The 56,322-nt window shown below is 64.1% G+C and carries 50 protein-coding genes (2 of these 50 cut by a window edge); 15 read left to right on the forward strand and 35 right to left on the reverse strand.

What is annotated here, in order from left to right; translation table 11 throughout:
- Nucleotides 1–386, reverse strand: the 5' portion of a protein-coding gene (locus K5H97_RS06010; protein ID WP_028690118.1) for a heavy metal response regulator transcription factor. Its footprint begins 289 nt before the window's first position; only the first 386 of its 675 coding nucleotides appear in the window; its start codon is at nucleotides 384–386; its stop codon lies off the left edge, out of view.
- A gap of 269 nt (nucleotides 387–655) precedes the next feature.
- Here K5H97_RS06010 and K5H97_RS06015 point away from each other — a divergent pair, with 269 nt between their 5' ends.
- On the forward strand, nucleotides 656–859 hold the full coding sequence (locus tag K5H97_RS06015) for a hypothetical protein (protein WP_028690117.1): 204 nt from the start codon (nucleotides 656–658) through the stop codon (nucleotides 857–859).
- Nucleotides 860–929: 70 nt separating this feature from the next.
- On the opposite strand, the gene cmoB is transcribed toward K5H97_RS06015, so the two are convergent.
- The 7 genes from cmoB to K5H97_RS06050 form a co-directional block, all read right to left on the reverse strand.
- Nucleotides 930–1,886: a tRNA 5-methoxyuridine(34)/uridine 5-oxyacetic acid(34) synthase CmoB gene (cmoB, locus tag K5H97_RS06020; RefSeq protein ID WP_028690116.1), complete on the reverse strand. Its 957-nt coding sequence runs from the start codon at nucleotides 1,884–1,886 to the stop codon at nucleotides 930–932.
- Nucleotides 1,883–2,626: a carboxy-S-adenosyl-L-methionine synthase CmoA gene (gene cmoA, locus K5H97_RS06025; RefSeq protein WP_028690115.1), complete on the reverse strand. Its 744-nt coding sequence runs from the start codon at nucleotides 2,624–2,626 to the stop codon at nucleotides 1,883–1,885. Before cmoA ends, cmoB begins: the two co-directional genes overlap by 4 nt.
- Before the next feature lie 90 nt (nucleotides 2,627–2,716).
- Nucleotides 2,717–3,109 (reverse strand): protease inhibitor I42 family protein, encoded by a 393-nt coding sequence (locus K5H97_RS06030; protein WP_028690114.1) that lies wholly within the window; start codon nucleotides 3,107–3,109, stop codon nucleotides 2,717–2,719.
- A 137-nt stretch (nucleotides 3,110–3,246) separates the two neighbouring features.
- On the reverse strand, nucleotides 3,247–5,667 hold the full coding sequence (gene lon / locus K5H97_RS06035; protein WP_028690113.1) for an endopeptidase La: 2,421 nt from the start codon (nucleotides 5,665–5,667) through the stop codon (nucleotides 3,247–3,249).
- 152 nt (nucleotides 5,668–5,819) lie between these two features.
- A complete protein-coding gene (locus K5H97_RS06040) occupies nucleotides 5,820–8,231 on the reverse strand; it encodes a glucose/quinate/shikimate family membrane-bound PQQ-dependent dehydrogenase (protein WP_028690112.1) in 2,412 nt (803 codons plus the stop codon).
- A 31-nt stretch (nucleotides 8,232–8,262) separates the two neighbouring features.
- Entirely contained in the window at nucleotides 8,263–9,609 is a 1,347-nt protein-coding gene (locus tag K5H97_RS06045; RefSeq protein WP_028690111.1) for a carbohydrate porin, read from the reverse strand.
- 301 nt (nucleotides 9,610–9,910) lie between these two features.
- Nucleotides 9,911–11,968 (reverse strand): TonB-dependent receptor, encoded by a 2,058-nt coding sequence (locus tag K5H97_RS06050; RefSeq protein ID WP_028690110.1) that lies wholly within the window; start codon nucleotides 11,966–11,968, stop codon nucleotides 9,911–9,913.
- A gap of 369 nt (nucleotides 11,969–12,337) precedes the next feature.
- On the opposite strand from K5H97_RS06050, the gene K5H97_RS06055 reads away from it, so the two are divergent.
- Nucleotides 12,338–12,559 carry a VF530 family protein gene (locus K5H97_RS06055; protein WP_028690109.1) on the forward strand — a complete coding sequence of 74 codons (222 nt, stop codon included), beginning with the start codon at nucleotides 12,338–12,340 and terminating at the stop codon, nucleotides 12,557–12,559.
- Nucleotides 12,559–13,185 (forward strand): Pr6Pr family membrane protein, encoded by a 627-nt coding sequence (locus K5H97_RS06060; protein ID WP_028690108.1) that lies wholly within the window; start codon nucleotides 12,559–12,561, stop codon nucleotides 13,183–13,185. Before K5H97_RS06055 ends, K5H97_RS06060 begins: the two co-directional genes overlap by 1 nt.
- Before the next feature lie 170 nt (nucleotides 13,186–13,355).
- Here the strand turns inward: K5H97_RS06060 and K5H97_RS06065 are convergent, their stop codons facing one another.
- From K5H97_RS06065 to K5H97_RS06075, 3 genes are all read right to left on the reverse strand, one after another.
- Complete coding sequence (locus K5H97_RS06065) at nucleotides 13,356–14,117, reverse strand: siderophore-interacting protein (protein ID WP_028690107.1); 762 nt, start codon at nucleotides 14,115–14,117, stop codon at nucleotides 13,356–13,358.
- Nucleotides 14,114–14,647 carry a PadR family transcriptional regulator gene (locus K5H97_RS06070; protein ID WP_028690106.1) on the reverse strand — a complete coding sequence of 178 codons (534 nt, stop codon included), beginning with the start codon at nucleotides 14,645–14,647 and terminating at the stop codon, nucleotides 14,114–14,116. Before K5H97_RS06070 ends, K5H97_RS06065 begins: the two co-directional genes overlap by 4 nt.
- A 104-nt stretch (nucleotides 14,648–14,751) precedes the next feature.
- The gene (locus K5H97_RS06075) at nucleotides 14,752–17,871 is read right to left on the reverse strand and encodes a transglycosylase domain-containing protein (protein WP_028690105.1); all 3,120 of its coding nucleotides are present in this window, start codon (nucleotides 17,869–17,871) and stop codon (nucleotides 14,752–14,754) included.
- A 424-nt stretch (nucleotides 17,872–18,295) separates the two neighbouring features.
- Here K5H97_RS06075 and K5H97_RS06080 point away from each other — a divergent pair, with 424 nt between their 5' ends.
- On the forward strand, nucleotides 18,296–19,714 hold the full coding sequence (locus tag K5H97_RS06080) for an amino acid permease (protein ID WP_028690104.1): 1,419 nt from the start codon (nucleotides 18,296–18,298) through the stop codon (nucleotides 19,712–19,714).
- Between the two features lie 61 nt (nucleotides 19,715–19,775).
- Here the strand turns inward: K5H97_RS06080 and K5H97_RS06085 are convergent, their stop codons facing one another.
- Nucleotides 19,776–21,395 (reverse strand): FMN-binding glutamate synthase family protein, encoded by a 1,620-nt coding sequence (locus tag K5H97_RS06085; protein WP_028690103.1) that lies wholly within the window; start codon nucleotides 21,393–21,395, stop codon nucleotides 19,776–19,778.
- 160 nt (nucleotides 21,396–21,555) lie between these two features.
- Between K5H97_RS06085 and K5H97_RS06090 the strand changes: the two genes are divergently transcribed.
- Nucleotides 21,556–21,813, forward strand: a complete 258-nt coding sequence (locus tag K5H97_RS06090; protein WP_028690102.1) for a type B 50S ribosomal protein L31 — start codon at nucleotides 21,556–21,558, stop codon at nucleotides 21,811–21,813.
- An 8-nt stretch (nucleotides 21,814–21,821) separates the two neighbouring features.
- Here the strand turns inward: K5H97_RS06090 and K5H97_RS06095 are convergent, their stop codons facing one another.
- A complete protein-coding gene (locus K5H97_RS06095; RefSeq protein ID WP_028690101.1) occupies nucleotides 21,822–26,108 on the reverse strand; it encodes a DEAD/DEAH box helicase in 4,287 nt (1,428 codons plus the stop codon).
- 142 nt (nucleotides 26,109–26,250) lie between these two features.
- Here K5H97_RS06095 and K5H97_RS06100 point away from each other — a divergent pair, with 142 nt between their 5' ends.
- Entirely contained in the window at nucleotides 26,251–26,664 is a 414-nt protein-coding gene (locus K5H97_RS06100) for an NUDIX hydrolase (protein WP_028690100.1), read from the forward strand.
- On the opposite strand, the gene metR is transcribed toward K5H97_RS06100, so the two are convergent.
- Nucleotides 26,648–27,565, reverse strand: coding sequence for a transcriptional regulator MetR (gene metR / locus K5H97_RS06105; RefSeq protein WP_028690099.1), 918 nt, complete (start codon nucleotides 27,563–27,565; stop codon nucleotides 26,648–26,650). The two genes, K5H97_RS06100 and metR, sit on opposite strands and share 17 nt — an antisense overlap.
- A 197-nt stretch (nucleotides 27,566–27,762) precedes the next feature.
- Here metR and K5H97_RS06110 point away from each other — a divergent pair, with 197 nt between their 5' ends.
- Nucleotides 27,763–28,758, forward strand: coding sequence for an alpha/beta fold hydrolase (locus K5H97_RS06110; protein WP_028690098.1), 996 nt, complete (start codon nucleotides 27,763–27,765; stop codon nucleotides 28,756–28,758).
- Between the two features lie 45 nt (nucleotides 28,759–28,803).
- On the opposite strand, the gene K5H97_RS06115 is transcribed toward K5H97_RS06110, so the two are convergent.
- From K5H97_RS06115 to K5H97_RS06165, 11 genes are all read right to left on the reverse strand, one after another.
- Nucleotides 28,804–29,139: a GlpM family protein gene (locus K5H97_RS06115; protein ID WP_028690097.1), complete on the reverse strand. Its 336-nt coding sequence runs from the start codon at nucleotides 29,137–29,139 to the stop codon at nucleotides 28,804–28,806.
- A gap of 28 nt (nucleotides 29,140–29,167) precedes the next feature.
- Nucleotides 29,168–30,496 (reverse strand): two-component response regulator AauR, encoded by a 1,329-nt coding sequence (gene aauR, locus K5H97_RS06120; RefSeq protein ID WP_028690096.1) that lies wholly within the window; start codon nucleotides 30,494–30,496, stop codon nucleotides 29,168–29,170.
- The gene (aauS, locus tag K5H97_RS06125) at nucleotides 30,493–32,397 is read right to left on the reverse strand and encodes a two-component sensor histidine kinase AauS (RefSeq protein WP_028690095.1); all 1,905 of its coding nucleotides are present in this window, start codon (nucleotides 32,395–32,397) and stop codon (nucleotides 30,493–30,495) included. Before aauS ends, aauR begins: the two co-directional genes overlap by 4 nt.
- A 60-nt stretch (nucleotides 32,398–32,457) precedes the next feature.
- A complete protein-coding gene (locus K5H97_RS06130) occupies nucleotides 32,458–33,192 on the reverse strand; it encodes an amino acid ABC transporter ATP-binding protein (RefSeq protein ID WP_028690094.1) in 735 nt (244 codons plus the stop codon).
- Entirely contained in the window at nucleotides 33,189–33,860 is a 672-nt protein-coding gene (locus K5H97_RS06135; RefSeq protein ID WP_028690093.1) for an amino acid ABC transporter permease, read from the reverse strand. Before K5H97_RS06135 ends, K5H97_RS06130 begins: the two co-directional genes overlap by 4 nt.
- Nucleotides 33,861–34,607 carry an amino acid ABC transporter permease gene (locus K5H97_RS06140; RefSeq protein ID WP_028690092.1) on the reverse strand — a complete coding sequence of 249 codons (747 nt, stop codon included), beginning with the start codon at nucleotides 34,605–34,607 and terminating at the stop codon, nucleotides 33,861–33,863.
- Between the two features lie 147 nt (nucleotides 34,608–34,754).
- Nucleotides 34,755–35,672 carry a glutamate/aspartate ABC transporter substrate-binding protein gene (locus tag K5H97_RS06145; RefSeq protein ID WP_028690091.1) on the reverse strand — a complete coding sequence of 306 codons (918 nt, stop codon included), beginning with the start codon at nucleotides 35,670–35,672 and terminating at the stop codon, nucleotides 34,755–34,757.
- 336 nt (nucleotides 35,673–36,008) lie between these two features.
- Nucleotides 36,009–37,541: a glycerol-3-phosphate dehydrogenase gene (glpD, locus tag K5H97_RS06150; protein WP_028690090.1), complete on the reverse strand. Its 1,533-nt coding sequence runs from the start codon at nucleotides 37,539–37,541 to the stop codon at nucleotides 36,009–36,011.
- A gap of 268 nt (nucleotides 37,542–37,809) precedes the next feature.
- Nucleotides 37,810–38,565, reverse strand: a complete 756-nt coding sequence (glpR, locus tag K5H97_RS06155) for a DNA-binding transcriptional repressor GlpR (RefSeq protein ID WP_028690089.1) — start codon at nucleotides 38,563–38,565, stop codon at nucleotides 37,810–37,812.
- A 113-nt stretch (nucleotides 38,566–38,678) separates the two neighbouring features.
- A complete protein-coding gene (gene glpK, locus K5H97_RS06160; protein WP_028690088.1) occupies nucleotides 38,679–40,178 on the reverse strand; it encodes a glycerol kinase GlpK in 1,500 nt (499 codons plus the stop codon).
- Between the two features lie 79 nt (nucleotides 40,179–40,257).
- On the reverse strand, nucleotides 40,258–41,109 hold the full coding sequence (locus K5H97_RS06165) for an MIP/aquaporin family protein (RefSeq protein ID WP_028690087.1): 852 nt from the start codon (nucleotides 41,107–41,109) through the stop codon (nucleotides 40,258–40,260).
- A 306-nt stretch (nucleotides 41,110–41,415) separates the two neighbouring features.
- Between K5H97_RS06165 and ybaK the strand changes: the two genes are divergently transcribed.
- On the forward strand, nucleotides 41,416–41,886 hold the full coding sequence (ybaK, locus tag K5H97_RS06170) for a Cys-tRNA(Pro) deacylase (protein ID WP_028690086.1): 471 nt from the start codon (nucleotides 41,416–41,418) through the stop codon (nucleotides 41,884–41,886).
- Nucleotides 41,887–41,985: 99 nt separating this feature from the next.
- Complete coding sequence (locus tag K5H97_RS06175) at nucleotides 41,986–42,765, forward strand: PhzF family phenazine biosynthesis protein (protein ID WP_028690085.1); 780 nt, start codon at nucleotides 41,986–41,988, stop codon at nucleotides 42,763–42,765.
- A gap of 12 nt (nucleotides 42,766–42,777) precedes the next feature.
- Here K5H97_RS06175 and K5H97_RS06180 read toward each other — a convergent pair whose 3' ends face one another.
- The gene (locus K5H97_RS06180) at nucleotides 42,778–43,887 is read right to left on the reverse strand and encodes an ABC transporter ATP-binding protein (RefSeq protein ID WP_028690084.1); all 1,110 of its coding nucleotides are present in this window, start codon (nucleotides 43,885–43,887) and stop codon (nucleotides 42,778–42,780) included.
- Nucleotides 43,884–44,804 carry an ornithine carbamoyltransferase gene (argF, locus tag K5H97_RS06185; protein ID WP_028690083.1) on the reverse strand — a complete coding sequence of 307 codons (921 nt, stop codon included), beginning with the start codon at nucleotides 44,802–44,804 and terminating at the stop codon, nucleotides 43,884–43,886. Before argF ends, K5H97_RS06180 begins: the two co-directional genes overlap by 4 nt.
- Nucleotides 44,805–45,168: 364 nt before the next feature.
- Here argF and K5H97_RS06190 point away from each other — a divergent pair, with 364 nt between their 5' ends.
- Both K5H97_RS06190 and grxD read left to right on the forward strand, forming a co-directional pair.
- Nucleotides 45,169–47,277, forward strand: a complete 2,109-nt coding sequence (locus tag K5H97_RS06190) for a molybdopterin oxidoreductase family protein (RefSeq protein ID WP_028690082.1) — start codon at nucleotides 45,169–45,171, stop codon at nucleotides 47,275–47,277.
- A 91-nt stretch (nucleotides 47,278–47,368) separates the two neighbouring features.
- Nucleotides 47,369–47,704: a Grx4 family monothiol glutaredoxin gene (gene grxD, locus K5H97_RS06195; RefSeq protein ID WP_016713741.1), complete on the forward strand. Its 336-nt coding sequence runs from the start codon at nucleotides 47,369–47,371 to the stop codon at nucleotides 47,702–47,704.
- A gap of 65 nt (nucleotides 47,705–47,769) precedes the next feature.
- On the opposite strand, the gene bfr is transcribed toward grxD, so the two are convergent.
- A complete protein-coding gene (gene bfr, locus K5H97_RS06200) occupies nucleotides 47,770–48,243 on the reverse strand; it encodes a bacterioferritin (RefSeq protein ID WP_028690081.1) in 474 nt (157 codons plus the stop codon).
- A 200-nt stretch (nucleotides 48,244–48,443) separates the two neighbouring features.
- A complete protein-coding gene (locus K5H97_RS06205; RefSeq protein WP_028690080.1) occupies nucleotides 48,444–48,665 on the reverse strand; it encodes a bacterioferritin-associated ferredoxin in 222 nt (73 codons plus the stop codon).
- Between the two features lie 213 nt (nucleotides 48,666–48,878).
- On the opposite strand from K5H97_RS06205, the gene K5H97_RS06210 reads away from it, so the two are divergent.
- Nucleotides 48,879–49,481, forward strand: a complete 603-nt coding sequence (locus tag K5H97_RS06210; protein ID WP_003254945.1) for a peroxiredoxin — start codon at nucleotides 48,879–48,881, stop codon at nucleotides 49,479–49,481.
- 75 nt (nucleotides 49,482–49,556) lie between these two features.
- Here the strand turns inward: K5H97_RS06210 and rnt are convergent, their stop codons facing one another.
- Both rnt and pyrC read right to left on the reverse strand, forming a co-directional pair.
- Nucleotides 49,557–50,168, reverse strand: coding sequence for a ribonuclease T (gene rnt, locus K5H97_RS06215; protein ID WP_225933324.1), 612 nt, complete (start codon nucleotides 50,166–50,168; stop codon nucleotides 49,557–49,559).
- 59 nt (nucleotides 50,169–50,227) lie between these two features.
- Nucleotides 50,228–51,274, reverse strand: coding sequence for a dihydroorotase (gene pyrC, locus K5H97_RS06220; protein ID WP_028690078.1), 1,047 nt, complete (start codon nucleotides 51,272–51,274; stop codon nucleotides 50,228–50,230).
- 130 nt (nucleotides 51,275–51,404) lie between these two features.
- Between pyrC and K5H97_RS06225 the strand changes: the two genes are divergently transcribed.
- Both K5H97_RS06225 and K5H97_RS06230 read left to right on the forward strand, forming a co-directional pair.
- Nucleotides 51,405–52,394, forward strand: coding sequence for a flagellar protein MotY (locus K5H97_RS06225; RefSeq protein ID WP_028690077.1), 990 nt, complete (start codon nucleotides 51,405–51,407; stop codon nucleotides 52,392–52,394).
- Between the two features lie 128 nt (nucleotides 52,395–52,522).
- On the forward strand, nucleotides 52,523–53,740 hold the full coding sequence (locus tag K5H97_RS06230) for an argininosuccinate synthase (protein ID WP_028690076.1): 1,218 nt from the start codon (nucleotides 52,523–52,525) through the stop codon (nucleotides 53,738–53,740).
- A gap of 43 nt (nucleotides 53,741–53,783) precedes the next feature.
- Here the strand turns inward: K5H97_RS06230 and K5H97_RS06235 are convergent, their stop codons facing one another.
- Entirely contained in the window at nucleotides 53,784–54,239 is a 456-nt protein-coding gene (locus K5H97_RS06235) for a hypothetical protein (RefSeq protein ID WP_028690075.1), read from the reverse strand.
- Between the two features lie 371 nt (nucleotides 54,240–54,610).
- Between K5H97_RS06235 and K5H97_RS06240 the strand changes: the two genes are divergently transcribed.
- A complete protein-coding gene (locus tag K5H97_RS06240; protein WP_028690074.1) occupies nucleotides 54,611–55,237 on the forward strand; it encodes a response regulator transcription factor in 627 nt (208 codons plus the stop codon).
- Nucleotides 55,238–55,279: 42 nt separating this feature from the next.
- Here K5H97_RS06240 and K5H97_RS06245 read toward each other — a convergent pair whose 3' ends face one another.
- The 3 genes from K5H97_RS06245 to K5H97_RS06255 form a co-directional block, all read right to left on the reverse strand.
- Nucleotides 55,280–55,456 carry a PA3496 family putative envelope integrity protein gene (locus K5H97_RS06245; RefSeq protein ID WP_028690073.1) on the reverse strand — a complete coding sequence of 59 codons (177 nt, stop codon included), beginning with the start codon at nucleotides 55,454–55,456 and terminating at the stop codon, nucleotides 55,280–55,282.
- A gap of 104 nt (nucleotides 55,457–55,560) precedes the next feature.
- Nucleotides 55,561–56,199, reverse strand: a complete 639-nt coding sequence (gene nth / locus K5H97_RS06250; protein ID WP_028690072.1) for an endonuclease III — start codon at nucleotides 56,197–56,199, stop codon at nucleotides 55,561–55,563.
- A gap of 4 nt (nucleotides 56,200–56,203) precedes the next feature.
- Nucleotides 56,204–56,322, reverse strand: partial view of an Rnf-Nqr domain containing protein gene (locus tag K5H97_RS06255; RefSeq protein WP_028690071.1) — the 3' end only. It continues 406 nt past the right edge of the window; the window shows 119 of its 525 coding nt (coding positions 407–525); the start codon falls outside the window, past its right edge; the stop codon is at nucleotides 56,204–56,206.

Consider the following 56,322-nt stretch of genomic DNA (forward strand, 5'->3'; position numbering starts at 1 on the left):
ACCTTCAGCGTGCTCGGCTGCAGGCGCTGGTCGTTGCGCCGCAGCAGGCTGCGGATGCGCGCCAGCAGTTCGGGAAACTCGAAGGGCTTGAGCAGGTAGTCGTCGGCGCCCAGGTCCAGCCCCTTGACCCGGTCGGCCAGACGGCCATGGGCGGTGAGCATCATGATCCGCGTCGAGGATTCGGCGCGCAGGCGCTGCAGCACGCCCCAGCCATCGAGCCCGGGCAGGTTGACGTCGAGGATCACCAGGTCGTACGCCTGCTGGCGGGCCAGGTGCAGGCCGTCGGTGCCGGTATGGGCGCAGTCGACCACGTAGCCGTTCTCGCGCAGGCCCTGTTGCAGGTAGTCGGCGGTGCGGGGTTCGTCCTCGATGATCAGTAGGCGCATGGTCGGGCTCTGTGTGGAAAGGGGGCGATTCTCGACCCTGTAGTGACATCAGGGTCAAGCGGCGAGGATGTTACTGGATGCGAATGGGCAAGCGGCGGGAATAACGGATTTGTAATGCGCGGGTCATGTGCCTGACAGGGTGATCCTGTGGGAGCGGGCTTGTCCCGCGATACGGCTCTCTTGCAAGACTGTAATGTCCGCCTCACCTTGGTGTTAGCTCCCGCTTGCGATGATGGCCCTGTCGAAACGGTTATCACGAGGCAAGCACGATGAACCTGACCAAGTACCTGCTGCTGGCGATTCTCGCCCTGGGCAGCACCAGCGCTTTCGCCGAGGGAGGCGCGGAGCGTTCGAAGCAATTCTGGCAAGCGTTCCGCGACGACCAGGCGCGCCTGTACGGCGACAAGCAGCAGGCGCTGGCTGAGCGCGAGCGCAAGGCCGAGGAAAAGGCCCGCGAACTGGCCAAGGACTGAGTACCACACACCTGCGCCGCGACAGCTCCTCGGCGCAGGTGAGCCTGGGCGCCCGAACGGGCGCCCTTTTTTATTTGCGTGCCAGCAGCGTGGCGCGGCGCGGGGCTGGCAGGCCTTCGATGGTCTTGCCGTGGTCGTTCGGGTCGAGGAAGTCGCCCAGCGACTGGTAGCGCATCCACTCGGTGCTGCGCTGCTCCTCGACGCTGGTGACGCTGACATCGACGCAACGCACATCGCTGAAGCCGGCGCGGCGCAACCAGCGCTCCAGGGCCGGTACCGACGGCAGGAACCAGACGTTGCGCATCTGCGCGTAGCGATCCTCGGGTACCAGCACCTGGTTTTCGTCACCCTCGATCACCAGGGTTTCCAGCACCAGTTCGCCGCCCTTGACCAGGCAGTCCTTGAGCGCCAGCAGGTGCTCGATGGGCGAGCGGCGGTGATAGAACACGCCCATGGAAAATACGGTATCAAAGCCTTCGAGGTTGGCCGGCAGCTCCTCGAGGGCGAACGGCAGGTGCCAGGCCGGCAGTTCAGGCAGGTACTGCTGCACGGCCTGGAACTGGCAGAAGAACAGCCAGTTGGGGTCCACGCCGATGACCATGTCGGCGCCGGCGCCGAGCATGCGCCACTGGTAGTAGCCGTTGCCGCAGCCCACATCGAGCACGCGCTTGCCCTTGAGGTCCAGGTGTGGGCCGACCCGTGACCATTTCCAGTCCGAGCGCCACTCGGTGTCGACATGCACGCCAAACAGGTCGAACGGGCCCTTGCGCCAGGGCGACAGGCCCATCAGTGCCTGCCGCATCTGCGCCCGGGTGGCGTCGTCGCAGGCGCAGTCCAGGCGCAGGCCGTCGACCAGGTCGATTTCGCTGGGGGTCAGCCGCGGCAGTGCCTCGAGGGCGCCGCGCCAGCGGTCGAGGTCGCCGTGGCCCTTATCCAGCTTGGCTTCGAGTTGCGCCTGCAGGCCCTGGGACCAGGTGGCAAGGGGCGTGCCCGCCAGGCGGCGGACGAGGGGGGACAGATCGATCATGGCAGGGCTATCAGCGAGGCGAAGTTGAGGCATTGGAACCAGGGCACGACCTTGGAGAAGCCGGCGGCGCGCAGGCGCTGCTCATGGGTTTCCAGGGTGTCGGGCTTCATCACGTTCTCGATGGCGCTGCGTTTCTGGGCGATTTCCAGTTCGCTGTAGCCATTGGCACGTTTGAAGTCCAGGTGCAGTTCGTTGAGCAGGTCCTGCTCCTGCGCGTCGGTGAAGCGCAGTTTTTCCGAGAGAATCAGCGCACCGCCCGGCAACAGGGCCTGATGGATGCGGCCGAGCAGCTCCAGGCGTTGCTCTGGGGCGACGAACTGCAGGGTGAAGTTCATCGCCACCACCGAGGCCGGTTCGAAGGGCAGGGTGAGGATGTCCGCCTCCAGCACCTGTACCGGCAGCAGCTCCTGGAACATCGAGTCCTGGGCGGTGAGGTACTGGCGGCAGCGCTCGACCATGGCCGCGGAGTTGTCCACCGCGATGACCCGGCAGCCGTCCGTGCGCACATGGCGGCGCAGCGCCTGGGTCACCGCGCCCAGCGAGGCGCCGAGGTCGTACAGCACGGAGTTCGGCTGGGCGAAGCGCGCGGCCAGCACGCCGAGGTTCTCGACGATGGTCGGGTAACCGGGCACCGAGCGCTTGATCATGTCCGGGAACACCTGCACCACGTCTTCGTTGAAGACGAAGTCGGGCACCTGCTCCAGGGGCTGGGCGAAAAGGCGGTCGGGTTGTTTGCTCACGGGCGGGTCCAGGCGGCTGGCAATCTACAGGGGCGGCATTCTAGCCAAACCACGGCAAGCTTGCATGACTCGCTGACCGGCGCCGTGCGCTCACTTCACCCGGATGGCGCAATCGAAGGTCTGCACCGGTCGCACTTCAGGGGCCCAGGGCTGCTGGTAGACCAGGATCAGGTGGCCTTCGCCGGCGGCCTTGGCCTGGAAGCGCCAGGTGGAAAGCCCGCCGCTGCCGACGATGCCGGCTTGTTCCGGGGAGCTGTATACCTCGGGACCGAGGCTGCGCAGGATCTCCGAAGCCGGGTTCTGCAGCAGCCAGCGGTAGCCGGTGGTGGGGTTGCTGGGCAGGGTGAGGGTCATGGTCTGGCCGACGACCAGGCGCTTGGGGCACTCGCTTTCTCCGTCCAGTTCGACGGTGCGTTGCGGTTGCTGGGCGCAGGCGGTGAGCAGGGCCAGGGCGGCGGGAACAAGCAGGCGAGGGAGAGACATGTTGGCTCCTGAAGCTGGAATGGCCTGAGGATAACCGAAGCTGTCGCAGTTTTGTGGGGTGGTGGGGGGCCATCGCGGGGCCAGCCAGCTCCCACAGCGTATGCGTGGGAGCTGGCTGGCCCCGCGAAGACGGGCTGTCAGAACAACACTTTCGCCACGTCGGTAAAGCGCTTGGCGAAGTGCACGCTCAACCCTTCCTTCAGGTAGTCAGGCAGCTCTTCGAAATCGCCACGATTGGCCTCCGGTAGGATCAGTTCGAAGATTTTCTGCCGTCGCGCGGCGATCACTTTCTCGCGCACTCCGCCGATCGGCAGCACCTGGCCGGTCAGGGTCAGCTCGCCGGTCATGGCCACGCCTTTCTTCGGCGCCTGGTCGCGGGCCAGCGAGAGCAAGGCACTGGCCATGGTCACGCCGGCGCTGGGGCCATCCTTGGGCGTGGCGCCCTCGGGCACGTGCAAGTGGATGAACGCCTCGTTGAAGTAGCCGGGCGTGCCACCGAACTGCTTGAGGTTCGAGCTGATGTAGCTGTAGGCGATCTCTGCCGATTCCTTCATCACGTCACCCAGCTGCCCGGTGAGCTTGAGGCCGCGGTTGAGGCTGTGGATATGCGTGGCCTCGATCGGCAGGGTGGCACCGCCCATGCTGGTCCAGGCGAGACCTGTGATCACGCCCTTGCCGGCCAGTACCTGCTCGCTGCGAAACACCGGCATGCCCAGGGCGGGCTCGAGGTCCTTGGCGGCGATCTTGAGTTTGGCCTGCGGATCTTCCAGCAGCTTGACCACCGACTTGCGCACCAGCTTGCCCAGCTGTTTCTCCAACTGACGCACACCGGCTTCGCGGGCATAGCCCTCGATCACCGCACGCAGGGCGGCGTCGTTGATGCTCAGGCTGGTCTTGGCCACGCCGGCCTTGTCCAGCTGCTTGGGCCACAGGTGGCGCTTGGCAATGGCCAGCTTTTCCTCGGTGATGTAGCCGGACAGGCGGATCACTTCCATACGGTCGAGCAACGGGCCGGGGATCGAGTCGAGGGTGTTGGCGGTGCAGACGAACAGCACCTTGGACAGGTCCAGGCGCAGATCGAGGTAATGGTCGAGGAAGTCGACGTTCTGTTCCGGGTCGAGGGTTTCCAGCAGCGCCGAGGCCGGGTCGCCCTGGTAGCTCTGGCCCATCTTGTCGATCTCGTCGAGCATGATCACCGGGTTCATCACCTCGACTTCCTTCAGCGCCTGCACCAGCTTGCCCGGCTGGGCGCCGATGTAGGTGCGGCGGTGGCCCTTGATCTCGGCCTCGTCGCGCATGCCGCCGACACTGAAGCGGTAGAACGGTCGGCCCAGGGACTCGGCGATGGACTTGCCGATGCTGGTCTTGCCGACGCCCGGCGGACCCACCAGCAGCACGATGGAGCCGCTTATCTCACCTTTCCAGGCGCCCACGGCGAGGAACTCGAGGATGCGCTCCTTGATGTCGTCCAGGCCCGCGTGGTGGCGGTCGAGGACCTTGCGCGCGTGCTTGAGGTCGAGCTTGTCCTTGCCGTACACGCCCCAGGGCAGAGCCGTGGCCCATTCCAGGTAGTTGCGGGTGACGGCGTACTCCGGCGAGCCGGTCTCGAGGATGGCTAGCTTGCCCATCTCCTCGTCGATGCGCTTTTTCGCCTGGTCAGGCAGGGTCTTGCCCTCCAGGCGCTGCTGGAACTGCTCCAGGTCGGCGCTGCGGTCGTCCTTGGTCAGGCCCAGCTCCTGCTGGATGACCTTGAGCTGCTCCTTGAGGAAGAACTCGCGCTGGTGCTCGCCGATCTGCCGGTTCACCTCGGCGGAGATCTCGTTCTGCAGCCGGGCCACCTCGACTTCCTTGCGCAGCATCGGCAGGACCTTTTCCATGCGTTTGAGCATGGGTACGCAGTCGAGCACTTCCTGCAGCTGGTTGCCGGTGGCCGAGGTGAGGGCGGCGGCGAAGTCGGTGAGTGGCGAGGGGTCATTGGGGCTGAAGCGGTTGAGGTAGTTCTTCAGCTCTTCGCTGTACAGCGGGTTGAGTGGCAGCAGTTCCTTGATCGCGTTGATCAGGGCCATGCCGTAGGCCTTCACTTCGTCGGTGGGCTCCGCCGGCTGGCGTGGGTAGTCGACCTCCACCAGGTAGGGTGGGCGGTGGTGCTTGAGCCAGGTGTGGATACGCACGCGGGTCAGGCCCTGGGCGACGAACTGCAGCTTGCCGCCTTCGCGGCTGGCGTGGTGGACCTTCACCAGGGTGCCGTACTCGGGCAGGGCCTTGGTGTCGAAGTGGCGGTGGTCTTCCGGCGGGGTGTCCATGAAGAACAGCGCCAGGGCGTGGTGCGGGGTCTTGGCGACCAGGTCGAGGGTTTCGGCCCAGGGTTCTTCGTTGACGATCACCGGCAGTACTTGCGCGGGGAAGAATGGGCGGTTGTGGATCGGGATCACATAGACCTTGTCCGGCAGCTGCTGGCCGGGCAGGGCGAGGTGGTGGCCGGGGGCGGCCTGGGGATCGAGGTGTTCGACTTCGCTGTGTTCGTCGGGATGTTCTGGGAAATCCTGCTGGTCGCTCATGGGGCACCTGCGTGAATGGCTATGGTGCTTAGATGGGGCGGTGGTGGGCAGGTTTCAATGGTAGACGAAGGGGGGAGAACCGCGGGGGGAACAATAGCGGGTAAGCCCGCTCCCTGGTTGGGAGCGGGCCTGCCCTGCGACAGGCGTGACGCTTACTCAGCCAATTTGTAAGCGATGATGTAGTCGCCCATTTTAGTGCCCAGCGAGCCATGGCCGCCCGCGGTGACCAGCACGTACTGCTTGCCGTCCTTGCCGGTGTAGCTCATCGGCGTGGCCTGGCCGCCGGCCGGCAGACGAGCCTTCCACAACTCCTGGCCGTTCTTCACGTCGTAGGCGCGCAGGTACTGGTCCAGGGTGCCGCTGAGGAAGCCCACGCCACCGGCGGTGACGATCGAGCCGCCCATGCTCGGCACGCCCACCGGCATGCCGATCGGCACCGGGGTGCTGTCGCGGGTGGTGCCGTTCTTGTGCTTCCACACCACCTTGTTGGTGAACAGGTCGATGGCCGCCACATAGCCCCAGGCCGGTGCCTGGCACGGGATGCCCAGCGGCGACATGAACGGGTGCATGGTCACCGCGTACGGCGCGCCGGCGTTCGGCTGCACGCCGCTGGTCTCGCTTTCGCGTTTGCTGCCTTCTGCTACCTGCTCGCGCGGGATCATTTTCGACACGAAGGCCATGTAGTTCGGCGAGGTGAAGAGGATCTGGCGCACCGGGTCGACCGACACGCTGCCCCAGTTGAACACGCCTACGTTGCCTGGGTAGACCAGGCTGCCCTGCTCGGAAGGCGGCGTGTACTGGCCTTCGTAACGCAGGCTGCGGAACTGGATGCGGCAGAGCATCTGGTCGAACGGCGTGGCGCCCCACATGGCCTGTTCGGTCAGATCGGGGCCGAGCAGGTTGAGGTCGGAGCGGGCCTGGGTCGGCGCGGTGTGGTCGCCTTTCACGGCGCCCTGCGGTACCGGGATCTCGCGGATCGGCACGATCGGCGTGCCGTCGCGGCGGTCGAGCACGTACAGGCTGCCTTGCTTGGTCGGCACGATGACCGCCGGCTTGACGCCGTCGTCGGTCTTCAGGTGAACCAGGGTCGGCTGGCTGCCGACGTCCATGTCCCACAGGTCGTGGTGGGTGAACTGGTAGTTCCAGCGCGCCTTGCCGGTGGCCAGGTCCAGGGCGACGATGCCGGCGCTGTACTTCTCGGCACCCGGAGTGCGGTCGGCACCCCACTGGTCGGGGGTCTGGTTGCCCAGCGGCAGGTAGATCATGCCCAGGTCTTCGTCGACGCTGGCGATCGACCACATGTTGGCCGAGTTGCGGCTGTACATTTTCCCGTCGGCCAGGGGCTTGGTGTCGTCCGGGTTGTTGCTGTCCCAGTTCCACACCAGGTGGCCGTCGTGCACGTCGTAGGCGCGGATTACGCCGGACGGCTCGTTGGTCGATTCGTTGTCGGTGACATGGCCACCGATGATCACCAGGCTGCGGGTGATCGCCGCGGGCGAGGTGGAGTAGTAGCCACCGGCGGTGAACGGGCCGATGCCGCGGGTCAGGTCGATCACGCCCTGGTTGGCGAAGCCTTCGCAAACCTTGCCGGTGTCGGCGTTGATGGCGATCAGGCGGGCGTCGGCGGTGGGCAGGTACAGGCGGCGCGGGCATGCCTGGGCCACGGCCTGGCCGGCGTCAGTAATCTTCGGCGCGGGGCTGCCGTCACGGCTGACGTAGTTGTTCTCGTCATAGTACGAGACGCCGCGGCAGGTCATGTGGGCGAAGCCCTTGAAGGTGCCGGTAGGGCTCTTGACCTGGGGGTCGTAGCGCCAGATTTCGGCGCCGGTATCCGGGTCCAGGGCCAGCAGGCGGCTGTGGGCGGTGCAGGCATAGAGCATGCCGTTGACCTTCAGCGGGGTGTTCTGGTTGGTCAGCTCCACCGGGTCGTTTTCGCTTGGCAGATCGCCGGTGCGGATGCGCCAGGCCTCTTCCAGGCGGTAGGCGTTCTGCGGGGTGATCTGGCGCAGCGGCGAGTAGCGGTCGCCGTGTTCGGTGCGGCCGTAGGCCTGCCATTCACCCTCCGGCATGGCCGGAGCGGCGCTGCCCATCTCGCTGTTGTCGCGGGTGAACTCGCCACGGATCTCGCCCGGGTGGGTGAACTGGCTGGCCACGGCGGTGGCGCCGGAGGCGACCACGGCGACGCTGAGCAGGGCGGTGTTGACTTTCGACGCGGGGCCGACCAGCGGGCGGCGTGCCCACGGCAGCAGCAGGACCACGCCGATGGCGAACCAGATGGCCAGGCGCGGCACCAGCTGCCACCAGTCCAGGCCGACTTCCAGCAGCGCCCAGGCGGTGCTGCCCAGCAGCATCAGGCCATACAGGCCCAGGGCGATGCGACGCTTGGCCAGCAGCAGGATGCCGGACAAGGCGAAGCCGATACCGGCAATCAGGTAGTAAAGCGAGCCACCCAGCTGGCTCAGCTTGATGCCGCCGGCCAGCAGGGCCAGCCCCATCAGCAGCAGCAATACGCCCATCAGGCGCGGTAGCCAGCGGGTTCCATTCTTGGCACCGTCAGTGCTCATCGTCTGTTCTCCGTAGTGTGAAAGGGTCGGGTTAGAAACTGCTCTGGATCTTCAGGCCGCCGATCAGGGCGTCGTCGACCCGCGACACCCCGCCCGGATGGCGGATGTACTGCAGGTTCGGGCGCACGGTGAGCCAGTCGGCCAGGTGGATGCCGTAATAGAGTTCGGCGCTGTATTCGGTGTCCTGCACGGGCAGGAAACCGGGGTTGTCGTAGTCGTCCAGGCCGTTGGCCTGGTTGATGAGGCGGGCGTTCTTGCGGTAGCCGGGATTGACGTGCACGCGGGCCAGGGCGAAACCGATGTCGTCCTTGGCGCGGGCATCGAAGGGCCCTTTGTAAACCACACCTGCCTGCACATAGTTGTCGATGGCATTGGTCTTCTTGTCGTGCACCGTGGCATTGGCGAACAGGCTCAGGCCGCGCGACTGGTCGGAGGCCAGCGCGGTTACCTGCTGCTGGGCGCCGAGCCACAGGCCATGCTTGCTCGAGCTGCTGCGGTAGGCGGCGCCGCTGATGGCGGCAGGCGCGCCGGTGCTGTCCTTGAGTACATCCTGTGCCTTGGCATTACTGTAGTAGTAGCCGGCGCGATATTCCCCTTTCAGGCCATTGACCCGCGGGCTCCAGACCAGTTCGATCGGCATCACCGCGCCCTGGGTGCCGCTGCCGCTGAGCTTGAAGCCGTTGCCGCTCTCGAGGTTGGAGGGGTTCTGCTCGAAAACGCCGACCTGGGCGTAGAGTGCGTCGTTCAGGTTGTAGCGCACGCGCAGGGCCCACTGGCTGACCGGCCAGTTGTACCAGATGCCGCCGACCCAGTTGCCCACCTGCGAGCCGCAGAACGCCAGGTTCTGGAAGTCGCAGGGGAAGCTGTTGAAGTCCTCGCCTTCGCCAAAGCGGCCGAATTTCACGTCCAGCGTGCCATCGAAGTATTTCTGCTTGATCCACATCTGCGTCAGCCGCCAGGTCTCGCCACGGCCCCAGACCTCCTGGGCCGAGGTGAAACCGCCGACGCGCGGGTCGTTGATGCGGTCGTTGCTGATGTTGTCGCCATGGCGTTCGGTGACGGTCAGCTGGAACTCGGTGTCTTGCCAGCCGAGGATCTTTTGCAGGTCCATGTTCACGCCGAAGGTGAACTGGTCGCTGTAGCGCGCCGCGCGGTCATGGCTGTAGCCGCCGTGCAGGTTGCTGCCCATCTCGCCGGTGTAGCCGAGGGTGAAGTCATAGCCTTTCTCCAGCAGCTCGCTGCGGGTTCCGCCCCAGTCTCCGAGCATCCACGGCGAGTCCTTGGCGAACATTTCGCTGGCGCTGGTGGTGGGGGACAGGGCGCCGAGCAGGGTGGCGAGGGCGAGGCCGGAGTAGCGGGTATTGGGCAGCTGGAGCATGAGATAGCGCTATCTTTTGATTGTTGAAGAAACGGCAAGCGCAACGAAGTGCGAGATCTTCGAAGGGAAATGACTGCGTTGGGTATCGAATGAAGCGATTCAGCTTGCGGCGGGGAGGATATAGGGGAAGTTGTAAGAAAAAAAGACAAAATGTCGCAGGGGATTGTTGCTGACGGGGTAACAGTAAGTGCGCAGGAGGCTGCTTTGTAGCCTATTCGCCGGCAAGTCGGCTCCCACCGGTACAGCGCAGTCCTGTGGGAGCCGGCTTGCCGGCGAAAGGGGCGCATAGCGCCCCTGGCAATCAGAAGCTGGTACGCAGCCCCACCTGCACACTACGCCCCGGCGCCGGCGCGATATCACGCAGGATCGAGCTGGCATAGCGCACGGTCTGGTCGGTGAGGTTCTCGCCGCGCACGAAGGCCAGCCATTCACTCTGGCCGATGTCGAAGCGATACCCCAGGCTGGCGCCGAGGGTGGTGTAGCCATCGGTGCTGGTCTCGTTGGCCGGTTTGCGATGCTGTGACGCCGCGTGCTGCACATCGACACGCGCCTGCCAGCGGTCCAGCTCCCAGACCAGGCCGCTGTTCAGGCGCAGCGGGGCGATGCGCGGCAGCGGCTCGCCGCTGTCGAGGTTCTTGGCCCGGGTGTAGTCGCCGGACAGTTCCAGGGCGAAGCTGCCGTAGTGGTTTTTCAGCAGTTGCCAGCGGTCCTGGGCCTCGATGCCGTAGAAACGTGCCCGCACGCCCTGATAGGCATACTCGGGGATATCGCCGTGGTCATGATCATGATCGTGGTCATGGTCATGGTCATGATCGTCGTGGTCGTGATGATGGCCTTCACGCAGGTTGCCGGTGCCAATCAGGCCGATGTAGTTGCGAAAATGGCTGTAGAACACGCCGACGCTGCCCTTGTGGGTGCCGTTGTCGAAGCGCAGGGCCAGGTCGGTGGAGATGGCCTCCTCCTTGTTCAGGTTCGGATCGCCGATCTCGTAGGCGCCGGTGGCCACGTGGGCACCGTTGGCGTACAGCTCGTAGAAAGTCGGCGCGCGCTCGGTGTAGCCAAGGTTGGCGGCCAGCGACCAGATCGGGTCGAGCTGGTACACCGCGCCCGAGGACAGGCTCAAGGCGTTGAAGCTGCTGGCGCTGTCGGCCCCGGCGAAGTTCTCGTTGCCCTTGGCATCCGGATCGACCCGGGTGTGTTCCAGGCGCGCGCCCAGGCTCAGGTTCAGGCGTTCGCTGGCCTGCCATTGCTCAAGCAGGAACAGCGCCAGGCTGTCGGTATCGGTGTGCGGGACAAAGGCTTCCTCGCCTAGCGCGGAGAATTCGTTGCGGCTGACCTGGGCGCCGACCACGCCCTCGACCGGGCCCAGCGGCTGGTGACGGGCCTCGATGCGCGCTTCGTAGCCTTTGTTCTTGAAGGTGGTGTGCACCTCGCCGCTTTCGATTTCGCGGTGCTGGTAGTCGGTGTAGCCGGCATCGACCTTGACCGAGCTGAACGGCCCGTCGAGGTCGCGCAGTTCCGAGGCGAAGCCGTAGTGGTCCTGCTGCATGTCCAGGCGCACGCCGGGCTCGGCCACCGAGCCGTAGTTGCTGTCGTAGCGGCTGTAGGACAGGCCGGTGTAGCCGTGATCCCAATGGTACGAACCGCCGATCGCACCGCCGTCCTGGCGACCGTCGCTGTTCTCCAGGCGGTGCTTGCCGCCGGGCTCGTCGGCATCGCGGACCTTCGAACTGCGGGCGTAGCCGGGGATGCGCAGGTCGTTGAACTGGCGGCTGTTGGCGTCCAGGTGCAGGGCGAAGGCGCCGTTGCCGGCCTCCAGCTTGCCAGCGCTGCTGCGGGTGGTGTCGGCGCCGCCGTAGCGCAGTTCGCCCGCGCCATGGATGCCGTCGATGGGCGAGTCGGGGATGCGGTTGTCGAAGGTGTTGACCACGCCACCGATGGCGTTGCCGCCATATAGCAGGGCGGCCGGGCCGCGGACGATCTCGACCCGCTCGACGGTGACCGGGTCCAGTGGCACGGCGTGGTCGTAGGACAGCGACGAGGCGTCCAGGGCGCCGACGCCGTTGCGCAGGATACGAATACGGTCGCCGTCCAGGCCGCGGATTACCGGGCGGCTGGCACCGGGGCCGAACCAGGTGGAGGCGACGCCGGGCTGTTTGTTGAGGGTTTCACCGAGGCTGGCGTGTTGCTGTTGCAGCAGGTCGTCGCCTTCGAGGACGGTGCTGGGCGCGGCCAGTTGGGCGTTGCCCAGCGGGTTGGCAGTGATCACCTGGGGTTGCAGTTCCACGGCCTGGCTGGAGGTGGAGACCAGCCAGAGCGCGACGGCAAGGGGAGAGAGGTGCAGCGGCATGTGACGCATGGGGATGTGGCGTTCCTTGGCAGAATTGTTAATAGTTACTTTATAACATTTCATCACAAGCTGTTTGCCACGGGCCAGTACTTTGTGAAGTAACGTGTTTACCCTGTAGGCGATCGTCCAGCCCTGTGGGAGCGGCCTTGCGTCGCGAAAGGGCTGCGCAGCAGCCCCGGCAATTTTTGATGGTGGCTCAGAACCTGGGGCCGCTGCGCGCCCCTTTCGCGACGCAAGGCCGCTCCCACAGAGGACAGTTTCCAGCGCGACAGCGTGGCCCGAAGGGCTGGGCAGTCTCCTACAGGGCTCAGCGGTAGAGGCTGTAGATGCCACTACACTCGTGTAAGGTGCGCACCTTCCCGAACCTGGAGCACTGGCATGAGCACGGCCAATCACAACGCGCTGCACGGCAAGACCCTCGAGCAGATCCTTACCGAACTGGTGGCGCACTACCAATGGCAGGGCCTGGCCGAGCGCGTCGACATCCGCTGCTTCAAAAGCGACCCGAGCATCAAGTCGAGCCTGACCTTCCTGCGCAAGACCCCGTGGGCACGGGAAAAGGTCGAGCAGCTGTACGTGAAGCTGCAGCGCAAAGGCTGATGCCGCCCCGCCCCTGGCTGACCCTGGCGGCCGTCCTCGGCTGGACGGGCCTGGCGATCCAGTTGTACCTGGTGCTGCTGGCGCGCTGGCAGGAGCAGGCCAGCCTGATCGGCGGGCTGGTCAACCTATTCTGTTTTTTCACGGTGTTGAGCAATACGCTGGTGGCCACCGTGCTCAGCCAGGCCGCGTTCGGCCGCGAGTCGGCGGCCAGGCGCTGGTTCTTGTCACCCGCTGTGAGCTCATGCATCGCCGCGAGCATTCTGCTGGTGGCACTGGCCTACAGCCTGTTGCTGCGCCACCTTTGGCAGCCCCAGGGCTGGCAGTGGCTGGCGGACGAACTGCTGCACGATGTGATGCCGCTGGTGTTCGTCCTGTACTGGTGGCTGGAGGTGCCCAAGGGGCAATTGCGGCTCTGGCACCTGGCGGCCTGGGCGCTGTACCCGGTGTTGTATTTTGCCTTCGTGCTGCTACGCGGGCATGAGATTGGGGTCTATCCCTATCCGTTCATCGACGTGGCACGGTTGGGATATGGGCAGGTGCTGGGCAATGCCCTGATGGTGCTGGCGGGATTCTGGGGGATCGGGTTGGTATTGCTGGGGTTGGATCGCTGGCGCAGGCATTCATGAGATTGGCCATATGCAATCCCTGTAGTAGCGGCCTTGTGTCGCGAACGGGCCGCACAGCGGCCTCGGCAATTTCTGCCTTGGCGCTGAGATCCCGGGGCTGCTTTGCAGCCCTTTCCGACCGGGCCGACACCTCGGCAAGGCCGCTCCTACACGGGGTGTGCAGATTCTGATCATTCGTCGTCGGCAGTGCCGTCAGCTCGCCAGTAAGCCGCAGCCTTGAGGGCATCCTCGGGAACGCCTTTCTCCAGCAGCAGCGCCTTGGCCTGGCGGGTCAGAGCCTTCTCCAGCGCCACCCAGCCATACAACCGGCCCTGGGGCAACGCCAGGTGCTTCACCCGCTCCAGCACATCCTCCTGGTGCCGGCGCACCCAGATCACCTCGACCTGGGCCTTGCTCGTCAGCACCTGGCGCTCCTGCTCGTCCTCGATCTGGATCACCGCCAGTACCTGGCGGCCCGCCGGCAGTTCTTCCAGGCGACGGGCAATGGCCGGGATCGCCGTCTCGTCGCCGATCAGCAAGTAGCTGTCGAAGATATCCGGCACCACCATCGAGGCCCGCGGGCCGGCGATGTCCAGGGTCTGGCCGGGCGCGGCCTGGGCCGCCCAGGTGGAGGCGGGGCCATCGCCATGCAGGACGAAATCGATATCCAGCTGGTTGTTCACCAGGTCGATGCGCCGTGGCGTGTACTCGCGCATGGTCGGCCGGGCGCCGCCATCACGGCCCAGGTTGCGCGCGTCGATGGCCTGCTGCTCTTCGGGCGTGCAGGCGAACAGCAGCTTGATGTGGTCGTCCGTGCCGACACTGGTGAAACCGGTTAGCTCCGCGCCACCGAGAGTAATGCGGCGCATGCGCGGGGTGAGGTCGGTGACCCGCAGCACTTCGAGGCGGCGCTGGCGAATCTCATGGTTGACGCGATGAATGGTGTCGCTCATGGGGTGTTCTCCGTAACAAGGTTGGCCGGCCCGGAGGCGATGGCCTTGGCGGTGTCGTTGAGCAGGTTGCGCACCCGCTCGATCTCTTCGCTGGTCCAGCGGCCGCTGTGCATGTGCAGGGCGTGGCGCAGGTTGCCGACCGCTTCATGGATTTCCGGCGGCCGGTCGTGGCCGCGCAGGGCGCGCTTGCTAACCTCGATGCGCATGCGCACGCCGTCGAGGGCGACGGCCTGTTCCTGCAAGGCACTGCGGCCGGCATCGGTGATGGCGTAGAGGCGCTTGCTGCCCTGGATGGCGCCGGTGACCAGCTCGGCTTCCTCGAGATAGCTAAGTGTGGGGTAGATCACCCCGGGGCTGGGGCTGTAGCTGCCGTCGAAGAGGGTCTCGATCTGGCGGATCAGGTCGTAGCCATGGCCGGGTTGCTCGGCCAGCATCGAAAGCATCAGCAACTTCAGGTCGCCCGGGGCGAATACCCGCGGGCCACGTTCGCCGCGGCCGGGACGGCGTTCGAAGGGGTCGTGGTCGCGCATGGGGAAGGGCTCCGTCTGTTTAGATATATCGCAAGATATTACTCAAGATATATCTAAAGACAAGCCCTCAAATGCAGATGATTATCATCTGTTTTTTTGATGGTTCAGGACTGGCCTGCCACTTGTGGTGCCTTGCAGGCGGTGGGATTGCCCGGCTCCAGATACGGCATGAGAATCGGTGCCATGCCCTTGAGCACCTGCACCGGCAACGCCGAGGTGAACGTGAACGCTTCTGCCGAGCGCCCCGGGACGAACGCGGTAAGGGTGCCGAAGTGGTTGTCGCCGAGGAAGAACACGAAGGTCGCGGTGCGGTTCAGCGAACGCGAGCCGATCAACCGGCCGCCGGCGCCGAAGCTTTCGATGCGGTTGTCGCCGGTGCCGGTCTTGCCGCCCATCACCAGCGGGGTGCCGTCGTGCAGCTTGAAGCTGCCGGAGATGCGCCGCGCGGTGCCGGCGTCGACCACCTGCGACATGGCGCCCTTGAGCGCCCGGGCGACTTCCACCGGGAGAATCCGCTGGCCACGGTCCGGGTCGCTGATCAGCTGCGTTTCGTAGGGGGTGTTCTGGGCGAAGTGCAGGGTGTCGATGCGCAGCGTGGGCAGGCGCACGCCGTCGTTCTGGATGATCCCGACCAGTTCGGAGAGCGCGGCCGGACGGTCGCCGGAGCTGCCGATGGCGGTGGCCAGCGACGGTACCAGGTGGTCGAACGGGTAGCCGACGCGCTTCCAGCGCTGGTGGATATCGGTGAACGCCTCGATCTCGACCATGGTGCGGATGCGGCTGTCGCGGGCGCCCTGGTGGCGGCTCTTGAACAGCCAGCTGTAGACCTCCTGGCGCTCGAAGCGGCTAGCGTTGAGGGCGTCCTTGAGCGAGGCGCCGGGGTTCTTCAGCAGGTAGCCGAGCAGCCACAGGTCCAGCGGGTGGACTTTGGCGATGTAGCCCTGGTCAGGCAAGTCGTACTTGCCCGGGCCGTAGGCTTCGTACATCTCCACCAGGCGGCCGTCGGTGAGCTTGGCCATGGCCTTCTTGTCTTCCTTGCTGTGGGCGCGAACGAAGGCGTTGAAGGTCTCCTGGCCGGCCTCGGGGAACAGGTAGCGGTGCACCGCGGCCAAGCGCTGCGGGGTTACCCGCATGCTGTCGAGGAAGGTGTCCAGGCGCTGCTGCGAGGTCTTGCGCTGGTACTTCTTCCAGAAACGCATGGTGTAGTTGGAGCCTTCGCGGTCGGCGAAGCGCGCCAGGTATTCCTGGCGGCGCGGATCGCTGTCGTCCCTGAGCAGTGGTTCGCGGTTGAACGGCTGCTGATAGGTGACGTAGCGCACGATGTCGCGCATCAGGCGGATGAACGGCAGGTTGATCGACTCGCGCAGGGCATCCTTGAGCGTGGGGTTGCGATTGTTGTCTTCCTTGCGGAAGTTGTTGAACACATGCATGCCGCCACCGGTAAAGAAGGCCTCGCCGGTGTTGGCCGAGTACTTGCGCTCGAGCGCCGCGTCGAGCATGGCATCCAGGCCTTGGTTCTTGCTGTTCTGCATCAGCCATTCCAGCGACCACTGGGTGATGCGGTCGAGCTCGGCCACCGGGACCTTCTTCAGCTCGGCCGCCGGCTTGCCGGCATACTTGTCGTGCAGCTCGGCGATGATTTCCAGGTAGGTGGTCAGCACCCGCAGCTTGGCGGTGGAGCCCAGTTCGAGCTTGCTGCCTTCATTGATGTCGAAGGGCTGGTTGGTGCTGTCGGTCTGCACCCGTACCCGCGAACCGTCGGCGGTACGTTCGAACAGGGTAAAGCTGTAGCTCACCTGGTCGGTGGTCTTGGCCGTGAGCAGGCGTTCGCCGATCAGGCCCATCTGCGCGGCGAATACCGGGTCGGCGAGGTTTTTCAGGTACTGGCTGACCTGCACCTGCAGGTCGGCCTGCAGGGTGCTGGTGGCCGACAGATCGAGGCGGTCGAGGTCGTAAAGCGGCCGGTTGAGCATGGCTGCCAGGCGGTTGCGGGCCAGGCTGATGCCTTTGTTGGTGATAATCGGCACGATGGTCGGCTGGGCCACCCAGTCGCGGTACACCGCCTTGCTGGCCAGGGCGGCGTCGGCCAGGGCACGCTCGATGATGCCGTTGGCGGCGAGTACACGGATGTGCGAATCGGTGAGCTCGGCCAGTTCGATGCGGCCCTTGGACAGGTAATGCGAAGGGCGGCGCTGGGCGATCATCAGCGACAGCACCTGGCGCAGGGCCAAGCCGCGTTCGGCCATGCTCTTTTCGTCGCTGGCGGTGGAGGTGAGGGCCTGGTTGACCTGGTCGAAGTCGGCGCCGTACCACACCCGCAGGCCTTCGGCCATGCCGTGCACCTCGCCGTGGCCGGGTACCGCCGACAGCGGCACGCTGTTGAGGTAGTCGCGCACGATGCGCTCGCGAGCCTCGGTGGTGTCGGGGCCGCCCTGGTAGGCACGCACGCTGGCGGAAATCATCTGGCGGATCTTCTCGGCGCCTGAGACGGTCAGCCCGTCCGGCGAGTGGCGGTATTTCTCCAATTGGGTGGCCAGGGTGCTGCCGCCGGCTGACTGCCCGGGCAGGGCCAGGTACTTGGCCACCTGGCTATAGGCGGCCTTGGCGAAGCGTGGCCAGTCCACCGCTGGGTTGTTCTGCGGGTCTTTCGGGTCGAGCAGGTCGCGGTTCTCGATGAACAGCAGGCTGTTGACCATCACCGGCGGGATCGCCGCAAAGTTCGGGTACAGGTGCTGCGGGTAGTTGTATTGATAGAGCATGTCGCCGCGGCAGTCGGTGATCGACAGGCCAGCCTGGATCTTCTCCACATAGGGGACGAACAGGCCGTGATCGACGTAGTTCATCAGCGCCGGGGAGAAACGCACCTGCTGGTTGATCAGGTAGTCGCGCTTGAGCAGTCGCGGCAGGAATTCGCCCAGGGCGCTGTAGCCCAGGCGCCTGTCGAACGGACCCTCGCCCGGGTAGACGATGGCATCGCTCGGGCCGGGCTCAAGGGCGTAGGTGAGGGTACCGGCCAGGCGGCTGAACTCACGCGATTGCAGGCGCGAGGTCTGGAATTCGTCATAGGCGGCAAGGCCCACCGCGACCAGGCCGATCAACAGGATGAGCAGGATCAGGCGCCACCACAGGCGGCGCTGACGTGGGGTCTTGGGCAAGGGGGCTTCAGCCTGAGGTGCTTTGGGTGCTTCCGTTCTGGTTGGTTCCGATTGCCACAGTGCGCCCATAGTCTTGAGTCCGGCCAGGTGTTTTCGCGTTGCTTGTCTGAAGCTTAGACGCTGGCCAAGTTTGGTGAAAAATTTGTAAGAAGCTTCGAGCGATAGCGTATGAACATGCGCCTTTGGTGCGACTTCCATTCTTCGGCAATGTTGTTAATGTAGCTGCCCCATTCCTGTGCATGGGTGGAGCGAGGCCAGAATGCCCCTCCGGTTAAGGGCTTTTTGCCGAGAATTCTCGCCAAATATCCCGTTTTATATAGTGAAAAGCCCTGCAATTGGCTTCCTATACTGCTCGCCCCCTTCGACCCGCCGGCGCCCCGCGTCCGGTGGACAGGCCGCCCACAACGCGGCCTGGCGAGACGACGCCCCGCCTATCGGCGTGGTCGGTGCTGCACGAAGGTCAAATCCAATAACAAAATGAGGTTGTATTGCTATGCCAGTCGGCAACCATCCTGCCCACGACGCGTCCGTCCAGGGCGGCCCGCTCAAGCGCGAGCTGGGCGAACGGCACATCCGTCTGATGGCCCTTGGCGCCTGTATCGGCGTCGGCCTGTTCCTGGGATCGGCCAAGGCCATCGAAATGGCCGGCCCCGCCATCATGCTCTCCTACATCATCGGTGGCCTGGCCATCCTGGTGATCATGCGCGCCCTCGGCGAGATGGCCGTGCACAACCCGGTGGCAGGCTCCTTCAGCCGCTACGCGCAAGACTACCTCGGCCCCCTGGCGGGCTTCCTCACCGGCTGGAACTATTGGTTCCTGTGGCTGGTGACCTGCGTCGCCGAGATCACCGCGGTGGCCATCTACATGGGCATCTGGTTCCCCGATGTGCCGCGCTGGATCTGGGCGCTGATGGCCCTGGGCAGCATGGGCGCGATCAACCTGATTGCGGTCAAGGCGTTCGGCGAGTTCGAGTTCTGGTTTGCCCTGATCAAGATCGTCACCATCATCGCCATGGTGCTCGGCGGTATTGGCATCATCGCCTTCGGTTTCGGTAACGACGGCGTGGCCATGGGTATCTCCAACCTGTGGCGCAACGGCGGCTTCATGCCCAATGGCGTGACCGGCGTGCTGATGTCGCTGCAGATGGTGATGTTCGCCTACCTGGGCGTGGAAATGATCGGCCTGACCGCCGGCGAAGCGCGCAACCCGCAGAAGACCATCCCCCAGGCCATTGGCTCGGTGTTCTGGCGCATCCTGCTGTTCTATGTGGGCGCGCTGTTCGTGATCCTGTCGATCTATCCGTGGAACGAGATCGGCAGCCAGGGCAGCCCGTTCGTGATGACCTTCGAGCGCCTCGGCATCAAGACCGCCGCCGGCATCATCAACTTCGTGGTGATCACCGCCGCGCTGTCGTCGTGCAACGGCGGTATCTTCAGCACCGGGCGCATGCTCTACAGCCTGGCGCAGAACGGCCAGGCCCCGGCCACTTTCGCCCGTACCTCGAAGAGCGGCGTGCCGCGCAACGCGCTGCTGCTGTCGATCGCCGCGCTGCTGCTGGGCGTGCTGGCCAACTACCTGGTGCCGGAGAAGGTGTTCGTCTGGGTGACCTCGATCGCCACTTTCGGCGCGATCTGGACCTGGGTGATGATCCTGCTGGCGCAACTGAAGTTCCGCGCCGGGCTGAGTACCGCCGAGCGCAACGCGCTGAAATACCGCATGTGGCTGTGGCCGTTGAGTTCGTACCTGGCGCTGGCGTTCCTGGTACTGGTGGTGGGGCTGATGGCGTACTTCCCGGATACCCGCGTGGCCTTGTACATCGGTCCGGCATTCCTGGTGCTGCTGACGGCGCTGTACTACACCTTCCGTCTGGCGCCGAAAGAGGCCCAAGGCGTGGCGAGTACCGCCTCCTGATGAACAAAGCCCCGGCCAGTGCCGGGGCTTTGTTTTTGTATGGCCCTCATCGCGTGGCCGATCAGGCCGCCACCTCGCTATGCGGCTCGAAACTGTCGGCCCGGGCCAACTGCCACATCCGCGAATAAAACTGCCCATTGACCTCGCCGGTGAGCAGTTCGCCCGGCTTGAGGAACACGTGCATCTGCGAGAACAGCTTGATCTCGGTGGCCGAGATGCGCCGCACCAGGTGCTTGGCCTCCAATTGCGCCGGATGTTCCAGGCCCGCCGCGGCGAGCATCTCGGCCAGGGCGCGCAGGGTGTTGTGGTGGAAGTTCAGCACCCGCTGGGCCTTGTCCGGCACCACCAGCGCACGCTGGCGCAGGGCGTCCTGGGTGGCCACGCCGGTCGGGCACTTGTTGGTGTGGCAGCTCTGCGACTGGATGCAGCCGATGGCGAACATGAAACCGCGCGCCGAGTTGGCCCAGTCGGCGCCGATGGCCAGCACGCTGGCGATGTCGAAGGCGCTGACGATCTTGCCGCTGGCGCCGAGCTTGATCTTGTCGCGCAGGTTCAGGCCGACCAGGGTGTTGTGCACGAACAGCAGGCCCTCGCGCAGCGGCACGCCGATATGGTCGGTGAACTCCACCGGGGCGGCGCCGGTGCCGCCTTCCTTGCCGTCGACGACGATGAAGTCGGGCAGGATGCCGGTCTCCAGCATGGCCTTGGCGATGCCCATGAATTCCCATGGGTGGCCCAGGCAGAACTTGAAGCCCACCGGCTTGCCGCCGGACAGCTCACGCAGCTGGGCGATGAACTGCATCATCTCGATCGGGGTCGAGAAGGCGCTGTGGCGTGATGGCGAGATGCAGTCCTCGCCCATCATGACGCCACGGGTCTCGGCGATTTCCCGGGTCACCTTGTGCTTGGGCAGGATGCCGCCATGGCCGGGCTTGGCGCCCTGGCTCATCTTGATCTCGATCATCCGCACCTGCGGGTTCTGCGCCTGGACGGCGAAGCGCTCGGGGTCGAAGCGGCCGTCCGCGGTGCGGCAGCCGAAGTAGCCGCTGCCCAGTTCCCAGACCAGGTCGCCGCCATGTTCGCGGTGGTAGGGGCTGATGCTGCCTTCGCCGGTGTCGTGGTGGAAATTGCCCAGCTTGGCGCCCTGGTTGAGGGCCCGGATGGCGTTGGCGCTGAGCGAGCCGAAGCTCATGGCCGAGATGTTGAAGATCGACGCCGAGTACGGCTGGGTGCACTGCGGGCCGCCGACGCTGACGCGAAAGCTCGCCGGGTCGGCCAACGGCGCGGGGCGCATGGAGTGGCCGATGAACTCGAAGCCCGACTCGTAGACGTCGATCAAGGTACCGAAGGGTTTGTCCGAGGCTTCGTTCTTGGCCCGGGCGTAGACCAGTGAGCGCTGGGCGCGGGAGAAGGGCAGCGCGTCGCTGTCGGATTCCAGCAGGTACTGGCGGATCTCCGGGCGGATGCCCTCGACCAGGTAGCGGATGTTGCCCAGGATCGGGTAGTTGCGACGGACCGCGTGGCGTTGCTGGAGCAGGTCGAACACGCCAATCAGGCTGAGTACCCCGGTGGTCAGGGTGAACGGCCACAACCAGTCGTGGGCGAGGAACGGCAGGCTGGCGAGGGTGAACAGCACGCAGGCGGCGAAGAAGGCGTAACGGCTGAGGAGTGACAGGCTCATACGGTGTCCTTGCGAATGGCTCGGTCAGGCTCAGGGGCCTGGGGCAAACCCCGACCATAGCCCGTTTGGGCGCTGGGGGAAAAATGAAAATTGGGGTATCGAAAATCATTCGCGATGAGATATGTTATAAAGTATCCATAACTTACAGGAGATTGCCCCCATGAAAGCTGGTATCCACCCTGCCTATCGCCCCGTGCTGTTCCACGACACTGCCGCCGATGTGTTCTTCCTGATCGGCTCGACCGTCGAGACCGACCGCACCCAGGTGCACAGCGATGGGCAGACCTATCCGTACGTGGCGCTGGATGTCTCCAGTGCCTCGCATCCGGTGTACACCGGGCAGCAGCGCAAGACCACGGTCGAAGGGCGGGTGGCCGGGTTCAACAAGCGCTTCGCCGGTTTCCAGGCCAAGCGTTGATCGCGTAGTCAAACAGACGGTGCGTCGCGCAACAGATGCTGGCGCCATTGCGCCTGTTCGGTGGCTGGCGCATCGACAAGAAACTGGTACTTGCCCGCCACCCGGGTGGCCACCGCGACACCCTCCCGGTACAGGACGCGGTTGCCCGCCACCGCCGTTACCTTGGCCCCAGGCAACAAGGTACCCACCAGGTTCAACGGATCGCAGCCGCTGACCACCACCAGCTCGCCTTGCGGTGAGCGCCTGCGTACCTGGCGCAATAGCCCCACCGCTTCGGGCAAGGCGAACTGCTCCCCCGCCAGCCCGGCGATAAAGCGCCCGCCACGGATCTCGCCGCGGGCCTCGAGGCGGTGGTAGCAGCGCAACAGGTCGCGCCACGGCGGCAGCACATCGCTCTCGCGCTCCAGCAGGCGCCAGCAGACGACGCCATAGCGGCGCAGCAGGCTGCGGGCGACATGCTCCAGGCGCTTGCCTGCATCCACTGCAACGCTCGAACGGCGCAGCAGCGCCCAGCGTCCGGCGTGGACCATGCTGCTCGACAGCGCCGGATGGCCGCGGCGGCTGTTACGCGAAGCGCGCTTGGCCGCCGGAGTGATCAGGCTGCGCAGGCCACTGAAAGCATCGGCGCTGGCCAAGCCCGATCCGACCAGCTCCTGCAGGGCCGACTCCAGCTCGCTGGGTAGCAGATGAGCTTCGTGGGCCAGCTCATCGAAGAACAAGGCGCCTTGTTCCTGCAGCGTCTGCAACACCCGCCGTGCGCGTGCACCCAGTTGTTCGAGGTCCGGAGTGGGCGCCAGGCTGCGCCACAGTTCCAGGTGCTCGCGGGGCAGCAGCACCAGCGGCGTGCTGGCCAGGGTGCTGGCTGACAGCGTGGACGCCAGCCGGCTCCAGGCCCACTGGCCACTGCGACAGGCGTCGTCCAGCCAGTGCGGGCTGTAGCCCTTGATCCGTGCCGGCAACAGGTCGCTTTCCCAGGCCCCGGCGGCGGCTGGGAAACCTTGCAGTTGGGCGAGCACTTCGCCCAGCGCCTGCGGCCCGCGCAGGCGTGTTTCGCCGCCCAGGTGCTGCCAGTCGAACAAAAACCTCATGAAGTCCTGCAGGCTGACCGGCTCGATTTCCTGGCGCAGGCGCTTGACCGTGTAGCGGTGGATGCGTGCCAGTAGATGCCGCTCGCACCACTGCGGGCCGGTCTGGCCTGGGCTGAAGTGGCCACGCATCACATAGCCTTCGCCTTCCAGGCGGGCCAGGGCCTGTTCGGCATTACCCGCTGCCTGTGCAAGCGGATCGATGAGCTCGGGCAAGGTTAGCGGCCCGAAGCCACTGAGTCGGGCGCGCAGCAACTCGACCAGGGCCGTGTCGAGGTCCCATACATCGGCGAAACCCGGCAGCACCGCAACGTCCGGGGCCGGGCGTGCCTCGGGATACAGGATCCGCATCGCTTGCAGGCGCTCGCGGGCGAACCACAGGCGTCGCTCCCCAACATCCAGATGACAGGCACGCCCTGCCTTGGCCAGCTGCAACAGCAGCTGCGACCAACCGTGATTGACCTCGACTTCAGGTTGGGCAATGGCACCCAGGCTCATCAGCGCCTCATGCATTTCGTCAGCGTTGCTCGCCTGTGGCCAGGCCTCGGCCTGTACCGCGGCGATGGCATCGCCGTCCAGCGCACCCAGGTCGTCGGCGCTGTGCACCTCGTTCCAGCGTCGGTTGAGCACGGCCTGGGTACGCCGTTCCTCCAAGGGCGCGTCATCGAGGAAGGTATAGGGCCGAGCGTTGAGGATGGCGGATGCCAGCGGCGACGGGGCCGACAGGTCGCGACTGAGCAGGCGCACCTCGTCGTTTTCCATGCGCCGCAACAACGCCAGCCAGCCCTCGCTGTCCATGGCCTCGTGCAGGCAGTCGTCGAGGGTCTGTTGCACCAGCGGGTGATCGGGGATCTGGCGTTCGCCGACAATGTTTTCCAGGCAGGCGATCTGGTCGGGGAACACTGCGGCAACCAAGTCCTCGCCCTTCATGCGCTGGATCTGCGGCGCCACCTTGCGTCCGCCCACATAGCGCGGCAACGCCAGGGCCACCGCCGCATTCCTGCGCCAGCGCACGCCGAACAGCGGCGCATCGAGCAGGGCCTGGACCAGGATCGGCTCCGCGGTGCTGCTGTGCAGGTAGCGCCACACTTCGTCCAGGGCGAAGCTGTGGCTGGTGGACAGCGACAGCACGATGGCGTCCTCGCTGGCCGCCGCCTGCAGCTCGAAATTGAACGTACGGCAGAAGCGCTTGCGCAGGGCCAGGCCCCAGGCCCGGTTGACCCGGCTGCCGAAGGGCGAGTGAATGATCAGCTGGGTACCGCCGGACTCGTCGAAGAAGCGCTCCATGACCAGTGTCTGCTGCGAAGGCAGGGCGCCCAGCACCTGCCAGGTGCGGCCCAGGTAGTCGAGCAGTTGCGCGGCGCAGGTTTCATCCAGGGTATAGGTCGCTTGCAGCCAGGCGCGCATCTGCGGACCATCGCTGGCCTGCAATTGCAGGTCGATCCGCTGCTGCAGGCGGGCCACCGCGGCGGACAGCTCGTCACTGCGCCCCGGCGCCTCCCCCAGCCAGAACGGGATGGTCGGCGGCAGGCCGTGGGCGTCTTCGACCCGCACTCGACCAGGTTCGACCCGCAGGATGCGATAGGAGGCATTGCCCAGCTGGAAGATATCGCCGGCGATGCTCTCCACCGCGAAGTCTTCGTTGACGCTGCCGATGTTCAGCGCCTGGGGTTCGAGCAGCACGGCATAGTCGGCGGTTTCGGGGATGGTGCCGCCGCTGGTCAGGGCGGTCAACTGGCTGCCACGGCGCCCACGCAGGGTGTGGTTCAGCGCATCACGGTGCAGGTAGGCGCTGCGGATGCCCTGGCGACCGTTGAAGCCCTCGGCAAGCATGCGCAGCAGGGCCTGGTAGTGGCCTTCGTCGAGCAGGGCGTAGGGACTGGCTCGGCGTAGCAGGTCGAACAGCGCCCGTTCTTCCCACGGTTGGTTGCCGACCTCGGCGATGATCTGCTGGGCCAGTACATCCAGTGGCGCCGCCGGGATGTGCAGTTCGTCCAGCTCGCCCTGGCGCACGCAGTCGAGCAGGGCGACACACTCGATCAAATCGTCCCGTGAGGTGGGAAACAGGCGCCCCTTGGGCACGCCGTCGACCTGGTGGCCGGAGCGTCCGACGCGCTGCAGGAAGGCAGCGATCGAACCCGGTGAGGCGATCTGGCAGACCAGGTCGACCTCACCGATATCGATTCCCAGCTCCAGCGAGGCGGTGGCCACCAGCACCTGCAGTTCGCCGCCCTTGAGGCGCTGCTCGGCGGCCAGGCGATGCTCCTTGGCCAGGCTGCCGTGGTGCGCTGCCACCGCGTGGTTGCCCAGGCGCTCGCCAAGGTGACGGGTCAGGCGCTCGGCCAGGCGCCGGGTGTTGACGAACACCAGGGTGGTGCGGTGCTCGCGGGCGAGGGTGGCGAGGCGGTCGTAGACCAGGTCCCAGACATCCGTGGCCATCACCGCGCCCAGCGGCACGGGTGGCACTTCCAGGGCCAGGTCACGATGGCGGGCATGGCCGATATCGACGATGGCGCAGGGACGTTCCTGCCCGACCAGGAAACGCGCCACGCGCTCCACTGGGCGCTGCGTGGCGGACAGGCCGATGCGCCGCAGCGGCCGGCCAGTCAGGGCCTGCAGACGCTCAAGGGTCAGCGCCAGGTGGCAACCGCGCTTGTTGCCGGCCAGCGCGTGGATCTCGTCGACGATCACCGTGTGCACGTTGGCCAGCCCCTCGCGGCCCGAGGCCGAGCCCATCAGCACATAGAGTGATTCCGGCGTGGTCACCAGGATATGCGGCGCCAGCTTGCGCATGGCCGCGCGCTCCTTCTGCGGGGTATCGCCGGTGCGTACGGCGGTGGTGATGCGCGGGGCTTTGAGACCAGACTGTTCGAGTTGCCCGCCGATGCCTGCGAGCGGCGCGTCGAGGTTCAAGCGGATGTCATTGGACAGCGCCTTGAGCGGTGAGACGTAGACGACCAGGGTCTGCGCCGGCAGTTCGCCGCCTTGTGCCAGGCCCTGGCGAAACAGCTCGTCGAGCACGGCGAGGAAGGCGCTGAGGGTCTTGCCCGAGCCGGTCGGGGCGGCCAGCAGCATCGACTGGCCACCGTGGATCAACGGCCAGGCGCCGGCCTGGGCCTCGGTGACCGTGGCGAATCGCTGGTGGAACCAGGTGGCGACGGCGGGGTGGAACAGGCCGAGCACCGGGTGTTGCGGGGCAGGGAGGTTCATGGGTTGGTTATGGCGGGTTGCCGGCGACTTGGCAAGGGGCCGTTCGTCCGCCTGTTCCGGAGTTGCCGATTACGCGTGGGCTTGCCCCGCGATAGGGCCTGGTCAGGTATTCTGCGGCCCTTCATCTGCTCGTGAGTCCAGCATGTCCAACACCATCCGTATCGCCGCCGCTTTGCTCATCGACCTGCAAGGCCGCACCCTGCTGGTCCGCAAACGCGGCACCCAGGCGTTCATGCAGCCCGGCGGCAAGATCGATGCGGGCGAGTCGCCGGCCCAGGCGCTGGTGCGCGAGCTGCACGAGGAGCTGGGCTTGTGCGTCGATCCGGCCCAGGCCGTTCACTTGGGCCGTTTCAGTGCCCCGGCCGCCAACGAACCGGGCTTCGAAGTGCAGGCCGAGTTGTTTCGCGTCCAATGCGTCGAGACGGTAAGCCCGGCGGCGGAAATCGAAGAGGTGACCTGGCTGTCCGCCGACCAGGCGACGGACCTGGATCTGGCCCCTCTGACTCGCGACCTGATCCTGCCGCTGTGGCGCGAAGGCCTCAACGTACCGCGCTGACCCCGTCCAGGGTGGCGAACGAGGTGTCCTTGGCGGTCAGCAGGAAGTCGCGCATGTATGGCGCATCGAGCATGTCGGTGCGCACTGCGGCGTAGAGCGTGGCGAACAACCCTTTCTCGCCCAGGCGCTTGCCCTTCACGTAGCCCCGCGAGCTGTACTCGTGCAGCGCCCAGTGCGGCATGCCGCACACGCCGCGGCCGCTGGCCACCAGTTGCATCATCATCACCGTCAGCTCCGAGGTGCGCACCGCCGCCGGCTCGATGTCGGCCGGCTCCAGGAAACGGGTGAAGATGTCCAGGCGGTCGCGCTCCACTGGGTAGGTGATCAGGGTCTGATCGAGCAGGTCCTGGGGCACGATGAACGGCTTGCTGGCCAGCGCATGCTGGTTGGCCACGGCGAGCATGGCCTCATAGGTGAATAGCGGCACGTAGGTGATGCCGGCCAGGTCCACGGGGTCGGAGGTCACCACCAGGTCCAGGTCGCCACGGGCCAGGGCCGGCAGCGGGGCGAAGGCGAAGCCCGAGGCCAGGTCCAGTTCCACCTCCGGCCAGGCGTCGCGGAACTGGTCGATGGTCGGCATCAGCCATTGGAAGCAGCTGTGGCACTCGATGGCCATGTGCAGGCGTCCGGCGGTGCCGCCGGCCAGGCGGGCGATATCGCGCTCGGCGCCGCGCAGCAGCGGCAGGGTGGCGTCGGCCAGTTGCAGCAGGCGCAGGCCGGCGCTGGTGAAGCGGATGGGCTTGGTCTTGCGCACGAACAGCGGCAGGCCCAGGCGCTCTTCCAACTCCTTGAACTGGTGTGACAGCGCTGACTGGGTCAGGTGCAGGCGCTCGGCGGCCTCCACAAGGCTGTCGGCTTCGCGTAGGGCATGAAGGGTTTTCAGGTGGCGGATTTCCAGCACGACGGCTCCGTGAGCATTCTTTGAACTAAAACGAGTTGGCGTTGAGTTTCCCTCATGTTGCACTGTGCTGTCGACAACCGGATATACACGACCGCTCGGCCGGGTTCACGAAACTGTCACGGTTTTGTGGCAGCGCGCCCGAACGGATTTCATCAGACTCGCGCTCTACTGGGGATCTGCATTCTGGTGTTTCTTTCATGCGGGCTTTACTGCTTTTCTTCTTGCTGCTGGTCAGCGTGCCGGCGAGTTTCGCCGAGGGTCGCTGCGACGTCCATGTGCCGGTGCAACGGGCCGAACTGGGTGAACTGAGCCTGGTCTACCAGAGCGTCGGCGCGCCCCGTGACCCGGCGCTGTTGCTGGTCATGGGCCTGGGCGGGCAGTTGATCCACTGGCCGGACGATGTGGTCGAGGCCTTGTGTCGCCAGGGTTTCAGGGTGATCCGCTACGACAACCGCGATGTCGGCCTGTCGCGCTGGAACCAACTGCCTGCCTCGGCCAACCTGACCGTCGAACTGCTGCGCTACAAGCTGGGGCTGCCGGTGTCGGCGCCTTATACCCTCACCGACATGGCCGGTGACGGTTTGCGCCTGATGGATGCCCTGGGGATCCGTCAGTTTCATGTGCTGGGGGTGAGCATGGGCGGCATGATCGCGCAGCACCTGGCGGCGATGGCCCCGGAGCGGGTGAGCAGCCTGACCCTGGTGATGTCCAGTTCGGGCGCTGCCGGCCTGCCGGCGCCGGATCCGGCTTTGGTGCAGTTGCTGGCGCGGCGCAGTGCGCCGAGCCGCGAGGTGGCCATCGAGCAGCAGGCCGATCTGCTGGCGGCACTGGGCAGCCCCGAGGTGCGGGATGACCGTGCCGCGCTGCTGGAACAAGCTGCCGTGGCCTATGACCGGGCGTTCAATCCGGAAGGGGTCAAACGCCAGATCATGGCGATCCTTGCCGAACCCAGCCGGGTCGAACTGCTCAATCAATTGCGGGTGCCGACGCTGGTGGTGCACGGCACCGCCGATCCCTTGTTGCCAGTGATGCACGGGGTGCATCTGGCGGCGCATATCCAGGGTAGCCAGTTGCGGCTGATTCCTGGGCTGGCGCATCGCTTTCAGGAGCCGTTCAAGGCGCCGTTGTTGGGGGCGGTTCTACCCTACCTGCAGGCGCATCGACAGGATGTCACGCATATTGCCCGGCTTTAAAGGCTCTCGCCGCAGGCCCGCTTCCAGCATCGTTTCGCGATAGGTTCAATGCATCCTTACCCAAACGCTCACCAGCACTGTCGCCGCCATCAGCCAGGCCACAGTGGCCAGCACCAGCGAAGCTTCCAGGCGCAGGCGATCGACCAGCACGTAGAGCGTCGCCAGATAGACGAAGTAGGGAATGATCGACCACATGCCGAACAGGATGGTGGCCTTCAGGTCTTCCAGCGACCGCCCCTTGCCGACGATATAGTGGGCGATCAGGGCAAAGGTGGGAAACAGCGGCACCAAGCCGGCAATGTAATAGTTGCGGGTCTTCGACAGGATTGCCAGGAGCACCACCACCCCGGCGCCCAGGGCCGCTTTGAATACCAGGTCCACGTTTTCATTCCAGGATTGGGGTTGCCGATCAGCCGAGGCCGTACTTCTTCACTTTGTCGAACAGCGTGGTCTTGGCCATGCCCAGCTCCAAGCTGGCCTGGCTGAGGTTGCCGCCGGTGCGCTGCAGGGCGTCGCTGAGCAGGTTGCGTTCGAACGCTTCCACCGCCTCGGCAAAACCCAGGCCCTGGCTGGCGCCGCCGCTTGGGCCCTTCTTGAATGCGGGCAGCCCCAGGGCATGGCGCTCGGCGACGTTGCGCAGCTCGCGCACGTTGCCCGGCCAGTCGTGAGCCATCAGCCGCGACAGGGTCTGGCTGTCTAGCGCTGGCGCTTCGCGGTCGAAGCGCAGGGCAGATTGCTGCAGGAAGTGCTCGAACAGTTGCAGGATGTCTTCGCGACGCTCACGCAGTGGTGGCAGCTCCAGGGTAACGACGTTGAGCCGGTAGTACAGGTCGCTGCGGAACTGGCCGCTCTGGCCCAGGGTGGCGAGGTCGGACTTGGTAGCGGCGATCACCCGGCAGTCCACCGGGATGCTCTGGTTCGAGCCCAGGCGCTCCAGGGTGCGCTCCTGCAGCACGCGCAGCAGCTTGATCTGCAGGTTGATCGGCATGCTCTCCACCTCGTCGAGGAAAAGCGTGCCGCCATTGGCGTGCTCGATCTTGCCGATGCGACGCTTGCCGGCACCGGTGAAGGCATTGGCCTCGTGGCCGAAGATCTCGCTTTCGAACAGGTTCTCCGGCAGGCCGCCGCAGTTCAGCGCCACGAACGGCTGGCCCTGGCGCCGGCTGAAGTCGTGCAGGCAGCGGGCGACCAGCTCCTTGCCGGTGCCGGTCTCGCCTTCGATCAGCACGTTGGCCGAGGTGTCGGCGACGTTGGCGATCAGTTCGCGCAGTTGCTCCATGGCCGGCGAGCGGCCGATGATACGCCCTTCCAGGCTGCTCTGTTCGGCCAGTTGGCGGCGCAGGGCGAATACCTCGCGAGACAGGCCGCGCTGTTCCAGTGCCCGGCGCACCACCTCGACCAGACGCTCCGGCGAGAAGGGTTTCTCCATGAAGTCGTAGGCGCCGTTGCGCATGGCGCCGACCGCCATGTCGATGTCGCCGTGGCCGGTGATCAGCACCACCGGCAGGCTGCGGTCGCGGGCCTTGAGGCGGTTGAGTAGCTCCAGGCCATCGATGCCCGGCAGGCGGATATCGCTGACGACGATGCCGGCAAAGTCGTCGCCGATGCGCTCCAGGGCCTGCTCGGCGCTGCCGACGCCTTCGCAGGCGATGTCTTCCAGGGCCAGCGCCTGCTGGCAGCCGAGCAGCACGTGCGGGTCGTCTTCGACGATCAGGACGGTGAGAGGTGCTTGTTTCATAGAGGCTCAGCCAATTCGCTAGGGGGCGTGACCAGGGGCAGGGCAAGCACGAACGCGGTGCCGCCACCGGCGGGATGTTCGACGCTCAGTGTACCCTTGGCGGCGGTGGCCAGGCTCGCCGACAGGGTCAGGCCCAGGCCCAGGCCATGCTCGCCCGGTTTGGTGGTGAAGAAAGGTTCGAACAGGTGCTTGCGCGCCTCGGCATCGATGCCGTGGCCGTTGTCGAGCACCCGCAGGCGATACTTATCGCCCTGCGTCTCGCCTTCGAGCCACAGTTGCGGCAGGGGTTGGGTGGCCATGGCGTCGAGGGCGTTGCCGATCAGGTTGACCAGGATCTGTTCCAGCCGGGTCTGGTCGATGGCCAGCAGTTGATCGTCGAACTGTCGGTGCAGTTGCAGGTGGCAGGCGCTGATGCGGTTGGCCAGCACCTGCAAGGTAGCCTCCACCGCCTTTTCTAGCGAGGCCTGGCCGCTGTCGTCGCCACGTCGGGCGAACGAGCGCAGGCTGGCGGTGATGCGGCCCATGCGGTCGATCAGGTCGTTCATGGTGCGCAGGTTGGCGCTGGCGGTTTCCAGCGCGCCGCGTTCGAGGAAGCGCACGGTGTTGCCGGACAGGGTGCGCAAGGCCGCCAGCGGCTGGTTCAACTCATGGGCAATGCTGGTGGACATCTGCCCGATGGCCGCCAGCTTGCCGGCCTGAACCAGTTCGTCCTGGGCGTGGCGCAGGGTCTGCTCGGCGTGGCGGCGCTCGCGGATCTGGCCCTTGAGCCGTTCGTTGCTGGCGCGCAGGTCGGCGGTGCGCTCGGTGATCTTGCGTTCCAGCTGGCTGTTGGCCTCTTCCAGGGCCTCGCGGGCGGCCAGGCGGGTGGCGATCACCTTGCGCCGCTCGTTCCAGGCGATGGCCAGGATCGCCAGCAGGGCGAAGGCCACGCCCACCAGGATGCCCTGCATCATCGATTCGCGGCGCAGGTCCTGCAGCGGGGTGAGCAGGGTGAAATGCCAGGGGGTGTCGACCAGGCGGCGGGTCTGGGCCAGGTAGGAGACTTCACGTTGCTTGCCCTGGTCGGTCTCGCTGTTGGCCGGGAAGGTGAGCTTTTCCACGCCGTCGGCCAGGGTTTCGCGGGCCAGCGGTTGCAGTTCGTTGAGCGGCCACCAGTAGTATTGCAGGCTGCGCGCGAGGCGCTCCTTGATCTGCGGGGTGAGCGGGCGTACTGATTTCAGGCGCCGGGCCGGGTCGCTGGAGAGAATGATGATGCCGTTCTCGTCGCTGACAAAGGCCTCCAGACGGGCACGCTGCCAGCGCTCCTCAAGGGTGTCCAGGCGAACTTTGATCACCGCCACGCCGATGATCTTGCCGTGTTCCTCCAACCCGTGTGCCAGGTAGTAGCCGGCCTCGCCGGTGGTGCTGCCGATGCCGTAGAAGCGCCCCGGCTCGCCGCGCACGGCGACCTGGAAGTAGGCGCGAAACGCCAGGTCCTCGCCGAGGAAGGAGTCGGCGTCGCGCCAGTTGCTGGTGGCCTGGACCCTGCCGTTGGTGTCGAGGACGAAGATCGCCCGGCTGCGGCTGCGCCGGTTCAGGCCCTCGAGGTATTCGTTGACGGCCTGACGGTCACCGGCCTCGGGGTCGGTGAGCAGGCGCGAGACGCTGTCTTCCAACTCCAGCAGGCTGGGCAGGTAGGTGTACTTGCTGATTTCGCTTTCGACGGTACGGGCGTGCAGCTCCAGCTGGCGCTCGCCGTTCTCGCTGAGGGTGCGGATGCCGTTGCTCTCGCTGATCAAGAAGCCAACGAAGCCCAGCCCAACCATCAGTAGAATGACCAGGGGCGGGAGGAGCAGTTGGCGGATCAGACGGGATTTCACGGCAGGCTGGGCAGGGCGAAGGAGCGAGGGGTCGCATTTCATCACAGTGGCCTTGTCACCACCAGCATCCGCTGCCCGGCAGCGCCGGGCAGCAGCGCCTGCTTAGTGTTGCAGGATCTTGCTGAGGAAGTGTTGAGTGCGTTCGTGGCGGCCTTCGGGGTTGCCGAAGAAGTCTTCCTTCTGGCAATCCTCGATGATGTGGCCCTTGTCCATGAAGATCACCCGGTTGGCGACCTTGCGCGCAAAGCCCATCTCGTGGGTTACGCACATCATGGTCATGCCTTCGTGGGCCAGCTCGACCATCACGTCGAGCACTTCGTTGACCATCTCCGGGTCCAGCGCCGAGGTCGGTTCGTCGAACAGCATGACGATCGGGTCCATCGACAGGGCGCGAGCGATCGCCACGCGCTGCTGCTGGCCACCGGACAGCTGGCCGGGATGCTTCTTGGCGTGGGCGCCGAGGCCTACGCGGTCGAGCAGGGCCAGGCCTTTCTTGGTGGCTTCCGCCTCGCTGCGGCCGAGCACCTTGCGCTGGGCGATGGTCAGGTTCTCGGTGATCGACAGGTGAGGGAACAGCTCGAAGTGCTGGAACACCATGCCCACCCGCGAACGCAGCTTGGGCAGGTTGGTCTTCGGGTCGGCGATGGAGGTCCCGTCGACCACGATGTCGCCCTTCTGGAAGGGTTCCAGTGCGTTGACGCACTTGATCAGGGTCGACTTGCCCGAGCCGGACGGGCCGCACACGACCACCACTTCCCCCTTCTTGACCTCGGTGCTGCAGTCGGTCAGCACCTGGAAGTCCCCGTACCACTTGTTGACGTTCTTGATGGAAATCATACGGCGATCCTTTTTTGCAGGCGCTTGACCAACCAGGAAGCGGAGAAGCTGATGAGGAAGTAGACGACACCGGCGAAGATCAGGAACTCATGGGAGCGCCCGATGATGTCGCCGTTGGAGCGGGCCGAGTTGAGGAAATCGATCAGGCCGACGGTGTAGACCAGCGAGGTGTCCTGGAACAGGATGATGCTCTGTTGCAAAAGCAGCGGGGTCATCTTGCGAAACGCCTGGGGCAGGATGATCAGGCGCATGCACTGGCCGTAGCTCATGCCCAGCGCCTGCGCGGCGCCCATCTGGCCCTTGGAGATCGACTGCACGCCGGCGCGGACGATTTCGCAGAAGTAGGCCGCCTCGAACATCATGAAGGCCACGACGCAGGAGGTGAAGGCGCCCACCGGGGTGTCTTCGCCGGTGATCCAGCGCAGCACGAACGGCACCGCCAGGTAGAACCAGGTGATCACCAGCAGCAGCGGGATGGAGCGGAAGTAGTTGACGTAGGCGCCAGCGATATTAGCTAGCAGCTTGTTCGACGACAGGCGCATCAGGGCAAGGATGGTACCCAGGGCAATACCGCCGACCACGCCCATGACCATCAGTTGCAGGGTCAGGACCATGCCGTCCCAGAGGGCGGGCAGGGCCGGGATGATTTCACTGAAATCCATGTCCATTTACTTGCCTCCCACGGAAATCAGGCCCGGTACCGCGACTTTCTTCTCGACCATGCGCATGAGCAGCATCAGGCCCATGTTCAGGGTGAAGTAGATCAGGGTGGCCAGGGTGAATGCTTCGAACAGGTTCGCGGAGAACTCGGCAGTCTGCTTGGTCTGCGCCAGCAGCTCCATCAGGCCGATCAGCGAGGCCACCGAGGAGTTCTTGAACACGTTCAAAAATTCCGAGGTGAGCGGCGGAATAATGATCCGGTAGGCCTGGGGCAGCAGCACGTTCATGTAGATCTGCGGGAGGCTGAAGCCCATCGCGCGCCCGGCCGACTCCTGGCCGCGGGGCAGCGCCTGGATGCCGGTGCGCACCTGCTCGCAGACACGGGCGGCGGTGAACAGGCCGAGGCAGATGACCACGCTGATCAGTGCCGAGGTGGTCGGGTTGAGGTCCTGCTTGAACCATTCCTGCAGGCCTTCTGGCAGCAGGTCCGGCACCAGGAAGTACCAGATGAACAGTTGCACCAGCAGCGGCACGTTGCGGAACAGTTCGACGTAGGCGGTGGCGATCCCTGACACCAGACGGTTGGGTACGGTACGCATCACGCCGAGCAGCGAGCCCAGCAGCAAGGCGATGATCCAGGCGGAGATGGCGATGGCGATTGTCCAGCCCAGACCGCTGATGTACCAGTCCAGATAGGTTTCGCTGCCCACGCCAGTGGACTTGAAGAACACGCCCCAGTCCCAGTTGTAATTCATCGGGATTTCCCCTCAGACGGTTGTTTCACGGGCACCTCGATACACCCGGGGGCGTTCGACGCCCTCGGATGTAAAGGTTAGACACTAACTAAGTGGCCTGTTGGATGGATTCGCGCGGAGGCGCTTCAGGCCACTATTTGCCGGAGGTCAGGACTTCTTCTCGTCCGCCGCCTTGTCGGTCGGCTCGGCGATCAGCTTCTTCAGCTCGTCGCTCATCGGGAACTGCAGGTTCAGGCCCTTTGGCGGGATCGGCTGCTGGAACCACTTGTCGTAGCTCTTGTTGACTTCACCCGACTTGAAGTAGGCGACGATGGCCTCGTCGACCGCTTTCTTGAAGGCCGGGTCGTCCTTGCGCACCATGCAGCCGTAGATTTCGTACGACTGTGGCGTGCCGGTGATGACCCAGTCGGCAGGCTTCTTGGCCTTGGCCATTTCACCGGCCAGCAGGGCGTCGTCCATCATGAAGGCCACGGCGCGGCCGCTTTCGAGCATGTTGAAGGCTTCACCGTGGTCCTTGGCGGAGATCACGTTCATCTTCATCTGCTTGTCGGCGTTCATCGCCTTGAGGATGCGCTCGGAGGTGGTGCCGGCGGTGGTCACCACGTTCTTGCCGGCCAGGTCGGCAAAGTCTTTATAGGAAGGCTGGCCATCCTTGACCTTGGTCAGCAGGCGGGTGCCGACTTCGAAGATGCCCACCGAGAAGCCGACCTGCTGCTGGCGCTCGACGTTGTTGGTGGTGGAACCGCACTCAAGGTCCACGGTGCCGTTCTGCACCAGCGGGATGCGGGTCTGCGAGGTGACCAGGTTGTACTTGATCTTGATGTCGGTGCCCAGTTGCTTCTTCAGGGCGTCGACGACGGCCAGCTGGATGTCGTGGGAGTAGCCTACCGGTGCGGTGCTGCCGGCCAGGTAGGAGAACGGGATGGAGGAGTCGCGATGGCCCAGGGTGATGGTGCCGGAGTCCTTGATCTTCTTCAGGGTGCCGGTCAGTTCTTCGGCCATGACCGGCGACGAAATGACTGCTGCCGCGATGGCGGCGCCCAGCAATTGACGAACGATGCGCATCAAATTTTCCTCGACGTGTTTGTTTTTTTTATGGAGCCGTTGGCGGACTCTTTCGTTCAACGAATACAGCATGAAGCGTGGTGCATTCGGCTTCCAAGTGTAGAGCATGAGTCGTGCCAAGCTCTGATGTCGATCATAACGCCGCGAAAATGCTGGGGATTAATGTTTTTTGATGCCTTTACGACAGTATGTGTCGTACGGATTTCCGAAAGGATGGGACGTGGCGCATTCGGAAATCCGAACGAATGGCTGCGCGCAGATGCATCAGTCAGATGCATTGGGGCCGCAAAGCGGCCCCATGGATGATGATCGAACCCAAGCTTTAGCAGTTTGGCGTCAGGCAGCCTGCACGCGGTTGCCCTGGGTCTGCTGCAAGTAGTCAGCCAGTGCCTGTTGCTCGATCGCACTGGTGAACAGGCCCAGCTTGGTGCGGCGCCAGAGGATGTCGTCGGCGCTGCTGGCCCATTCTTCGGTGCACAGGTAGTCGACCTCGCGGGTGAACAGGCCACCGCCCATCGACTGGCCGAGGTCTTCGGGGCCGCTGACACCGTCGAGCAGACGCCACACACGGCTGCCATAGGTCGTGGCCCAACGCTTGGCAATATCCAGTGGCAGCCAGGCATGACGTGCCACCAGCGCATCGACCAGGGCTGGTGCGGTTGTCATGCTTTCACCGCCGGGGAGTGGTGCGCCTGCGGTCCAACTGCCGCGCATCTGGGTGAAGAATGGCTGCAGCTCGGCCATGGCTGATTCGGCCAGCTTGCGGTATGTGGTCAGCTTGCCGCCAAACACAGACAGCAACGGCGCCTCGCCCTGGGCGGCAGACAGCGCCAGGGTGTAGTCGCGGGTCACGGCCGAAGGGTTGTCCGATTCGTCGTTGCACAGCGGGCGCACGCCGGAATAGGTGTGCAGGATATCGGCGCGGCTGAGCTGGTGGTTGAAGTGCTCGTTGACCACCTTGAGCAGATAGTCGGTTTCCTGTTCGGTGATCGCCACCTTGGCCGGGTCACCGCTGTATTCGCGGTCGGTGGTGCCGATCAGGGTGAAGCGATCCAGGTAAGGAATGCAGAAGACGATGCGCTGGTCTTCGTTCTGCAGGATGTAGGCGTGTTCGCCCTCGTACAGGCGCGGCACGATCAGGTGGCTGCCTTGTATCAGGCGAATGCCGTACGGCGCATCGAGCTTGAGGTCGTCCTTGATGAAGCTGGCGACCCAAGGGCCGGCAGCGTTCACCAGTGCCCGGGCGCGGATGCTCTGCAGGCTGCCATCGGCATGCTGCAGTTCCACCTGCCACAGGCCGTCGACGCGTTCGGCGCGCAGGCAACGGGTGCGGGTATGGATGTGCGCGCCTTTCTCCCGGGCGGCCATGGCATTGAGCACCACCAGGCGAGCATCGTCCACCGCGCAGTCGGCGTATTCGAAGCCGCGGGTGATGACTGGCTTGAGCGGGTAGCCTGGGCCGAATCGCAGGCCGCGCGAGGCGCCCAGACGCTTGCGCTTGCCCAGGTGGTCATAGAGGAACAGGCCGGCACGGATCATCCAGGCCGGGCGCAGGTGCGGGCGATGGGGCAGCACGAAGCGCATAGGCTTGACGATGTGCGGCGCCTTGGCCAGCAGCACTTCACGCTCGGCCAGTGCTTCGCGCACCAGGCGGAATTCGTAGTGCTCCAGGTAGCGCAGGCCGCCGTGGATCAGCTTGCTGCTGGCCGAGGAGGTGTGCTGTGCCAGGTCATCCTTTTCGCAAAGGAACACCTTCAGACCGCGCCCGGCGGCATCGGCAGCGATACCGACGCCATTGATGCCACCGCCGATCACGGCGAGGTCGTAGCAGTCCTGGAGTGGTGGCTGGGACGAAACGGGCTGGGACACGGGCAAGGCCTCCTGGGGCTGTTCACATCGAATATGAACATTAATGTTCGTTTTCGAAAATACTAGCGCAATGAACAGGCGGCTGCCAGTCAGTCTTTATAGAAAAAACTGATCGGATGACAGGGAAATGAACATTTGTGAAAAAGGTGGGGTGAACGGTAGAAGATTTTCAGGGGTATTGAGATCGAGCGCCGCCCGCGCGGCGCTTGATCTCACAGGCGATACAAGGGCTGAGGCCTGCGCCCTTCGCCCTCCCACGGCCTCTGCTTCAAACCACCTCGAGACGAATCTTGTACTGATTGAGCAACTGCGTCAGGGCAGAAGAAGGGGCCTGGTCGGTCACCAGGCAGTCGATCAGGCTGATCGAACCGAGGCGAACCATGGCATTGCGGCCGAACTTGCTCGAGTCCGCCGCCAGTAGCACCTGGCGGGCGTTGCTGATGATCGCCTGGGATACACGTACTTCCTGGTAGTCGAAGTCCAGCAGGCTGCCGTCTTCGTCGATACCGCTGATGCCGACCACGGCGAAATCGACCTTGAATTGGCTGATGAAGTCGACGCTTGCCTGGCCGACCACGCCGCCGTCGCGACGGACCGTGCCGCCGGCCACCAGTACCTCGAAGTCGTCCTTGGCCGCCAGGATCGCCGCCACGTGCAGGTTGTTGGTGATGACCTTCAGGTGGTTGTGGTTGAGCAGGGCGCGGGCGATGGATTCGGTGGTGGTGCCGATGTTGATGAACAGTGAGGCATGGTCGGGAATCTGCCGTGCCACGGCTTCGGCGATGCGTTGCTTCTCGTCGCGCATCTGGTCGGCGCGCATGGCGTAGGCGGTGTTCTCAATGCTCGAGTCGTAGGCCGCGCCACCGTGATAACGGCGCAGCAGGTTGCCCTCGGCAAGCTGGTTGATATCGCGGCGGATGGTCTGCGGGGTGACGACGAACAGCTGCGCCATCTCTTCGATGCTGACATAGCCGCGTTCGCGGACGAGCTCGAGGATTTGTTGTTGGCGTGGGTGCAGATTCATGGGCGGTCCTTTGGGGCTGCCGGACAAATTCTGCAATGATGCCGTAGGACGGAGATGACGACCAGTAGGCCGTTGGTCAACTGGGGCTGCACGGCAGCCCCTGCATTACTAGATCAGGCGTCGTGATCTTCCCAGTCGCGGGTACGATCCACAGCCTTGCGCCAGCCCTTGTACAGCTTCTCTTTCGCCGCTTCATCGAGCTGCGGGCTGAACTCGCGTTCGATGATCGCCTTGTCGCGCAACTCGTCCAGGCCGCTCCAGAAGCCGCAGGCAAGGCCCGCCAGGTAGGCCGCGCCCAGCGCCGTGGTCTCGCGCATCTTCGGACGCTCGACGCAGGTGCCGAGAATGTCGGCCTGGAACTGCATGAGGAAGTTGTTGGCCACTGCGCCACCGTCCACGCGCAGTTCGGAGAGGCGCTGGCCGCAGTCCTGCTGCATGGCGTCGAGCACATCGCGGGTCTGGTAGGCGATCGACTCCAGGGCGGCGCGAATGATGTGATCGACCTTGACGCCACGGGTCAGGCCGAACAATGCGCCACGAGCGTACGGATCCCAGTACGGCGCGCCCAGGCCGGTGAAGGCCGGTACCAGGTAGACGCCATTGCTGTCCTTGACCTTGCTGGCGAAGTACTCGGTGTCGTAGGCGTCGTTGACGATCTTCAGCTCGTCGCGCAGCCACTGCACGGTCGAGCCGCCATTGAACACCGCGCCCTCGAGGGCGTAGGCCACCTCGCCGCGTGGGCCGCAAGCGATGGTGGTGAGCAGGCCGTGAGACGACTGGACCGCCTTGGCGCCGGTGTTCATCAGCAGGAAGCAGCCGGTGCCGTAGGTGTTCTTGGCCTGGCCCGGTTCGACGCACATCTGGCCGAACAGCGCCGATTGCTGGTCGCCGGCGATACCGGCGATGTCGATGCCGCTCTTGGTCTTGCCATAGACCTCGGACGATGGGCGCACTTCAGGCAGCATCTGGCGCGGAATGCCGAGGATATCGAGCAGCTTCTCGTCCCACTGCAGCGAATGGATGTTGAACATCAGCGTACGCGAGGCGTTGGTGTAGTCGGTGACATGCACCTTGCCGCCGGAGAATTTCCAGATCAGCCAGGTATCGATGGTGCCGAACAGCAGCTCGCCACGTTCGGCGCGTTCGCGGGCGCCTTCGACATTGTCGAGTATCCACTTGAGCTTGGTGCCGGAGAAGTACGGGTCGGTGACCAGGCCGGTGGCTTCGCGGATGTACTGCTCGTGGCCGTCGCGCTTGAGCTGGGCGCAGATGTCGGTGCTGCGGCGGCATTGCCAGACGATGGCGTTGTACACCGGGCGGCCGGTTTCCTTGTCCCAGACGGCGGTGGTCTCACGCTGGTTGGTGATGCCGATGGCGGCGACCTGGGCGTGGCTGATGCCGGCCTGGGCCAGGGCCTCGACCATGGTCGCGCTCTGGGTAGCGAAGATTTCCATCGGGTCGTGTTCGACCCAGCCCGCCTGCGGGTAATGCTGGGCGAATTCACGCTGCGAGGTGCCCACCACGTTGGCGTCGCGATCAAAGATGATGGCGCGCGAACTGGTGGTGCCCTGGTCCAGGGCGATGATGTAGTTCTTGTCCAGGGTATCGGTCATGTCGGTGGCCTTGCACGAATAAGGGAGTAGGTCAGGGCGTGGCGGGCGCCGGCCTTGCGGTCCGGGCCCGGCGCTGGCATCAGGAAACCTGGGTATCACCCTGAGGATTATCGTCTGTCTGTTGGGCCGCAGCCTGGGTTGTCGGCAAGTTGCGGGCGATCACCCCACGGTACAGGGCCGCGCCCAGGCTGGCACCGAGGATTGGCGCGAACACCGGCACCAGGAAATACGGAATATCGCGCCCGCCGGTGAAGGCGACTTCGCCCCAGCCGGCCAGGAAGGTCATCAGTTTAGGCCCGAAATCTCGCGCCGGGTTCATTGCGAAGCCGGTCAGCGGTCCCATGGCGCTGCCGATCACGGCGATCAGCAGGCCGATCAGCAGCGGGGCGGTGGCGCCGCGTGGCAGACCGTTGTTGTCGTCGGTCAGGGCCATGATCACGGCCATCAGGATCGCGGTGATGATCACTTCGACCAGGAAGGCCTGGCCAGTGGACAGCGCCGGGTGCGGGTAGGTGGAGAACACCGAGGCCAGCTCCAGGCTGGCCTGGCTGCCGCGTACCATGGCGTGGCTTTGTTCGAAATCGAAGAATAGGTTGCTGTACAGGAAGTACACCAGGGCCGCGCCGCAGAATGCGCCGCACACCTGGGCCAGCATGTAGAACGGCAGCTTGCGCTTGTCGAAACCGGCGAACACCGCCAGGGCGATGCTGACCGCTGGGTTCAGGTGCGCGCCGGAGACGCCGGCGGTCAGGTAGATCGCCATGCTCACGCCGACCCCCCAGATGATGCTGATCTCCCACAGGCCGAAGCTGGCGCCAGCGACCTTGAGCGCGGCGACACAACCGGTGCCGAAGAAGATGAGCAGGGCGGTGCCGAGAAACTCGGCCAGGCATTGGGCGGATAACGTGGGTTCGCGTAGAGCAGTTGTCATGTGTGACCTCGGTTCTTGTTGTTGTGAGGCGCTGGGCGCTCGACAGCAAAAAAGCCCGGAGTCGATCCCCATTGACGCCGGGCAGGTACAGGTAGTGCACCTTATAGGTGCACCATTTATTCATAAACGAAAAAATATAGACAAGAAACGCTGATGTCAAAGGTCGAAAATGAACGCTTGGCCACAATCTGACTGACGCACCGGGTCGTGAATCCATGGCCGCTGCTCTAGCCTGGGACCTGCGCTGGCTGCACCGGTAGAATTGCCCTAAAGTACCGGGCGACTTGTGATCGACTGGAGCCGTTGATGACCCCCGCCCTGGACCTTTTGAAGAAGGCGCGCGCCGAGCACCGCGTGCACAGTTACGAACATGATCCGAAAACCGCCTCGTATGGCCTGGAGGCGGCGGAAAAGCTCGGCCTTGACCCGTTGCGGGTATTCAAAACCTTGCTCGCCAGCAGTGAAAAGGGCGAACTGCTGGTGGCCGTGGTGCCGGTGGTCGGGACCCTCGACCTGAAGGCCCTGGCCCACGCGGCGGGAGTGAAAAAGTGCGAAATGGCCGACCCGCAGGCCGCCCAGCGCGCCACGGGTTACCTGGTCGGCGGGATCAGCCCGCTGGGGCAGAAGAAGCGCTTGCGCACTTTTATCGATCAATCCGCGCAACAACATGAAACGATTCATGTGAGCGCTGGCCGCCGTGGTCTTGAAGTGGAGCTGGCCGCCACAGTGCTGGCGACCCACACCCAGGCACAGTTCGCCGAGATCGGTCGCGGCTGATCATCTGTACTGATAGAAATTCTACGACTCTGTCACTGTCGGGCCCTGGCGGCATGCCGCATGCTCGGGACCTTTCCCGCCAGATACAGGAGTCGTGGCATGCAGTTGCATTTTCATCAGGTGGACGCCTTCAGTGACCGCCCCTTCGCTGGCAACCCGGCCATGGTCTACCGCCTGGACCAGTGGCTCGAAGATGGCCTGATGCAGCAGGTGGCCGCCGAGCACAACCTTGCCGAAACCGCGTTCGTGGTGGCCGAGGATGATGGCTATCGGATCCGCTGGTTCACCCCGAGCACCGAAGTCCCCCTGTGTGGTCACGCCACCCTGGCCAGCGCTCATGTCCTGTTCGACGTCTATGCTGAGCAGGCGCCGCGCCTGGACTTCAAGAGCCGTTCGGGCCTGCTGAGCGTCAGCCGTGAGAATGGCCGCCTGTGGTTGGACTTCCCGCGCATCGATCCGCAGCCGTTGACCGAGCCAGTGGCGGTGGCCGAAGCGCTGGGCTGCGAGGTGCGCGAGGTCTACCAGACCCGCGAGCTGTTCGTGGTGCTCGACTCGGAGCAAGCGGTACGCGATTGCGCGCCGGACATGGCAGCGCTGGCTCGCCTGCCGGGCTTGGGAGTGATCGTGACGGCTCCAGGCGAGCGGCATGATTTCGTATCGCGCTATTTCGCTCCGGGCATTGGCATCCCGGAAGACCCGGTCACCGGCTCCACCCATTGCTCACTGATCCCGTACTGGGCGGCGCGACTTGGCAAGTCCGAGCTGCAGGCCTTCCAGTGTTCGACCAGGGGCGGTGAGCTGTTCTGTCGTCTGGAAGGCGAGCGGGTGAAGATCGGCGGGATGGCAAGGCGCGTCGCCAGCGGCACATTGATGCTGTGAGGATCTAGCGCATCAATGTGCGCAGCTGACGCGTCGCACGCCTTGCTCATGGCTGGAGAGCTGCGCAGCGACGCTACCGGGCACCGCGAACAGCACCAGGTGGTCCGCAGCAACCGCAATGCCGACATCCTGGCCGACCTGATGGTCATTGTGGCTGGGGAAAATCGACTCGAGCTGGCTGCCGGTGGGCAGTTGCAGGCGATACAGCGTCGAGGCGCCGAGGAAGCTCTTGCCGATGATCCGCGCCCGCAACGGGCTGTCGGGAGCATGGACGATATCATCCGGGCGCAGCAGCACGTCCACCGAGCTGCCGGGAGCCATGGTGTAGGCGCGGTTGCCGCGCAGCTCGCCGAGTTCGGTGGTGACCGACTCGTGGCTGCTCATCTGGCCGCGAATGAAGTAACCCTGGCCGATGAAGCTGGCGACGAACGGGGTCTGCGGCTCGTGGTAGAGGTTGTAGGGGGTGTCCCACTGTTCCAGACGACCTTCTTTGAACACGCCTACATGGTCGCTGACGGCAAAGGCTTCCTCCTGGTCGTGGGTGACCAGGATGGCGCTGGTGCCACGGCTCTTGAGAATGTCGCGCACCTCATGGCTCAGGCGCCGACGCAGCTCCACGTCGAGGTTGGAGAACGGCTCGTCGAGCAGCAGCAGCTGTGGCTCCGGCGCCAGCGCCCGGGCCAGGGCCACGCGCTGCTGCTGGCCACCGGACAGTTCGTGCGGGTAGCGCCCGCCCAGGCCGCCGAGCTTGACCAGTTCGAGCATCTCGTCGACCACCGCCGCCTGGCGCGGATGCTTGCCGATGCCGAAGGCGATGTTCTGCGCCACGGTAAGGTGTGGGAACAGGGCGTAGTCCTGGAACACCATGCCAATCCGGCGCTTTTCCGGGGCCAGGGTGAACCCGGCGCGGGAAATGACTTCGCCGGCTAGCTGGATTTCGCCATCGTGCACCGGCTCGAAGCCGGCGATGGCGCGCAGCGTGGTGGTCTTGCCGCAGCCGGAGGACCCCAGCAGGCAACCGATGTCGCCTGCGTTCAGGTGCAGGTTGAGGTTCTGGACGATGCGTTGCTCGCCATAGCCGCAGGCGAGGTTGCGCAGGTTGAGCAGTAGCTGTTGACTCATGCGTGGTGGTAAGCCGGTTCTACAAGGAATTCCAGAAGGGCCTTCTGCGCATGCAGGCGGTTTTCAGCTTCGTCCCAGGCGACCGAACGAGGGTCGTCGAGCAGGTCCTGGCTGATTTCCTCGCCACGGTGGGCGGGCAGGCAATGCATGAACAGGGCATCGGGTGCCGCCAGGTCGAGCAGTTCGCGGGTGACCTGGTAAGGCGCGAAATGCGCCAGGCGCCGTGCAGTTTCCTCTTCCTGGCCCATGGAAGTCCAGACATCCGTGGTCACCAGGTGAGCGCCGCGCACGGCTTCTTTCGGATCACGGATGATCTGCACGCGGTCACCGCCCAGCGCCAGGAAGCGTTGATCAGGCTCGTAGCCTTCAGGGCAGGTGATGCGCAGTTGGAAATCGAACTGCACGGCAGCTTCGATATAGGAGTTGCACATGTTGAAGCCGTCGCCGACCCAGGCCACGGTCTTGCCCTGGATCGCGCCACGGTGCTCGAAGAAAGTCTGCATGTCGGCCAGCAGTTGGCAGGGGTGCGACTCGTCGGACAGGCCGTTGATGACCGGCACCTTCGCGTTGGCGGCGAACTCGGTGAGGGTGCTGTGGGCGTGGGTGCGGATCATCACCGCGTCGACCATGCTCGACAGCACGATGGCGCTGTCGGCGATCGGCTCGCCGCGGCCCAGCTGGGTGTCGCGCGGCGACAGGAAGATGGCCTGGCCGCCGAGCTGGATCATGCCGGCCTCGAAAGACACCCGGGTGCGGGTCGAGGACTTCTCGAAGATCATGCCCAGCACGCGGTTTTTCAGCGGCTCGAACAGCACGCCTCGTTTGCGCAGGTCCTTCAGCTCAATGCCGCGACGGATCACGCCGAGCAATTCGTCAGCGGTGAAATCCAGCAGGGAGAGAAAGTGCCTAGCGCTCATGATTGACTACCTTATCTGCAACGTTTTGCAGGTCGACCGTATGGGTTTTGTTGACAACGGGGGTGACCTGCGGCGTAAGCCGCACAGGGCGGACGGAATAGGGAAAGGCGCAATACTATAATTAAATGTCGCCTGAAACCAAGAGGGGAAACAGCGCCTCTGTGTCAATGGGTGTCGTAAGCCCTTGCCGGCTAGCTGTTTTTTATTTGCTACAGCGGTTGTACACGGCTCGGAGCGCTTTTGGCAAACCCGTTGTCGCGAATCGTCCCCCTGATATCGTCCGATTCACGTCGCGAACCTTTCTAGCGAGCCTCGATCGGCGGGCGCATAGTCGAGTCTTTAAAATAACAAGGCAGAGGCGGCCATGACCAAGACCCTGCATCACCGAGCCTGTCACCTGTGCGAGGCCATCTGTGGCCTGAATATCGAAGTCACCCATGAAACAGATGGCCCGGCGCGGATCAGCTCGATCAAGGGCGATCAGCAGGATCCGTTCAGCCGCGGCCATGTCTGCCCCAAGGCGGTCGCCCTGCAGGACATCCAGGAGGACCCCGACCGTCTGCGCCAGCCTCACCGGCGCATCGGTGACCAGTGGTTGCCGATCGACTGGAACGAAGCCTTCGCCCTGGCCGCCGAGCGGTTGTGGGCGATCCAGCAGGCCCACGGGCGCAACGCGGTGGCCGTTTACCAGGGCAACCCCAGCGTGCACAACTATGGGCTGATGACCCACAGCAACTACTTCCTCGGCCTGCTCAAGACCCGCAATCGCTTCTCTGCGACCTCAGTGGACCAGTTGCCGCAGCACCTGACCAGCCACCTGATGTATGGCCATGGCCTGCTGTTGCCCATTCCGGACATCGATCAGACCCAGTTCATGCTGATCCTGGGCGGCAATCCCCTGGCTTCCAATGGCAGCATCATGACCGTGCCGGATGTGGAAAAGCGTCTCAAGGCGCTCAAGGCCCGAGGCGGACAATTGGTGGTGGTGGATCCGCGGCGCAGCGAGACAGCGGCGCTGGCTGACCAGCACCTGTTCATTCGCCCCGGTGGCGACGCGGCGCTGTTGTGTGGCCTGCTGCATACGCTGTTCAGCGAGAACCTGGCCCGGGGCTCGCATCTGCCGGTCACTGGGCTGGAACAGGTGCGCGAAGCCATCCTGCCGTTCGATGCGACCGCCATGAGCGCGCTGTGTGGTATTCCGGCGGAGGCGATCCGCCAGTTGGCGCGAGATTTCGCCGCTGCCGACAAAGCGGTGTGTTATGGCCGAATGGGTGTATCGACCCAGGTCTTCGGTTCGCTGTGCCACTGGTTGGTGCAGTTGATCAACCTGGTCACCGGCAATCTTGATCGCGAGGGCGGTGCCCTGTGCACGACACCTGCGGTCGACCTGGTCGCCAGCACTTGCGGCGGGCATTTCGACCAATGGCGCAGCCGGGTCTCGGGCTTGCCCGAGTACGGCGGCGAGTTGCCGGTGTCGGCCCTGGCCGAAGAGATCCTCGAACCCGGGGAGGGGCAGGTGCGGGCACTGGTGACCGTGGCGGGTAACCCAGTGTTGTCCACGCCCAACGGGCGACGCCTGGACGACGCCCTGGCCGGCCTCGACTTCATGCTCAGTATTGACTTGTACATCAACGAGACCACGCGCCATGCCGACCTGATCCTGCCGTCGACCTCGGCGTTGGAGAACGATCATTACGATTCCACCTTCAACCTGCTGGCGGTGCGCAACGTTACCCGCTTCAACCGGGCAATCCTGCCCAAGCCCGAGGGCGCATTGCACGACTGGGAGATCTTCGTGGGGCTGGCCAAGGCTTTTGCCGAGCGCGCGCAGGTCGAGCTCAAGGCCACCCTGCCGCCGGCACAGATGATCGACTTCGCCCTGCGCAAGGGGCCTTATGGCGAGCAGACGCCCTGGAAACTCTCGCTAGGCGTGTTAGACGCGCATCCCCATGGCCTTGACCTCGGGCCGCTGCGCGCCAACCTTACGACGCGCCTGCGCACGGCCAGCGGCAAGGTCGAGGCGGCCCCGGGCGTACTGCTCGAGGACCTGCGGCGCCTCGCTCATATGGCCGCGCCTGCGGATGACCAGTTGCTGCTGATCGGCCGTCGGCACGTGCGCAGCAACAATTCGTGGATGCACAACTACCATCGGTTGGTCAAAGGCAAGCCGCGCCATCAGTTGCTGATGCATCCGGACGACCTGCGCCGGCGGCACTTGCAGGACGGCCAGATGGTGCGGGTGCGCTCGCGTACCGGGGTAATCGAGGTGACGGTGCAGGCCAGTGAGCAAATGATGCCAGGCGTGGTCAGCCTGCCCCATGGCTACGGCCATGGGCGCCAGGGCGCGCGCTTGCAGGTGGCTGCTGCACAGCCGGGGGCGAGTGCCAATGACCTGACCGACGAACACTTGCGCGATGGCGTTTCCGGCAATGCCGCCCTCAATGGCGTGCCGGTACAGGTCGAGGCCGCATGAAGTACGGTAAGGCCGAGCACGCTGCTCGGCTTTCCGATACAATGCGTCACCGTGCCGACGACCCTGTCGGAAAGTTCAGCCGAGGTGCTTCATGGATATCATCGATACAATCAAAGAGCAGATTGCCAACAACACCATTCTGCTTTACATGAAAGGTTCGCCGAATGCGCCGCAGTGTGGCTTCTCGGCCAAGGCTTCGCAGGCAGTGATGGGTTGTGGTGAGAAGTTCGCCTATGTCGACATCCTGCAGAACCCGGAAATCCGCGCCAACCTGCCCAAGTACGCCAACTGGCCGACTTTCCCGCAACTGTGGGTGGCCGGTGAGCTGGTCGGTGGCAGCGACATCATGCTGGAAATGTTCGAGAAGGGTGAGCTGCAGACCCTGATCAAGGAAGCGGCCGCCAAGGCCAAGGCTTCCGAAGCCTGATCCGGCGTTTGCCGCAAGTAGCAAAAAGCCCCGCCTAGGCGGGGCTTTTTTGTAGCTGGCGAAACTTACTCTTCGCCCATCTGCGACTGCAGGTAGTTCTCGATAGTGATCTTGTCGATCAGGCCCAGCTGGGTCTCCAGCCAGTCGATGTGCTCTTCCTGGTCTTCGAGGATGTCTTCGAGCACATCGCGCGAGCCGAAGTCGCCAGCCGTTTCGCAGTGGGCAATGGCGGCCTTGAGGTCGGCATGGGCCTTTTTCTCAAGTTTCAGGTCGCAGTCGAGCATCTCCTTGGTGTGCTCGCCGATCATCAGCTTGCCCAGGTCCTGCACGTTGGGGATGCCTTCGAGGAAAAGGATGCGCTTGATCAGCTTGTCAGCGTCCTTCATCGCCTGGATGGATTCTTTGTACTCGAGCTTGCCGATTCTGTTCAGGCCCCAATCTTCGTACATGCGCGCGTGCAGGAAGTACTGGTTGATTGCGACCAGCTCGTTTCCGAGGATCTTGTTGAGATGCTGGATGACGCTTACGTCGCCTTTCATGATGGGGTCCTGCCCTGTAGAAGTTGAGCCAATACAGAGAAGTTTGAGCCTGAGCTATTCCTATGTCAAACCTAAGTTATTGAATAATAAGTGAAAATTAATCGGAATAAGAATGTTTGTGAACCGCGTTCGAGCGCTAACTTATTGAATTGCAGGCATAAAAAAACCGGACGCTGGGTCCGGTTCTTCGAATTCGGGAATTATGCCGCATTGAACTCAACGGGGTAGGGCAGGCTAGCCTGCTGGCTTAGTTGCAGCTCGGTGAGGGTTTCGCGTACCACCTGCTTGGCGAGGCAGGCGCATTTGCCGCACTGGCTGGCCACATTGGTGGCGGCTCGCACTTCTTTGTAGCTGCAGCATCCTTCGTAGATCGCATCGCGGATCTGTCCATCGGTGACACCGACACAGAGACACACATACATAAAGGCTGACCGTCGCGGGTTGAGTCGATGCGTTGGAGAGTAATGGTAATGAGAATGCTTGTCAAAGCACTTTGTGTGAGGTGCGTTCCAGAGCGACCGGCGGTCGAGATTCGGCCTGTCACGTAAAGCTGTGTATGATGGTCGGCCTTTGCTGGATCCGGGGGACGTGTTCCGCCCGGGCAAGGTTTTTCACCCCTCATCAGGAGAGATCGAATGAGCGTACTCGTTGGCAAAAAAGCCCCGGACTTCACCGTTCCAGCCGTGCTGGGCAACGGCGAGATCGTAGACAGCTTCAACCTGGCCTCGGCCATCAAGGGCAAGTACGGCCTGGTATTCTTCTACCCGCTGGACTTCACGTTCGTCTGCCCATCCGAGCTGATCGCCCTGGACAACCGTATCCCTGACTTCCAGGCGCGCAACGTGGAAGTGATCGGTGTGTCGATCGACTCGCACTTCACCCACAACGCCTGGCGCAACACGCCGGTCAACAACGGCGGTATCGGTCAAGTCAAGTACACCCTGGCAGCCGACATGACCCACGAAATCTGCAAGGCCTACGACGTCGAGTCCGAAGGCGGCGTGGCCTTCCGTGGCGCCTTCCTGATCGACACCAACGGTGTTGTCCGCTCGCAGATCGTCAATGACCTGCCGCTGGGCCGCAACATGGACGAGCTGCTGCGCCTGGTAGACGCCCTGCAATTCCACGAAGAGCACGGCGAAGTCTGCCCGGCCAACTGGAAGAAAGGCGACAAGGGCATGAACGCTTCGCCGGAAGGCGTTGCTGCCTATCTGAGCGAGAACGCTGGCAAGCTGTAATTGCCACGCGTATAAAAAACCGGCCCTGGTGGCCGGTTTTTTTATACCCCGCGAGCATGTCGCGCTAGGCGGGCTTCAATCGTTGAAGTCGCGCCAGCCGCCCATTTCTTTCCAACGATTGACGATGCCGCAGAACAGCTCGGCGGTCTTCTCGGTGTCGTAGCGCGCCGAATGCGCTTCGCGTCCGTCAAAGTCGATGTCCGCGCTCTGGCAGGCACGGGCCAGCACGGTCTGGCCGTAGGCGAGGCCGGCGAGGGTGGCGGTATCGAAGCTGGAGAACGGGTGGAACGGGTTGCGCTTGATGTCGTTGCGCGCCACCGCGGCATTGAGGAAGCCCAGGTCGAAGCTGCTGTTGTGCCCGACCAGGATTGCCCGCTTGCAGCCATTGGCCTTCAGCGCCTTGCGCACGCCGCGGAAGATATCGGTCAGTGCGCTTTCCTCGCTCACTGCCATGCGCAGCGGGTGGTCCAGCTTGATGCCGGTGAATTCCAGCGCGGCCGCCTCGATGTTGGCCCCTTCGAACGGTTCGACCCGGTGGAAGTAGGTGTGTTCGGGGAACAGGAAGCCCTTCTCGTCCATGCCAATGGTGACGGCGGCGATCTCCAGCAGCGCGTCGGTGGCGCTGTTGAAACCGCCGGTCTCGACATCCACCACCACTGGCAAGTAGCCACGAAAACGCTCGGCCATGGGGTGGCGCGAGCCGCTGCTGACTTGGCTGTCCTGGTCGTCTTCGTACAGGTCTTCGCTCACGCGTTGTCCTCCAGCAGGCGCCAGCGCAATTTCTCACCGGCGCGCAGGGGGATCACGGTGTTGTCGCCGAACGGCAGGCTGTCCGGCGCGGTCCATTCCTCACGGACCAAGGTGATGGTGTCGGTGTTGCGAGCAAGGCCGTAGAAGTCCGGGCCGTGCTTGCTGGCGAAGCCCTCGAGCTTGTCCAGTGCGTTGCGCTGTTCGAACGCCTCGGCATACATCTCGATGGCGGCGTAAGCGGTGTAGCAGCCAGCACAGCCGCAGGCGGCTTCCTTGGCATGCTTGGCGTGGGGCGCCGAGTCGGTGCCGAGGAAGAACTTCGGATTGCCGCTGGTGGCGGCATCCAGCAGCGCCACCTGGTGGGTGTTGCGCTTGAGGATCGGCAAGCAGTAGAAGTGTGGGCGGATACCGCCGACCAGCATGTGATTGCGGTTGTACAGCAGGTGCTGGGCAGTGATGGTCGCACCAACGTTGGCTGGCGCCTCGGTGACGAACTGCGCGGCGTCGCTGGTGGTGATGTGCTCGAACACTACCTTCAGGGTCGGGAAGCGTTCGACCAGGCGGCGCATGTGCTCGTCGATGAAGCGCTTCTCGCGGTCGAACACGTCGATCTCGCTGCGTGTGACTTCTCCGTGCACCAGCAGGGGCATGCCGGTTTCGGCCAGGGCCTCGATCGCCGGGAAGATATTGTCGATGCTGGTCACGCCCGAATCGGAGTTGGTGGTGGCGCCGGCCGGGTAAAGCTTGGCAGCGTACACGATCCCGCTGGCCTTGGCGGCACGCACATCGTCAGCGCTGGTACGGTCGGTGAGATAAAGCACCATCAGCGGCTCGAAGCGGCTGCCGGCGGGTCGTGCGGCAAGGATGCGCTCGCGGTAGGCAGCGGCCTCGACGGCGTTGCGCACTGGCGGAACCAGGTTGGGCATGATGATGGCGCGGGCGAAGGTGCGCGCCACGTCACCGACGGTGTGTGGCAGAACGGCACCATCGCGCAGATGGATGTGCCAGTCGTCGGGGCGCAGGAGGGTCAGGCGATCGGACATTGGAGATTCCAGGCGGGTCGAACTCAGAAGCCAATGCTACCGGAAAACCCCTGTTCGAGCACGGCTATCAAGTTTTCCGACGGGCGACCGATAGCGTTCAGGTAAGCCGCCAGAATCTGTGGAGCCGACCGTGCGCCAGCGTTACCTAGCCCTGTTCACCCTCGTTGCCAGCTTGCCGGCCGGGGCAATGACCTTCCAGACCCGCGTGGAGAACGTCGCCTGGAAAGTTGAGGGTGACCAGTTCGAATGTCGCCTGATCCAGCCGATCGACGGTTTCGGCAGCGGCGAGTTCGTGCGCCGCGCCGGCGAGCAGCCAACCTTCCAGCTGCGTTCGGACAGCAATATCCTGGGCGCCGGCTCCGCCACCTTGCTGGCCGCCGCCGCGCCCTGGCAGCCCGGGCGCGGCGACATCAACCTTGGTGCGGTGCATATGGCCCGTACCGGGGTGTTGTTCACCTCCAGTCAGGGCCAGGCCAGCCGTTTGATCAACGGCCTGCTCGATGGACGCAGCACCGTGGTGCGCAACTACCGCGGCGAAGGTGGCCGGCCGATGGAAGTGCATGTGATGCCGGTCAGTTTCGCCAAGGCCTACAGCGACTACCAGCTGTGCGCCGCCAAGCTGCTGCCGATGAACTACGACCAGATCCGCCAGACCCAGGTCGGCTTCCCGGGGGGCGGGATCGAGCTGGACAGCTCGGCGCGCGCGCGCTTGGATGTGCTGCTGGACTACCTGAAGGCCGATCCGACGGTCAATCACATCGAACTCAATGGTCACTCCGACAACAGCGGCAATCGTCTGACCAACCGCGACACCTCGCGTCGACGGGCGCTGGCGGTGGCCGAGTACCTCAAGGCCCATGGTGTGCCGGAAGAACAGATCACCGTGCGTTTCCATGGTGAGCGCTACCCGCTGGCCAAGAACAACAGTGCCGCCAACCGCGCGCGCAACCGCCGGGTGAACATCCAGCTCGAGCGCGTGACGCCGGTCGAGAAGCCGGTGGAGAAACCGGCAGCGCCGGTGCCGCCGTCGACCCCGACACCCGCGTCTACCACACCTGCGCCAACGCCTGCGCCAACGCCTGCGGCTGCTGCCACGCCGTCCGCTTCGGCGAAATCCTGAGAGCGACCACGGGTCGCGCTCTCGACAATTCCTGTCGCTTTGTCGTCACAAGCTGTCGCCCCATTGTAAATATTTCGGCAAGGCCGGTAGAATCAACGGCTTTCCGTACAACCCCGTGGAGTGATGGCATGGCGGACGTAAAAAAGGTCGTATTGGCGTATTCCGGCGGCCTTGATACTTCGGTGATTCTCAAGTGGCTGCAGGACACCTACAACTGTGAAGTGGTGACCTTCACCGCTGACCTCGGCCAGGGCGAGGAGGTCGAGCCGGCCCGCGCCAAGGCCCAGGCGATGGGCGTGAAAGAAATCTACATCGACGATCTGCGCGAAGAGTTCGTGCGTGACTTCGTCTTCCCGATGTTCCGCGCCAACACCGTCTACGAAGGCGAGTACCTGCTGGGTACCTCCATCGCCCGTCCGCTGATCGCCAAGCGCCTGATCGAGATCGCCAACGAAACCGGCGCCGACGCCATTTCCCACGGTGCCACCGGCAAGGGTAACGACCAGGTGCGCTTCGAGCTGGGTGCCTATGCGCTCAAGCCAGGCGTCAAGGTCATTGCCCCGTGGCGCGAGTGGGACCTGCTGTCCCGCGAGAAGCTGATGGACTATGCCGAGAAGCACGGCATCCCGATCGAGCGCCACGGCAAGAAGAAATCGCCGTACTCGATGGACGCCAACCTGTTGCACATCTCCTACGAAGGCGGTGTCCTGGAAGATACCTGGACCGAGCATGAGGAAGACATGTGGCGCTGGAGCGTCTCGCCGGAGAATGCCCCTGACCAGGCCACCTACCTCGAGCTGACCTACCGCAACGGTGACATCGTTGCCATCGACGGCGTCGAGAAGACCCCGGCCACCGTGCTGGCCGACCTCAACCGCATCGGCGGCGCCAACGGCATCGGTCGCCTGGACATCGTCGAGAACCGCTACGTCGGCATGAAGTCGCGCGGCTGCTACGAGACCCCGGGCGGCACCATCATGCTCAAGGCCCACCGCGCCATCGAGTCGATCACGCTGGACCGCGAAGTCGCTCACCTGAAGGATGAGCTGATGCCCAAGTACGCCAGCCTGATCTACACCGGCTACTGGTGGAGCCCGGAGCGTCTGATGCTGCAGCAGATGATCGACGCCTCCCAGGTCAACGTGAACGGCGTCGTACGCCTGAAGCTGTACAAGGGCAACGTCACGGTCGTCGGCCGCAAGTCGGACGATTCGCTGTTCGATGCCAATATCGCGACCTTCGAGGAAGACGGCGGCGCCTACAATCAGGCCGACGCCGCGGGCTTCATCAAGCTCAATGCACTGCGCATGCGCATCGCGGCCAACAAGGGTCGTTCGCTGCTGTAAGCCTATGGTGTATCAGAAAAAACCCGGCCTTGGCCGGGTTTTTTCATGCCCGGGATTCAGCGGGCGGCGCGACCTCGCCTTCCTGCATCGGCGATACCGACAGGTGGATGCAGGTTCGCGTATCGAGGTTGTACAGGATCCAGCGCCGCTGTCGTCCGTGTGGACGCTCGACCATCCGCAGCACATGGTTTTCGATAATCTTCCGGCTGTCGGTACCGGAGATGGCGATGATCATTGCCCCTTTGTCCCTTGCCGCAGAGGGGGGCATTGTTTTATCCGAAGTACAGGCACGCCTGTCCGGGGCAAAGAGTGAACCGCTATTGAAGTTGAGTGTGAGAAAGAACAGCACGGTGAGGAAGAACGGAAAACCTACCAGGAACCAAGTGTAGACAGTCTGGCTGTCGTCACTGAGGAATGGTAGTGAGGCCAAGGCGGATCCCTCAATCACACCGGCAAAGACAGCGATAAGAGTCAACGGGCTGATGGGGTCGCGGTTCATGATGAGTGCCTGGCCATGCTTTGCTCATCTGTAGCCCGTTTTCCCCAGCCTGTTAAGCGTGGCTTGTTTCCCTACCCAGTAATGGCGTGGTTCGTAGGGCAGGCCTTTATCCAACCTGTATAGTCGAATTTTCCCGCGAAATGTGTCACCCGGCGACACTTGGATCCAATTTTGGCGACTGTTACTTTCTGACTCGTTGCGATGGACATGCATGTATTACATTTTGTTAATTAGCTGTTTGTAGGAAGAATCTCTAATAACAGTAGTCCACTTCTTTCGGTGAATCTGCCAGGGAAACCGCTGCATAAATAATCGTTATGCTCGGGTGTGGTGGTCTATCGAACTAAAAACAACGTATCAATGGGAATCGCATGAATAAAGTGCTGATCGTGGATGATCACCCGGTCATTCGCCTGGCCGTACGCATGCTGATGGAGCGGCATGGCTACGAGGTGGTGGCGGAGAGCGACAATGGTGTGGATGCCTTGCAACTGACGCGGGAATATCTGCCGGACATTGTCATTCTGGATATCGGGATCCCCAAACTGGATGGGCTTGAAGTGATTGCCCGAATGACCCTGGCAAGTCCGGGGACCAAGGTGTTGGTGTTGACGTCTCAGGCGCCAGGGCATTTCTCGATGCGCTGCATGCAGGCAGGGGCGGCGGGTTATGTGTGCAAGCAACAGGAACTGACCGAACTGCTCAGCGCGATCAAGGCCGTGCTGTCCGGTTACAGTTACTTCCCCAACCAGGCGTTGCACAAGGGGAGATCGGGTGTGAGTGGCGCCACGGAGATGGAGATGGTCGAGCGGCTTTCCGGGCGGGAGATGATGGTGCTGCAGCAGCTTGCCCGGGGCAAGAGCAACAAGGAGATCGCCGACAGCATGTTTCTCAGCAACAAAACAGTCAGCACCTACAAGACGCGACTGTTGCTCAAGCTCAATGCCCGCTCGCTGGTGGACCTGATCGAACTCGCCCAGCGCCACGGGCTGGCCTGAGCCTCATTGAAAAAGCCTCCGCTCGGGAGGCTTTTGCGTTTACTACAGGTCGTAGTCGAAGTCGGCCAGTTGCTTTTGCAGGCGTCGTTCCTCAAGCATGTTGTCAATGGTGCGGCGTTTGCTCAGGTTGGTCTTGGCCGGTTCGGCCTGCGGCTCCACATCGTCGTCCGCACTCTGAAAATCGTCGTCGATTGCCAAGTCTTCTTTATCGGTGCTCATGCGTCACTCCAAGCCAAGGGGCCATTGGCCGTCCTTATAACGGGAATCGCAGAATGGGTAAAAAAGATTTTTTCAATCGCCTCGAGCAAGTATGAGCTATCGCCTCAATCGTCAGAAGTCTTCTGCTTGTATTCGCACAGGTCTTCGATCCGGCAACTGCCGCAGCGCGGTTTTCGGGCCTGACAGACATAGCGGCCATGCAGGATCAACCAGTGATGGGCATCGAGCAGATAGTCCCTGGGGACGAACTTGAGCAACTTCTTCTCCACCTCCAGCACGGTTTTACCCGGCGCGATGCCCGTGCGGTTGCTGACCCGGAAGATATGCGTGTCGACGGCCATGGTGAATTGGCGAAAGGCAGTGTTGAGCACCACATTGGCGGTCTTGCGGCCAACGCCTGGCAGGGCTTCGAGGGCTTCGCGGGTCTGCGGGACTTCGCCGGCGTGCTGTTCGATCAGCAGGCGGCAGGTTTCGATGACGTTCTTGGCCTTGCTGTTGTACAGGCCGATGGTCTTGATGTACTCGCTCAGGCCTTCGATGCCCAAGGCGTGGATCGCTTGTGGGGTGTTTGCGGCCGGGAACAGGCGAGCGGTGGCCTTGTTGACGCCGACATCCGTCGACTGGGCCGAGAGGATTACCGCTATCAGCAGTTCGAAGGGGGTGGAATAGGCCAGTTCGGTCTTGGGCTCGGGATTGTCTTCATGCAGCCTGCGAAAGATCTCCAGGCGTTTGGCGGCATTCATGGGGTCAGCGGGTTCCTTGACGGCGTGAGGCGGTGTTCGATGGACGCAAGTGATTGTACAGGCCCAGCAGCAGGCCGAGCAGTATCAAGGCGCCAGGAGCCAGTGCGGCGAGGTGTAGGCCGA

This window comes from Pseudomonas mosselii (genome assembly GCF_019823065.1).
Classification (GTDB): Bacteria; Pseudomonadota; Gammaproteobacteria; order Pseudomonadales; family Pseudomonadaceae; genus Aquipseudomonas; species Aquipseudomonas mosselii.

Bases quoted from the DNA above. Each gene is read 5' to 3' on its own strand.
- K5H97_RS06135 (WP_028690093.1), bottom strand. From the start codon at position 33,860: ATGGACATGGATTTCAGTGAAATCATCCCGGCCCTGCCCGCCCTCTGG.
- K5H97_RS06240 (WP_028690074.1), top strand. From the start codon at position 54,611: ATGAATAAAGTGCTGATCGTGGATGATCACCCGGTCATTCGCCTGGCC.
- K5H97_RS06205 (WP_028690080.1), bottom strand. From the start codon at position 48,665: ATGTATGTGTGTCTCTGTGTCGGTGTCACCGATGGACAGATCCGCGAT.
- K5H97_RS06060 (WP_028690108.1), top strand. From the start codon at position 12,559: ATGCCGCCCCGCCCCTGGCTGACCCTGGCGGCCGTCCTCGGCTGGACG.
- K5H97_RS06190 (WP_028690082.1), top strand. From the start codon at position 45,169: ATGACCAAGACCCTGCATCACCGAGCCTGTCACCTGTGCGAGGCCATC.
- K5H97_RS06165 (WP_028690087.1), bottom strand. From the start codon at position 41,109: ATGACAACTGCTCTACGCGAACCCACGTTATCCGCCCAATGCCTGGCC.
- bfr (WP_028690081.1), bottom strand. From the start codon at position 48,243: ATGAAAGGCGACGTAAGCGTCATCCAGCATCTCAACAAGATCCTCGGA.
- K5H97_RS06230 (WP_028690076.1), top strand. From the start codon at position 52,523: ATGGCGGACGTAAAAAAGGTCGTATTGGCGTATTCCGGCGGCCTTGAT.
- K5H97_RS06075 (WP_028690105.1), bottom strand. From the start codon at position 17,871: ATGGGCGCACTGTGGCAATCGGAACCAACCAGAACGGAAGCACCCAAA.
- ybaK (WP_028690086.1), top strand. From the start codon at position 41,416: ATGACCCCCGCCCTGGACCTTTTGAAGAAGGCGCGCGCCGAGCACCGC.
- K5H97_RS06040 (WP_028690112.1), bottom strand. From the start codon at position 8,231: ATGAGCACTGACGGTGCCAAGAATGGAACCCGCTGGCTACCGCGCCTG.
- K5H97_RS06100 (WP_028690100.1), top strand. From the start codon at position 26,251: ATGTCCAACACCATCCGTATCGCCGCCGCTTTGCTCATCGACCTGCAA.
- K5H97_RS06145 (WP_028690091.1), bottom strand. From the start codon at position 35,672: ATGCGCATCGTTCGTCAATTGCTGGGCGCCGCCATCGCGGCAGCAGTC.
- K5H97_RS06030 (WP_028690114.1), bottom strand. From the start codon at position 3,109: ATGTCTCTCCCTCGCCTGCTTGTTCCCGCCGCCCTGGCCCTGCTCACC.
- aauR (WP_028690096.1), bottom strand. From the start codon at position 30,496: ATGAAACAAGCACCTCTCACCGTCCTGATCGTCGAAGACGACCCGCAC.
- K5H97_RS06245 (WP_028690073.1), bottom strand. From the start codon at position 55,456: ATGAGCACCGATAAAGAAGACTTGGCAATCGACGACGATTTTCAGAGT.
- cmoB (WP_028690116.1), bottom strand. From the start codon at position 1,886: ATGATCGATCTGTCCCCCCTCGTCCGCCGCCTGGCGGGCACGCCCCTT.
- K5H97_RS06090 (WP_028690102.1), top strand. From the start codon at position 21,556: ATGAAAGCTGGTATCCACCCTGCCTATCGCCCCGTGCTGTTCCACGAC.
- K5H97_RS06045 (WP_028690111.1), bottom strand. From the start codon at position 9,609: ATGCTCCAGCTGCCCAATACCCGCTACTCCGGCCTCGCCCTCGCCACC.
- K5H97_RS06095 (WP_028690101.1), bottom strand. From the start codon at position 26,108: ATGAACCTCCCTGCCCCGCAACACCCGGTGCTCGGCCTGTTCCACCCC.
- argF (WP_028690083.1), bottom strand. From the start codon at position 44,804: ATGAGCGCTAGGCACTTTCTCTCCCTGCTGGATTTCACCGCTGACGAA.
- K5H97_RS06055 (WP_028690109.1), top strand. From the start codon at position 12,338: ATGAGCACGGCCAATCACAACGCGCTGCACGGCAAGACCCTCGAGCAG.
- rnt (WP_225933324.1), bottom strand. From the start codon at position 50,168: ATGGCCGAGCGTTTTCGTGGCTACTTGCCAGTGGTGGTGGATGTCGAG.
- K5H97_RS06175 (WP_028690085.1), top strand. From the start codon at position 41,986: ATGCAGTTGCATTTTCATCAGGTGGACGCCTTCAGTGACCGCCCCTTC.
- K5H97_RS06015 (WP_028690117.1), top strand. From the start codon at position 656: ATGAACCTGACCAAGTACCTGCTGCTGGCGATTCTCGCCCTGGGCAGC.
- aauS (WP_028690095.1), bottom strand. From the start codon at position 32,397: ATGAAATGCGACCCCTCGCTCCTTCGCCCTGCCCAGCCTGCCGTGAAA.
- K5H97_RS06210 (WP_003254945.1), top strand. From the start codon at position 48,879: ATGAGCGTACTCGTTGGCAAAAAAGCCCCGGACTTCACCGTTCCAGCC.
- glpK (WP_028690088.1), bottom strand. From the start codon at position 40,178: ATGACCGATACCCTGGACAAGAACTACATCATCGCCCTGGACCAGGGC.
- K5H97_RS06085 (WP_028690103.1), bottom strand. From the start codon at position 21,395: ATGAGCCTGTCACTCCTCAGCCGTTACGCCTTCTTCGCCGCCTGCGTG.
- K5H97_RS06140 (WP_028690092.1), bottom strand. From the start codon at position 34,607: ATGAATTACAACTGGGACTGGGGCGTGTTCTTCAAGTCCACTGGCGTG.
- K5H97_RS06050 (WP_028690110.1), bottom strand. From the start codon at position 11,968: ATGCGTCACATGCCGCTGCACCTCTCTCCCCTTGCCGTCGCGCTCTGG.
- K5H97_RS06110 (WP_028690098.1), top strand. From the start codon at position 27,763: ATGCGGGCTTTACTGCTTTTCTTCTTGCTGCTGGTCAGCGTGCCGGCG.
- K5H97_RS06235 (WP_028690075.1), bottom strand. From the start codon at position 54,239: ATGAACCGCGACCCCATCAGCCCGTTGACTCTTATCGCTGTCTTTGCC.
- pyrC (WP_028690078.1), bottom strand. From the start codon at position 51,274: ATGTCCGATCGCCTGACCCTCCTGCGCCCCGACGACTGGCACATCCAT.
- K5H97_RS06070 (WP_028690106.1), bottom strand. From the start codon at position 14,647: ATGCGCGACCACGACCCCTTCGAACGCCGTCCCGGCCGCGGCGAACGT.
- K5H97_RS06065 (WP_028690107.1), bottom strand. From the start codon at position 14,117: ATGAGCGACACCATTCATCGCGTCAACCATGAGATTCGCCAGCGCCGC.
- K5H97_RS06080 (WP_028690104.1), top strand. From the start codon at position 18,296: ATGCCAGTCGGCAACCATCCTGCCCACGACGCGTCCGTCCAGGGCGGC.
- K5H97_RS06130 (WP_028690094.1), bottom strand. From the start codon at position 33,192: ATGATTTCCATCAAGAACGTCAACAAGTGGTACGGGGACTTCCAGGTG.
- grxD (WP_016713741.1), top strand. From the start codon at position 47,369: ATGGATATCATCGATACAATCAAAGAGCAGATTGCCAACAACACCATT.
- lon (WP_028690113.1), bottom strand. From the start codon at position 5,667: ATGAGCGACCAGCAGGATTTCCCAGAACATCCCGACGAACACAGCGAA.
- K5H97_RS06180 (WP_028690084.1), bottom strand. From the start codon at position 43,887: ATGAGTCAACAGCTACTGCTCAACCTGCGCAACCTCGCCTGCGGCTAT.
- glpR (WP_028690089.1), bottom strand. From the start codon at position 38,565: ATGAATCTGCACCCACGCCAACAACAAATCCTCGAGCTCGTCCGCGAA.
- nth (WP_028690072.1), bottom strand. From the start codon at position 56,199: ATGAATGCCGCCAAACGCCTGGAGATCTTTCGCAGGCTGCATGAAGAC.